Source organism: Janthinobacterium sp. GW456P, assembly GCF_002127655.1.
Taxonomy (GTDB): domain Bacteria; phylum Pseudomonadota; class Gammaproteobacteria; order Burkholderiales; family Burkholderiaceae_D; genus Janthinobacterium.
Genome location: NZ_NEHB01000017.1, coordinates 1 through 57,671 on the forward strand (window position 1 = coordinate 1; position 57,671 = coordinate 57,671).

General features: G+C 64.5%; 45 protein-coding genes (1 of these 45 running past the window's edge). 30 read left to right on the top strand and 15 right to left on the bottom strand.

The genetic code is table 11. The annotated features are described in order from the left end of the window. Positions 1–213: 213 nt before the first annotated feature. The 4 genes from ribA to CBW66_RS16860 all read right to left on the bottom strand — a co-directional run bounded on the left by ribA (position 214) and on the right by CBW66_RS16860 (position 4,379). Positions 214–867, bottom strand: a complete 654-nt coding sequence (gene ribA / locus CBW66_RS16845) for a GTP cyclohydrolase II (protein ID WP_034749940.1) — start codon at positions 865–867, stop codon at positions 214–216. A gap of 220 nt (positions 868–1,087) precedes the next feature. Then, positions 1,088–3,337: a PhoX family phosphatase gene (locus CBW66_RS16850; protein ID WP_086140218.1), complete on the bottom strand. Its 2,250-nt coding sequence runs from the start codon at positions 3,335–3,337 to the stop codon at positions 1,088–1,090. A 72-nt stretch (positions 3,338–3,409) separates the two neighbouring features. Then, on the bottom strand, positions 3,410–3,631 hold the full coding sequence (locus tag CBW66_RS16855; protein WP_086140219.1) for a hypothetical protein: 222 nt from the start codon (positions 3,629–3,631) through the stop codon (positions 3,410–3,412). A 46-nt stretch (positions 3,632–3,677) separates the two neighbouring features. Further along, positions 3,678–4,379, bottom strand: coding sequence for a pirin family protein (locus tag CBW66_RS16860; RefSeq protein WP_086140220.1), 702 nt, complete (start codon positions 4,377–4,379; stop codon positions 3,678–3,680). A gap of 167 nt (positions 4,380–4,546) precedes the next feature. Here CBW66_RS16860 and CBW66_RS16865 point away from each other — a divergent pair, with 167 nt between their 5' ends. Both CBW66_RS16865 and CBW66_RS16870 read left to right on the top strand, forming a co-directional pair. After that, the gene (locus CBW66_RS16865) at positions 4,547–5,473 is read left to right on the top strand and encodes a LysR family transcriptional regulator (protein ID WP_046683873.1); all 927 of its coding nucleotides are present in this window, start codon (positions 4,547–4,549) and stop codon (positions 5,471–5,473) included. A 154-nt stretch (positions 5,474–5,627) separates the two neighbouring features. Then, positions 5,628–7,787, top strand: a complete 2,160-nt coding sequence (locus CBW66_RS16870) for a bifunctional diguanylate cyclase/phosphodiesterase (protein ID WP_086140221.1) — start codon at positions 5,628–5,630, stop codon at positions 7,785–7,787. On the opposite strand, the gene CBW66_RS16875 is transcribed toward CBW66_RS16870, so the two are convergent. Then, on the bottom strand, positions 7,784–8,710 hold the full coding sequence (locus tag CBW66_RS16875; RefSeq protein ID WP_240513043.1) for a LysR family transcriptional regulator: 927 nt from the start codon (positions 8,708–8,710) through the stop codon (positions 7,784–7,786). The genes CBW66_RS16870 and CBW66_RS16875 overlap by 4 nt on opposite strands. 86 nt (positions 8,711–8,796) lie before the next feature. On the opposite strand from CBW66_RS16875, the gene CBW66_RS16880 reads away from it, so the two are divergent. After that, a complete protein-coding gene (locus tag CBW66_RS16880; RefSeq protein ID WP_170932892.1) occupies positions 8,797–10,023 on the top strand; it encodes an MFS transporter in 1,227 nt (408 codons plus the stop codon). Between the two features lie 22 nt (positions 10,024–10,045). Here the strand turns inward: CBW66_RS16880 and CBW66_RS16885 are convergent, their stop codons facing one another. Genes CBW66_RS16885 through CBW66_RS16895 form a run of 3 tightly spaced genes read right to left on the bottom strand, consistent with a single transcriptional unit; the run spans position 10,046 to position 12,109 of the window. Beyond that, positions 10,046–10,726, bottom strand: coding sequence for a hypothetical protein (locus CBW66_RS16885; RefSeq protein ID WP_086140224.1), 681 nt, complete (start codon positions 10,724–10,726; stop codon positions 10,046–10,048). A 5-nt stretch (positions 10,727–10,731) separates the two neighbouring features. Next, a complete protein-coding gene (locus CBW66_RS16890) occupies positions 10,732–11,520 on the bottom strand; it encodes a MipA/OmpV family protein (protein ID WP_086140225.1) in 789 nt (262 codons plus the stop codon). A 10-nt stretch (positions 11,521–11,530) separates the two neighbouring features. Further along, positions 11,531–12,109, bottom strand: a complete 579-nt coding sequence (locus tag CBW66_RS16895; RefSeq protein WP_086140226.1) for a porin family protein — start codon at positions 12,107–12,109, stop codon at positions 11,531–11,533. 203 nt (positions 12,110–12,312) lie between these two features. On the opposite strand from CBW66_RS16895, the gene CBW66_RS16900 reads away from it, so the two are divergent. After that, on the top strand, positions 12,313–12,990 hold the full coding sequence (locus CBW66_RS16900; protein ID WP_086140227.1) for a response regulator transcription factor: 678 nt from the start codon (positions 12,313–12,315) through the stop codon (positions 12,988–12,990). Beyond that, positions 12,987–14,285, top strand: coding sequence for an ATP-binding protein (locus CBW66_RS16905; RefSeq protein WP_086140228.1), 1,299 nt, complete (start codon positions 12,987–12,989; stop codon positions 14,283–14,285). Before CBW66_RS16900 ends, CBW66_RS16905 begins: the two co-directional genes overlap by 4 nt. On the opposite strand, the gene CBW66_RS16910 is transcribed toward CBW66_RS16905, so the two are convergent. Next, complete coding sequence (locus CBW66_RS16910; RefSeq protein WP_086140229.1) at positions 14,263–15,159, bottom strand: DMT family transporter; 897 nt, start codon at positions 15,157–15,159, stop codon at positions 14,263–14,265. The genes CBW66_RS16905 and CBW66_RS16910 overlap by 23 nt on opposite strands. A 77-nt stretch (positions 15,160–15,236) precedes the next feature. On the opposite strand from CBW66_RS16910, the gene CBW66_RS16915 reads away from it, so the two are divergent. The 3 genes from CBW66_RS16915 to CBW66_RS16925 all read left to right on the top strand — a co-directional run bounded on the left by CBW66_RS16915 (position 15,237) and on the right by CBW66_RS16925 (position 17,272). After that, entirely contained in the window at positions 15,237–15,725 is a 489-nt protein-coding gene (locus CBW66_RS16915) for an Lrp/AsnC family transcriptional regulator (protein WP_086140230.1), read from the top strand. 10 nt (positions 15,726–15,735) lie between these two features. After that, a complete protein-coding gene (locus CBW66_RS16920; protein WP_086140231.1) occupies positions 15,736–16,557 on the top strand; it encodes an APH(3') family aminoglycoside O-phosphotransferase in 822 nt (273 codons plus the stop codon). Between the two features lie 199 nt (positions 16,558–16,756). Beyond that, the gene (locus CBW66_RS16925; RefSeq protein WP_205701140.1) at positions 16,757–17,272 is read left to right on the top strand and encodes a GNAT family N-acetyltransferase; all 516 of its coding nucleotides are present in this window, start codon (positions 16,757–16,759) and stop codon (positions 17,270–17,272) included. Between the two features lie 52 nt (positions 17,273–17,324). On the opposite strand, the gene CBW66_RS16930 is transcribed toward CBW66_RS16925, so the two are convergent. Beyond that, entirely contained in the window at positions 17,325–17,864 is a 540-nt protein-coding gene (locus CBW66_RS16930; protein WP_139841755.1) for a hypothetical protein, read from the bottom strand. A gap of 105 nt (positions 17,865–17,969) precedes the next feature. Between CBW66_RS16930 and CBW66_RS16935 the strand changes: the two genes are divergently transcribed. Continuing rightward, entirely contained in the window at positions 17,970–18,353 is a 384-nt protein-coding gene (locus tag CBW66_RS16935; RefSeq protein ID WP_086140234.1) for a glutaredoxin domain-containing protein, read from the top strand. 18 nt (positions 18,354–18,371) lie between these two features. Here the strand turns inward: CBW66_RS16935 and CBW66_RS16940 are convergent, their stop codons facing one another. Continuing rightward, entirely contained in the window at positions 18,372–19,739 is a 1,368-nt protein-coding gene (locus CBW66_RS16940; protein WP_170932893.1) for an MFS transporter, read from the bottom strand. A 140-nt stretch (positions 19,740–19,879) separates the two neighbouring features. Here CBW66_RS16940 and CBW66_RS16945 point away from each other — a divergent pair, with 140 nt between their 5' ends. Then, entirely contained in the window at positions 19,880–20,797 is a 918-nt protein-coding gene (locus tag CBW66_RS16945) for a LysR family transcriptional regulator (RefSeq protein ID WP_170932894.1), read from the top strand. On the opposite strand, the gene CBW66_RS16950 is transcribed toward CBW66_RS16945, so the two are convergent. After that, positions 20,792–21,022 carry a DUF3820 family protein gene (locus CBW66_RS16950; protein ID WP_086140237.1) on the bottom strand — a complete coding sequence of 77 codons (231 nt, stop codon included), beginning with the start codon at positions 21,020–21,022 and terminating at the stop codon, positions 20,792–20,794. The genes CBW66_RS16945 and CBW66_RS16950 overlap by 6 nt on opposite strands. A gap of 143 nt (positions 21,023–21,165) precedes the next feature. Here CBW66_RS16950 and CBW66_RS16955 point away from each other — a divergent pair, with 143 nt between their 5' ends. The 17 genes from CBW66_RS16955 (at position 21,166) to CBW66_RS17040 (ending at position 52,879) form a co-directional block, all read left to right on the top strand. Further along, the gene (locus CBW66_RS16955; protein WP_086140238.1) at positions 21,166–22,377 is read left to right on the top strand and encodes an MFS transporter; all 1,212 of its coding nucleotides are present in this window, start codon (positions 21,166–21,168) and stop codon (positions 22,375–22,377) included. Between the two features lie 85 nt (positions 22,378–22,462). After that, positions 22,463–23,680 (top strand): YeeE/YedE family protein, encoded by a 1,218-nt coding sequence (locus tag CBW66_RS16960; protein ID WP_086140239.1) that lies wholly within the window; start codon positions 22,463–22,465, stop codon positions 23,678–23,680. Between the two features lie 68 nt (positions 23,681–23,748). Further along, a complete protein-coding gene (locus tag CBW66_RS16965) occupies positions 23,749–25,227 on the top strand; it encodes a sodium:solute symporter (RefSeq protein ID WP_086140240.1) in 1,479 nt (492 codons plus the stop codon). 75 nt (positions 25,228–25,302) lie between these two features. Continuing rightward, a complete protein-coding gene (gene sppA / locus CBW66_RS16970; RefSeq protein ID WP_086140241.1) occupies positions 25,303–27,177 on the top strand; it encodes a signal peptide peptidase SppA in 1,875 nt (624 codons plus the stop codon). A gap of 63 nt (positions 27,178–27,240) precedes the next feature. Next, positions 27,241–27,786, top strand: a complete 546-nt coding sequence (locus CBW66_RS16975; protein WP_230491970.1) for a GNAT family N-acetyltransferase — start codon at positions 27,241–27,243, stop codon at positions 27,784–27,786. A gap of 434 nt (positions 27,787–28,220) precedes the next feature. Next, positions 28,221–29,576, top strand: coding sequence for an efflux RND transporter periplasmic adaptor subunit (locus CBW66_RS16980; protein WP_086148611.1), 1,356 nt, complete (start codon positions 28,221–28,223; stop codon positions 29,574–29,576). Then, entirely contained in the window at positions 29,573–32,704 is a 3,132-nt protein-coding gene (locus CBW66_RS16985) for an efflux RND transporter permease subunit (protein WP_086139270.1), read from the top strand. The genes CBW66_RS16980 and CBW66_RS16985 overlap by 4 nt, the downstream gene beginning before the upstream one ends. Then, a complete protein-coding gene (locus CBW66_RS16990) occupies positions 32,701–35,949 on the top strand; it encodes an efflux RND transporter permease subunit (RefSeq protein WP_086139271.1) in 3,249 nt (1,082 codons plus the stop codon). Before CBW66_RS16985 ends, CBW66_RS16990 begins: the two co-directional genes overlap by 4 nt. Next, entirely contained in the window at positions 35,946–37,364 is a 1,419-nt protein-coding gene (locus CBW66_RS16995) for an efflux transporter outer membrane subunit (RefSeq protein ID WP_230491969.1), read from the top strand. The genes CBW66_RS16990 and CBW66_RS16995 overlap by 4 nt, the downstream gene beginning before the upstream one ends. A gap of 122 nt (positions 37,365–37,486) precedes the next feature. Beyond that, positions 37,487–40,081: a chemotaxis protein CheB gene (locus CBW66_RS17000; protein WP_086139332.1), complete on the top strand. Its 2,595-nt coding sequence runs from the start codon at positions 37,487–37,489 to the stop codon at positions 40,079–40,081. Beyond that, positions 40,078–42,192: a PAS domain S-box protein gene (locus CBW66_RS17005; protein ID WP_230491968.1), complete on the top strand. Its 2,115-nt coding sequence runs from the start codon at positions 40,078–40,080 to the stop codon at positions 42,190–42,192. Before CBW66_RS17000 ends, CBW66_RS17005 begins: the two co-directional genes overlap by 4 nt. A gap of 87 nt (positions 42,193–42,279) precedes the next feature. Beyond that, on the top strand, positions 42,280–44,433 hold the full coding sequence (locus tag CBW66_RS17010) for a S46 family peptidase (protein WP_367301875.1): 2,154 nt from the start codon (positions 42,280–42,282) through the stop codon (positions 44,431–44,433). A 228-nt stretch (positions 44,434–44,661) separates the two neighbouring features. Then, positions 44,662–47,355 carry a type VI secretion system Vgr family protein gene (locus tag CBW66_RS17015; protein ID WP_230491967.1) on the top strand — a complete coding sequence of 898 codons (2,694 nt, stop codon included), beginning with the start codon at positions 44,662–44,664 and terminating at the stop codon, positions 47,353–47,355. Between the two features lie 22 nt (positions 47,356–47,377). After that, positions 47,378–49,435: a phosphatidylserine/phosphatidylglycerophosphate/cardiolipin synthase family protein gene (locus CBW66_RS17020; RefSeq protein WP_086139274.1), complete on the top strand. Its 2,058-nt coding sequence runs from the start codon at positions 47,378–47,380 to the stop codon at positions 49,433–49,435. A 2-nt stretch (positions 49,436–49,437) separates the two neighbouring features. Then, on the top strand, positions 49,438–51,030 hold the full coding sequence (locus CBW66_RS28555; RefSeq protein ID WP_139841707.1) for a tetratricopeptide repeat protein: 1,593 nt from the start codon (positions 49,438–49,440) through the stop codon (positions 51,028–51,030). Between the two features lie 27 nt (positions 51,031–51,057). Continuing rightward, a complete protein-coding gene (locus CBW66_RS17035) occupies positions 51,058–52,389 on the top strand; it encodes a tetratricopeptide repeat protein (protein ID WP_139841708.1) in 1,332 nt (443 codons plus the stop codon). Further along, positions 52,346–52,879: a DUF4303 domain-containing protein gene (locus CBW66_RS17040; RefSeq protein ID WP_139841709.1), complete on the top strand. Its 534-nt coding sequence runs from the start codon at positions 52,346–52,348 to the stop codon at positions 52,877–52,879. The genes CBW66_RS17035 and CBW66_RS17040 overlap by 44 nt, the downstream gene beginning before the upstream one ends. 3 nt (positions 52,880–52,882) lie before the next feature. Here the strand turns inward: CBW66_RS17040 and CBW66_RS17045 are convergent, their stop codons facing one another. Continuing rightward, positions 52,883–53,374 (bottom strand): hypothetical protein, encoded by a 492-nt coding sequence (locus CBW66_RS17045; protein WP_086139279.1) that lies wholly within the window; start codon positions 53,372–53,374, stop codon positions 52,883–52,885. 39 nt (positions 53,375–53,413) lie between these two features. Continuing rightward, entirely contained in the window at positions 53,414–54,061 is a 648-nt protein-coding gene (locus CBW66_RS17050; protein WP_086139280.1) for a TetR/AcrR family transcriptional regulator, read from the bottom strand. Positions 54,062–54,128: 67 nt separating this feature from the next. Here CBW66_RS17050 and CBW66_RS17055 point away from each other — a divergent pair, with 67 nt between their 5' ends. From CBW66_RS17055 to CBW66_RS17065, 3 genes are all read left to right on the top strand, one after another. Continuing rightward, on the top strand, positions 54,129–54,647 hold the full coding sequence (locus CBW66_RS17055; protein ID WP_086139281.1) for a DUF2867 domain-containing protein: 519 nt from the start codon (positions 54,129–54,131) through the stop codon (positions 54,645–54,647). A gap of 86 nt (positions 54,648–54,733) precedes the next feature. Continuing rightward, positions 54,734–55,345: a nicotinamide riboside transporter PnuC gene (gene pnuC / locus CBW66_RS17060; RefSeq protein ID WP_086139334.1), complete on the top strand. Its 612-nt coding sequence runs from the start codon at positions 54,734–54,736 to the stop codon at positions 55,343–55,345. Positions 55,346–55,362: 17 nt separating this feature from the next. After that, positions 55,363–55,893 carry an AAA family ATPase gene (locus tag CBW66_RS17065; protein ID WP_086139335.1) on the top strand — a complete coding sequence of 177 codons (531 nt, stop codon included), beginning with the start codon at positions 55,363–55,365 and terminating at the stop codon, positions 55,891–55,893. Here CBW66_RS17065 and CBW66_RS17070 read toward each other — a convergent pair. After that, positions 55,890–57,671: the 3' portion of a TonB-dependent siderophore receptor gene (locus tag CBW66_RS17070; protein WP_086139282.1), read on the bottom strand. The gene runs 366 nt beyond the window's last position; the window shows 1,782 of its 2,148 coding nt (coding positions 367–2,148); the start codon falls outside the window, past its right edge; the stop codon is at positions 55,890–55,892. The genes CBW66_RS17065 and CBW66_RS17070 overlap by 4 nt on opposite strands.

Consider the following 57,671-nt stretch of genomic DNA (forward strand, 5'->3'; position numbering starts at 1 on the left):
GGTGGCCGGCGGCGGTTTGGCGGGGGGAGTCGACGCGGTGGCGGCCGCCGCTGGTGCAGGCGCAGGCGCCGGGGCCGCGTGGGCGCCAGCGGCAGCGCACAGGCTGGCCAGCAAGCAGGCGTAGTCAGAGAATTTCATGCATCCTTTGTGCGTGAGCAGGAGCGCAGCGGGCCAGCGCCCAGGGAGGCGCGCCGCTGCGCGCCCGCCCGGGAATTACAGGGCACCGTCTTCCAGCGCCGGCGCCGTTTCCGGCGTCATCATGTGGCCCAGCTTGCTTTGCTTGGTATTCAGGTAGTGCTGGTTGAACGCATTGCGGTTGACCAGCAGCGGCACCCGTTCGGCCACCGTGATGCCCAGCGCTTCCATGGCGGCGATCTTGCGCGGGTTGTTCGTCATCAAACGCAGGCTGTGGATGCCGAATTGCGCAAACATCGGTTTGCACAGGGTGTAGTTGCGCGCGTCGGCCTTGAAGCCCAGCTGTTCATTCGCCTGCACCGTGTCGGCGCCCGCCTCTTGCAGGCGGTAGGCGCGGATTTTGTTGATCAGGCCGATGCCGCGCCCTTCCTGGCGCAGGTACAGCAAAATGCCGCGGCCTTCTTCGGCGATGCGTTTCAAGGCACCTTCGAGCTGGGCACCGCAGTCGCAGCGCTGCGAAAACAGCACGTCGCCCGTCAGGCACTCGGAATGCACGCGCGCCAGCACCGGTTCGCCGTTGCCGATATCGCCCAGCACCATGGCCAGGTGTTCCTTGCCCGTGGCGTGTTCGACAAAGGCATGCAGGGTGAACTGGGCCCACGGCGTCGGCAGTGCGCAGGAAGTCGTGTAATCCAATTCGCCTGTCGCCAGGATGTCTGCGCCGCTTTGCATGGTTGTGCTCATATAGGTAATTGTCAAAAATAAAAGGCGCGCGACACCACTCCGGTGCCGGCGCGCCTTGCCATCATACCAAAAAGCAGGGAAACGTTTTCCCTGGCTGCCATTCGGTCGTTGCAATGTCTGGTGATGATGCTTACTTAGGGGCGCTTCCTCCATTTACAAGGTGAATTGCCGGCTTTGCCTGGCGGACGGCGCCGCCAGGCACGGGACATCAGCTGCCGATGCGGCCGCCGTCGTTCTTGGTGATCACGATGGTGGCCGAGCGGGGGCGCTTGCCGGCGCCATAGCCGGCGTTGGCCGGCCATTGGCTCGTGTATTTGGACGGGTCGCCGATATTCGCCAGCGCCGTGTTTTCGCCCGGATGCTGGATGTTGATGAACATGGTCTTGCCGTCAGGCGTTTCGCTGATGCCCGTGATTTCCGAGCCGACCGGCCCCACCAGGAAGCGCTTGAGCGTGTCGGCGCTCGGTTTCTTGCCGATGAAGGTGTCGACCGCCAGGTTGCCGCCGGCCGCCGTGGCGTAGTTCAGGGTGGATTTGGCGCCGTCGCCGACCTTGCCGGGAATGGCCGCCAGCATCATGCAGTTGGTCACGTCCGTGTACGCGCCATCGTCGGTCTGGATCCAGCAGATGCCCGTGTAGGGACTGAAGGCCAGGCCGTCCGGGCTCGAGAAATCCTGGTCTGCCGTCAGGTTCGACAGGTTGATCTTGCTGGCGTCGGCGCCGCTCTCGGCGCCAAACAGGTAGACGTCCCAGGTAAAGCTGGTGGCCGCGGCCGCGCCCGTGCCTTCCTTGAAGCGGATGATATGGCCGTTCGGGTTGCCGTTCTGCGCGCTGCTGCCCTTCATGTCCGTGTAGGCGCGCGGGTTGGCGCTGTCGGGCGCCAGCTGCGACGAGCCGCTCGGGTTGACGGTGCGGTTCGAGTTGTTGGTCAGCGTGTAGTAGATCTCGCCGTTGGCCGGGTTGACCGAGCACCATTCCGGACGATCCATTTTTGTTGCGCCCACGGCGTCGGCCGCCAGGCGGGCATTGACCAGCACGTCGGCCAGGTCGGCGAACTTGTAGCCGGCATAGGCCTGGATCTGCGCGTTCGACAGGGACAGCTCGATCCACTGGCCCGTGCCGTCGGCGGCCAGCTTGGCCACGTACAGCTTGCCCGAATCGAGGTATTTGTCGCCGGTGGCGATACGATCAAGCGGGTTGGCGTCCGCCGCGGCCCAGACGGCCGTCGTGACGAATTTGTAGATGTATTCGTTGCGCGAATCGTCGCCCATGTAGACGGCCAGCTGCTGGCCCACGGCCGGCACGCTGAAGGCGGCGCTTTCGTGCGCGTAGCGGCCCAGCGCCGTGCGCTTGCGGATCGGGCGGGTCTTGTCGTACGGGTCCATCTCGACGATGTAGCCCATGCCGTTCAATTCATTGCGGTAATCGTCGCTGCCATCGGCGGATGCGCCGATCTTGCTCAGATTCCAGCGCGCGTATTTGTCGTCGCTGCCGCCCGTTTCCCAGCCGTGGCGCGAGGCGCCGCCCTGGCTGCGGCCATAGCGGTTCAGCGACACCACGGACTTGTCGCCGCGCGCCGCGTTGTCGGTGGCCGAGCGCGTGAAGTAGCCGGCCCAGTTTTCTTCGCCGGACAGGTAGCTGCCCCAGGGCGACTTGCCCGTGCCGCAGTTGTTGATGGTGCCGCGCGTCTTGGTGCCGGTCGGCGAATACTTGGTCACCACGAGGGCGTTGCCGCGCACGGGGCCGGCAAGCTCGATGTCCGTCAACGGCGTGACGCGGCGGTTGAAGGCCGAATCGTTGACGGTGGCCCAGGCGCTGCCGGTTTTTTTGACTTCCACCACGCTCAGGCCGTGGACGGCCACTTCCTTGTCGACTTCGGCGGCGGGGCGCGGCAGCGTGGTGGTGCCGCCATTCACGTGCAGGAAGTGCGACGACAGTTTTTCATCGGTCGTCGCTTCGTGGTTCATCGCCAGCAAGCCCCGTTCGGCGCCGGAGGCCAGCGGCGCGCCGGCGGCGGACAGGCCGTAATACTCCATGCCGTCGTGGTGGTCGCCGGCGCGGTTGTCGAAATCGGTATCGCTGCCGTCGTTCTTGTATGCTGGCGTGGCTGCGCGCAGCGAGTCGCCCAGCGCATACAACGCGGTGGCCGTATAGCCGGCCGGCACCGACACGACGTCGGCCAGGCTTTTCGGCACGGCCGTGAAGGCCAGCAGTTTTTCAGGCGTCGGCGTTGGCGTTGGCGTCGGCGTGACGGCCGCCGCATCGCTGCCGCCGCCACAGGCGGACAGACCCATCGACCCCATGACGGCGGTAGCGGCCGTGACGGCGCTGCCGCGCAGCCAGTTGCGGCGGCTCAGGCGGGCATTCAGGATGCTGTTGAAATGGTTGTCGTGGGACTCTGTGCTGTCAATGTCGTGCAGATCGGTGGCGCCGAGGGCCAGATCGTTGGGCTTGTTCATGGGCTGCGATGTCCTGTGGTTGCGTGATTTAAAGGCAACCGCATGATAGTCAGCGTTTGTGACGGCGCCATGTCAGCCTGATGACAAAATGGTGACAGGCTGCCGCCGCAGGACGTATTTGACCTGGCGAAGACCGCGCTGCGCCAGCAGCCGCATGCCGCCGAAGATGGACAGGTTCTTCAGGAGGTTCGTCAGTTGGTCCTGGAAGTGGGGCGGGCGAGCGCCGCCGGCCACTTCCAGGATGATCACGCCCACCAGCAAGATGTTGGCGATAGGCAAGTTCAGCCTGGCCATGTCGCTGGCGCAAAGCGCGACGCGCAGCAGGTTTGGCCAGGCACCATCATTTAGGCAGGTCGAACAGCAGGAATTCCGCGTCTTCCGGCTGGGTAATGATCACGGCCGCTTCCTGCGTCAGCTTCAGCGCATCGCCCGCTTTCAAGGGCGTGCCGTTGACGACCAGGCTGCCGCGGATCAGGTGCACATAGGCGAGGCGGCCTTCGTCCAGCGCATGTTCCACTTGCTCGCCTTCCTGCAGGATGCTGGCGTAGATGGCCGCATTCTGGTGGATCAGCACGGAACCCTGGCGGCCGTCGCCCGAGGCGATCAGGCGCAGCTTGCCCCGTTTGCTTTCCGGCGTGAAGTGTTTCTCTTCATAGCTGGGGGGAATGCCCGTCACGTTCGGCTGGATCCAGATCTGCAGGAAGTGCAAGCCATCCGTGTTTGAATGGTTGAACTCGCTGTGACGCACGCCGTTGCCGGCGCTCATGCGCTGCACATCGCCGTAGTGCAGCACGGAACCGGTGCCCATGCTGTCCTTGTGCTCGAGCGCGCCGTCGAGCACATACGAAATGATTTCCATGTCGCGGTGGCCGTGGGTGCCGAACCCCTGGCCTGGCGTGACGCGGTCTTCATTGATCACCAGCAGGGGGCCAAAGCCCATGTGCAGCGGATCGTGGTAGCTGCCGAAGGAAAAGCTGTGGTGGGAATTGAGCCAGCCGTGGTTGGCGGCGCCGCGTTCTTCGCTATGACGAATCTGTAACATGGTGGACTCCGTTTCTAAAGGTTAATGTGCGATAATTTCGAAGGACCGTTGCCTGGCGCTATGCCGTGGCTTCTTTTCTGCCCTTCGCTGTACGATGAACAAAGTATAGGCGCCCATGCAGAGAAAGAAAAACGGAAAATCTTGCGACCTATGATCGAAAATATCGAATGTTAAGACTGAGCCTGGAAGCCCTGCAAATCGTCGACGCCATCGACCGCCGCGGATCGTTCTCGTCGGCCGGCAAGGAGTTGCATAAAGTCCCGTCCACCATTTCCTATACGGTGGCCAAGCTGGAAGACGACCTGGGCGTGCAGGTGTTCCAGCGCAATGGCCCGAAAGTCATGCTGACGGCGGCGGGGCAGGAATTGCTGAAAGAGGGGCGCTATCTGCTGAAGGCGGCGCAGGACCTCGAGCACCGCGTGCGCAGGGTGGCGTCCGGCTGGGAAACGGAATTGTCCATCGGCATCGATTCCATGTTTTCCGCCGTGGCCCTGGCTGACGACGTGCGCGCCTTTTACGACGTGGCGCAGCAGACGCGCCTGCGCCTGTCGCAAGACACCTTGTCGGGCACCTGGGAAGCGCTGCTGGACCGGCGCGCCGACCTGCTGGTGGGCGCGCCCGGCGACGGGCCGGCCGGCGGCGGCTATATCGCGCAGCCGATCGGCATGCTCGACTTCGTCTTTACCGTGGCGCCCACGCATCCGCTGGCGCAGGTGCAAGAACCCTTGTCGCGCGGCCATTTGCAGCAGCACCGGGCCGTGGTGGTGGCCGATTCGGCGCGCCAGATGGCGCCGCGCACGGTGGGGCTGCTGCTGGGGCAAGATGCCTTGAGCGTGCCGAACATGCAGGTCAAGTTCGATTATCAGGTGCTGGGCCTGGGCTTTGGCTTCCTGCCGGGACCGTGTGCGCGCGCCGCCATCGCGCGTGGCTTGCTGGTGGAAAAGGCCGTGGAAGAGCCGAAACCGTCGGAAACGTTTTATCTGGCCTGGCGCGTGGGCGAGGATGGCGCCGCACTGCGCTGGTGGATGGCGCGCATGCGCGAACCCGATGTGTTTGCCCGCCTGGCGCAGCATCTGCCGGGCCATTCGGCGTAGGTCTTAAAATGTTGACATACGCCAACACTTTTAAGTTACCATATTCACAGTATTTCCCGCCCGACCTCCACGCCCCACAGGGGGATTTTGATGATTACACACACCGCAGCGCCCCTGATACCTTCCCCTGACCTGGTCCAAGCGTGGGGTTGCCATGCTTGAGGCGAAGGTCGCGCTGTGCCTGCGTCTGGCCCAGGATGCCCGTGAACAGGCGGGGCTGCAGCAGGCCGCCACCCTGGCGCGGCTGGAGGAGGAACTGGAGCGGCTGCGCGGCGCCAGCCGGCCCGTGGTGCGCGTGGCGCCCCCTGACGCCTTGCTGGAAATCGATCCCGATGGCTTCTTGATCGGCTGGAACCATGGCGCCGAACAGATGTTCGGCTATTCCGAACTGGAAGCGCTGGGCCAGCACATCCTGTTTTTGTATCCGGAAGACGACGCGGAAGCGAGCGTGCTGGAGCTGCATTTCACCCAGGGCGACGTGGCCACCGATGTGCGCCGGCGCAAGAAGTCGGGCATGGTGACGTGGCTGCGCATGCACCGCCACGTGATCCACGACCAGGCGGGCAAGGGCTGCGGCATGGCCGTGCGCCTGTCGGCCATGAGCGAGCCGCTGTCCGACGTTGACAAGGTCCGCTTGCACGCCCGCATCATCGAAGACAGCGAGCAAGCCGTGCTGATCACGGATGCGGAAGAGCGCATCGTCTCGATCAACAGCTCGTTTTCCCGCATCACCGGCTATTCGCCGGCCGAAGCCATCGGCCGCACGCCGGACTTGCTGCGCTCGGGCGTGCACGACCCGGATTTCCGCGCCAAGGTGCGCGCCGCCATGCGCGGTCACGGCTCCTGGCGCGGCGAAATCATCGGCAAGCGCAAGAATGGCGAACTGTTCCCGCAAGACGTCACCATCAGCGTCGTGCGCGACGAATTCGGCGAAATCAGCCATGTATTTTCCCTGTTTTCCGATATCTCGGTGCACAAGGATGCCGAGGCGCGCATGCAGCGCATGGCCAACTACGACAGCTTGACGGGCTTGCCCAACCGCTGCCTGCTGAACCAATTGGTCGACCAGGGCCTGGCGGAAGCGAAACGCCAGGGCACGCACGGTGCGCTGATGGTCATCGACATCAGCCGCATCGGTTCCATCAGCGACACCTTGGGACATGAAGTGGGCGACCAGCTGGTGATCGCCATCGGCCAGCTGTTCCGTGGCGCCCTGCGCGACGCCGATATCCTGGCGCGCGTCGACAACAGCAAATTCGTCGTGGCGCTGCTGCACATCGAAAAGCGCGAACACGCGGCGAATGTGGCGCAAAAGCTGCTCAACCTGTTGGAGGCGCCGATCAATATCGATGCGCACGCGCTGCATGTGGGCGCCAGCATCGGCATCACCGTGTATCCGGAAGACGGCCTGGAAGCGCCGGCCCTGTTCCGCTTTGCCGACGTGGCCGTGGCCAAGGCGGGGCAGACCATCGAATCGACCTTCCTGTTCTATCGCGAAGACATGAACCGCAGGGCCAAGGAGCATCTGCGCCTGGAAAGCGAAATGCGTTTGGCGCTGGGCGACAAGGAGCTGGAATTGCATTACCAGCCGAAAGTGAGCCTGGCCAGCGGACGCATCGTGGGCGCGGAAGCCTTGCTGCGCTGGAAGCATCCGATGCGCGGCATGGTTTCGCCCGGCGTCTTCATCCCCGTCGCCGAGGAAACCAGCCTGATTTTGGAGCTCGGCACCTGGGTGCTGGACGAGGCCTGCCGCCAGATCCGCAGCTGGGAAGACCGGGGCCTGCACATGCCGGCCATCGCCGTCAACCTGTCGGCGCGCCAGTTCGATGAACAGTTGCCGGCGCGCATAGCGGCCGTACTCGAGCGCTACCAGGTGCGGCCCGAGCAGATCATGCTGGAAATCACGGAAAGCCTGTTGATGCGCGGCGCCGACAAGGTCATCGGCATCATGAACCAGCTGGTGGCCATGGGACTGGCGCTGGCGCTGGACGATTTCGGCACCGGCTATTCCAGCCTCGCCTACCTGAAGAAATTCCCCATCAGCACCTTGAAAATCGACCGCTCGTTTGTCATCGGCTTGCCGTTCGAGGAAAACGATTGCGCCATCGCCCGCGCCATCGTCACCATGGCGCAGCAGCTGCGCCAGGAAATCGTCGCCGAAGGGGTGGAAACGGCCGAGCAGATGCGCTTCCTGCGCGAACTCGGTTGCGACCAGCTGCAAGGCTATCTGTTCAGCCCGGCCGTGCCGGCGGCGGAATTCGAGCTGATGCTGGGCGAGGGGCGGCAGTTGCGCCTGGGCGAGGCCGTCGTTTAAGGCAAGCCCAGCTTGACCTTTTCCAGCAAGTAATCGAGCATCACGCGTACCCTGGCCGGCACCTGCAGGCCCGGTCCCACGAAGACGGCGTGCACGAGTTCCTTGTCGCCCGGATTGTAGTCCTGCAGCACGGGGATGAGTTGGCCTTGCTCGATGTCGCGCTGCACATGCTGGCGCGAAAAGCGCCCGAGACCCATGCCCGCCAGCACCAGCTGGCGCATGCTTTCACCATCGCTGACGCAGGTATTGCCCTGCGGCGTCACCTGCACGGTGTTGCCCGTCTCATCGCGGAAGGGCCAGGTTTCGTTCTGGCAGCGGAAGTTGAAGGCCAATAAATTGTGTTCGGATAATTCCTGCGGCGTGCGCGGCAAGCCGTGGCGCGCCACGTAGGCGGGTGCGGCGACGACGACCATCGTATCTTCGCCGAGTTTACGCGCCACCAGGTTCGATTCCTTCAGCTGGCCCGTGCGGATGGCGATATCGGTGCGGTCTTCCAGCAGGTCGACGATGGCGTCGCTGACGACGACGTCGAGCACGATGTCGGGATAGCGCTGCGCGAACTCGGGCAGGATGGGCAGCAGCTGGCGCACGCCGAACGGCACGAAACAGTTGATGCGCAAGCGCCCGCGCGGCGCGGCGCCCTGCGATGCTTCGCGCTCGGCGCCATCGATATCGTCGAGGATGCGCTTGCACTGGATAAAAAAGGCGTCGCCCTCGGGCGTGGTGTGCAGCTGGCGCGTGCTGCGCTGGAGCAGCCGGGCGCCGAGCCGCGCTTCCAGGCGATTGACGAGTTTGCTGATGGCCGACGGCGTCAGGGCCAGGCGGCGCGCGGCGGCGGAAAAGGCGCCCGTTTCCACCACGGCCACGAACACGGCCATCTCAAACGCGCGGTTGATGTCTTGCCTGGCCATTATTGAATCCATTTCATAGGTGTTTCCATTATGAGAGTCTATATCAAAAGTATTTATCCCGATACACTGGCCCGCTTGAACGATTTGTTGGAGCCATCATGACCACCGCACCCCCTGTTTCCCCTCCCGCCAGCCGCATGCCGCCTGGCGTCCTGGCGCTGGCCGTCGGCGCTTTTGCCATCGGCGTGACCGAATTCATCGTCGTTGGCATCCTGCCGGCCATCGCCAAGGATCTGCATATTTCCATCGAATCGGCCGGCTCGCTCGTCAGCCTGTATGCGCTGGCGCTGGCCATCGGCACGCCGCTGCTGGTGCTGCTGATGTCGCGCCTGCCGCGCAAGGCGGCCCTGCTGGCGCTGATGAGCGTGTTCCTGGCCGGTAATTTGCTGGCCGCCTTGTCGCATACGTTTGAGTTCTTGCTGCTGGGGCGTGTCATCACGGCCGTGGCGCACGGCACCTTCTTTGCCATCGGCGCCACCGTGGCCGCCAGCCTGGTCGCCAAGGCGCAAGCGGGCAGGGCGATTTCCGTGATGTTCGCGGGACTGACCCTGGCCATGGTGATCGGCGTGCCGCTCGGCAGCTTCCTCGGCAACCTGATGGGCTGGCGCCTGCCGTTCTTTGCCGTCGTCGTGCTGGCTGCGCTGGGATTGGCCGCCATGGCGCGCTGGCTGCCTGCCGGTTTGCAGCAGGGCAAGGGCGGCAAGGCCATGACGCAGCTGGCGGCCCTCGGCAGCGGCCCTATCCTGACGATGATGGCGGTGACCACGTTCGGTTTCGGCAGCAGCTTTGCCGCGTTCACGTTTATTACGCCCATCCTGACGGATGTGACGGGTTTTTCCGCCAGCATGGCCAGCGCCCTGCTGATCGTGTTCGGCGTCGCCACCTTTGCCGGCAACCTGGCGGGCGGCTACCTGACCAGCCACCTGGGCTGGCAAAAGGCGCTGCGATTGATGCTGCTGTTGCTGGCCGCTACGCAAGCGGGCGTGGCCTTGAGCATCAGTTCGCCCTGGATGATGACGGTGATGCTGTTCGTCTGGGGCGTGTTCGCCTTCGGCCTGTCGCCCGCCTTGCAGGCCGGCATGCTGGCGACGGCCGAGCGCTATACGCCGCAGGCCGTCGATTTCGCTTCCGGCCTGAATATTTCCGCGTTTAATCTCGGCATTTCCTTCGGTTCCATGCTCGGTGCGCTGATGGTCTCGCGCCAGCTGATGGCATCGTCGCCTTGGGCCGGCGTGGCCGCCGCGTTGCTGGCCTTGCTGCCGCTGGCCTGGCTGGCGCGCCGCAAGCTGGCCGCCCATGTGGCCGGGGCGGGCGCGCCGCATTGAGTCCGGCCCCGTGCGGCCCCGCTTATTCCAGCAGCGCGGCGATCGCCAGCGGCGTGGCGCTGGTGAGTACCTGTCCCGCATCCGCATGCGCATTGAAACGGTAGGCGAAGATACGGAAACCGGCCACGGTGTCGCCGGGAAAGGCGGGGCCGTCCTGCGCCGCCAGCGCGAGCGCCGCGCCATCGCCGCCCTGGTAGCGCACCTGCGCCGCCTGCGCTCCGGGAAAGGCAAACTGCACGCCGGCGCAGCGCTTGCCGTTCGCCCCGCCTGTGGAGCGCAGGTAGGCGAGCAGCTGTTCGCAGGCCGTGCGCAGCTCGGCCGCCGCATACACGCCATCGGGGCGCGTGACGATGGAGACCCAGGCGCTCCAGCTGAGCTGTCCCGGTTTGCGGTTCCAGCTCAGCTCCGCATTGTCGTCATAGGCGGCCCTGGAGAACGGGAAAACGGCGCGGCCCAGGGCATCGAGCGGCAGCGCCAGCTGCGTGTCCTTGCCGTGCAAGGCCAGGCGCAAGCCGTCCGTGGACACACCGGCGTCGCGCGGACGCAGGCGCAGATGGTTCTGCAGGAATTGCTTGGGCTTGCCGTACTTCTCGAACCAGATCATCTGGCGGTAGGCGTCGCGATACGCGATCCAGTCGCCCGCTTCCTGCGCGCCGGCGAACGCGGGCAGCAGTGCCAGGGCGAGTAGCAGGCGTCTGAGCATGGCGCTTAAAACCGGTAGCCGAGGCCGCTGGACCAGGTGATGACGTGGCGCCGTTCGATGACGGGACTGTGGGCGGGACCGCTGCCCAGGCGCGTGCCCGTCACGGCGCTGTTGACCAGCCACTTGCTGCTCAGGGCCCAGTTCCAGTTGATGCCCGCCTCGACGGCGGTGACGCCGCCGGCCGGTCGGTAGTCGCGCGCGCCGCCGGCAGCAAAGCTGACGGCGTAGCGCTCGTCCATCACGGTGCCGCTGGCCAGCGCCACGCCGGCCGACAAGGTTAGCGTGTGGTGGGGCGCCAGCGAGGGCAGGGTCTTTTGCAGGCCGAGCTGGCCGCGCCAGCCGCGCGCGCTCGTGTCGTACAGCAGCGTCGACGAGACGCGCGTCCGCTCGTCCAGGTAGTAGCCATAAAAGCCGCCCACGTCGGGCGATCCCTCGATGCGCCGCGTGCCGCGCAGGCGCCGGCCATCTTCCGGATCGCGCGCGTTGCTGGCGGCCAGCAGCGGGCCGTATTCGACGCCCGGCGTGGCCGACAGGTGCATGCCCGCCACGCCGCTGGCCGAGACGAACACGCCATTGCTCCACTGAACTTGCAGCAGCGGCCGCAGCACGGCGCCGCGCGGCGCGCCATCGTCCGTCGCGGAGCTGCCCGTGACAGCCGCTCCCACGTACATGTCCCTGCTGCCGTCGGGCATCATCAGCGCGCCGCTGCCGTCGGCCAGCGCCGGGCCGCAGGCGGCCAGCAGCAGCGCCATTGGCAGGAGCGGGGAGGAGGTACGGGGAGCGAACGTGTTCATGTCTTCCTTTTTAAAAGCCGAAGCGCACGCCGAGCGCCAGGCGGTTCATGCTGGCATCGAAGCCCTCGTGTCTGACGCTGGGCGCATGCTCCCATTCGAGCTGCAGCGCCACGTCTTTGCTGATCTGGTAGGCCGCGCCCACGCTCGCGTACAGGCCCGTCTTGCTGGCCGATTCGCCCGGCGGCGCATTCTTGCCGTCGATGGCGAATTTGACGCGGCTGTGCGCCACGCCGGCCTTGGCGAATAGCGACCAGTCCTCGTCCAGGCGCCAGGTGCCGCACGCCGCCAGGTAGGCGGCGCTGGCGCGCACCTCGAGCCGGTAGCCGGGATCGAGATCGAAGCGCGTCGCGCCGCCGCTGGCGCGGTAGCCGCCCTCCAGTGCCCAGGCCGGCGCCAGCGCGTAGCCGGCGAAGACGCCGAATGGCACGGCCTTGCCGCTGGCGCCGCGCTGGCTCGTCGCGCCGCCGTTGGCAAGCTCGATCTTGCCGTCGCTGGATGGGCTGACGTTGGCGCCCAGGTACAGGCCTTCGGCATGGGCCATCGAGGTCGCGGCAAGGGCCAGCAGGGTGCTGCATGCAAATTTTTTCATGTTCGGATTCCGGTTGAAGTAGGAGCCATGAATGTTAGGCAAACCTCGCCCCGGAATCCGCCTGTGTTTGTCCTTGAATTGTCCGCAATTTGTAGGCCGCGTTTGTATGAAAAGTGTACAAATGTGTACCTGATTGTCGAATATGCCACTTGCGCGCCGCGCTCCACTACAATACCCCACAAAAATGGCGGCGCGGAGGGGCGATGCAAGCGGTAATGCTGGTGGAAGACGATGCGCGGCTCGCCGCGCTGGTCAAGGAATACCTGGAGCAATACGACTATGCGGTCGACGTGGTGACGCGCGGCGACCAGGCCATGGCGCGCTTTCGCGATACCCAGCCCGAGCTGGTGATACTCGACCTGACCCTGCCCGGCGTCGACGGCCTGGTGGTGTGCCGCCAGCTGCGTCAGCTCAGCGCCGTGCCGATCCTGATCCTCACGGCGCGCGAAGATAGCTTCGACGAAGTGTCGGGCCTGGAGCAGGGCGCCGACGACTACGTGAACAAGCCGGTCCAGCCGCGCGTGCTGCTGGCCCGCCTGCGCGCGCTGCAGCGGCGCGGCAGCGCGGCGGCCGGCAGCGATATCGTCATCGGCCAGTTGCGCGTGTCGCGCGCGAACCGCGCCGTGCACTGGCGCGGGCAGGAAATCGCCATGAACAGCGCCGAATTCAAGCTGTTCGCCATCCTGGCCGACGCCGCGGGCAAGGTCATGTCGCGCAACGACATCCTCGTGCGCATGCGCGGCATCGAGTTCGATGGCCTCGACCGCAGCATCGACAACTGCATCTCGCGCCTGCGCCGCAAGTTCGACGACGGTGGCGCCGAACGCATCAAGACGGTGTGGGGCGAAGGCTACCTGCTCACGCCCTCGGCCTGGGAATGAACCGCCTGTTCTGGCGGTTCGCGCTGCTGGTGCTGCTGGCCGTCGCGCTGGGCAGCTGCGTCATTTACTTCACCTTCAGCCGCCTGTTCGGCGATCCGCTCGAGCATATCGCGCGCGACCAGGCCGCCGGCCAGATCTTCCTGCTGCAGCAGTACGTCGACCAGGCGCCCGCCGACGAATGGCTGCCGCGCCTGAACAAGGTGCGCGAAGTGTCGGATGTCACCCTGGAACTGCAGCCGCTGGCCGCGGTATTGGCGGCGCTGCCGGCGGCGCAGCGTGCGCCGCTGCTGCAAGGCGCCGTCGTGATGGACGTGGGCGGCAAGGCCTTCTACCGCCGCGTGGACGCCACGGGCGCGCGCTATGCCGGCTGCGAGGACGACGTGATCCACGCGCAGAGCCTGCCCATCGACATCGCCCAGGCGCTGCGCATGGAGGCGATCCGCTTTGCCGTCATCGCGCTATGCCTGCTGCTGCCGCTGGGCTGGTGGACGCGCGCGCATGGCCGCAGCCTGGCCGCGCTGTCGCGCATGGCCGACGATTTTGGCCAGGGCGACCTGACGGCGCGGGCGCAGGTCAGCTCCGCATCGAGCATCGCGCCGCTGGCGGCCCGCATCAATGACATGGCCGAGCGCATCGCTTCCCTGCTGGAGGCGCGCAAGCATTTGCTGCTGTCGGTCTCGCACGAGCTGCGTACGCCGATCGCGCGCCTGGAATTCGGTCTGGAACTGCTGGCCGCGCGGCATGCTGAAGGCCAGCCCGACCTGCGGCGGCGCGTCGACGCCATGGGCGCCGATGTCGAGGAACTGAAAACGCTGGTCAATGAGCTGCTGGGCCTGATGCAGCTCGATCATGCGCAAGCGTTGCCGCGCCAGCCGTTCGCCGTGGCGCCGCTGCTGCAGGCCTGCCTGGCCGCCTTGCCGCGGCAGGTGGACGCCGGCATCGCCGCCGACCTGGGCGAAGTACGCGGCGATCCCCGCCTGCTGGCGCGCGCCGTCGGCAACCTGCTCGGCAACGCCGCCAAATATGCCGTCGCGCGCATCGCGCTGTCGGCCGCGCGCGATGGCGATGCGCTGCGCATCGTGATCGAGGACGATGGCCCCGGCATTCCCGCCGGCCAGCGCGAACAGGTGTTCGCCCCGTTCTATCGCCTGGCCCGCGAGCAGGACCATGCGACCGCCGGCCATGGCCTGGGACTGGCCATCGCCGCCCGAGCCGTCGCGCTGCACGGCGGCGCCATCGCCATCGACGACTCGCCGCTGGGCGGCGCGCGCTTCACGATTTATATTCGGGCGTGAGGGCCGGTGCAGGGCGCCGCGCGCGCTGCGCCATGTATGAGCTGCCCATCGACGCGGCCATGATCATGGCGATGGCCAGCCACTGCCCGGCACCGAGGCGCTCATCGAGCAGGATGTAGGCCAGCATGGCGGCCACTGCCGGTTCCATGCTGCTCATGATGCCGAACGCTTGCGGCGTCAGCCGCTTCAGGGCCACCATTTCCAGCGAGATCGGGATGGCGCTGGAAATGAGGGCCACGCCCAGGCCGATGGCCAGGACGACGGGCGAGAGCAGGGCGGCGCCGCTGTGCGCCACGCCCACGGGCACCACCACCAGCGCGGCCATGGTCAGGCCCAGGGATACCGAATGGCCCGCATGCAGATGGCTGGCGCGCTTGCCGAAGACGATGTACGAGGCCCAGCAGACGGCCGCGCCCAGGGCGAACAGCACGCCCGTGGGATCGAGATTGCTGACGTCGTGGCCGAGCGGCAGCAGCAGCGCCAGCCCCGCCACGGCCAGGGCCACCCAGACGAAGTCGAGCGGACGGCGCGAGGCCAGCAGCGCCACGGCCAGCGGGCCGGAAAACTCGATCGCCACGGCGATGCCGAACGGGATCGTGCGCAAGGCCATGTAGAAGCACAGGTTGGTCAGGCCCAGCGCCGCGCCGTACAGCGCCACCGTGCGCAGGTCGGCGCGGCTCAGTTGCCAGCGCCACGGGCGCCAGAACAGCAACAGCAGCAGGGCGGAAAAGCCCACGCGCACGGCCGTCGTGCCTTGCGCGCCGACCAGCGGAAACAGGCTGTGCTTGGCCCATGAGGTGCCGAGGCCCAGCGCGGTGACGGAGCCGAGGATGGCGAGCAGGGGAATGAACGAGGAATAGCGGCGTAATGGCATGGAAATAAAAGGCTTGATATCGGAATAGCGAAAGTTTATTGTGTCTGCTCCGATATTTGCACTGCATTTTGACCTCCATGACGCAACTTTCGCTCACGCCGTCCCCCGCCCTCGATGCTTTCGACCTGGCCATCCTCGACATCTTGCAGCGCGATAACACGACTTCGCAGCGCGAGATCGCCCAGGCCGTGCATTTGTCGGCGCCGGCCGTGCAGCGGCGCATCCGCCGCCTGCGCGAAAGCGGCGTGATCCGCAAGGAGGTGGCCGTGCTCGACGCGAGCCGCCTGGGCCGCCCGCTGATCTTGACGGTGGAAGTGCATTTGCACGACGAACACCCGCAGCGCACGGCCGGCATGCGCGCGCGCATCATGGCCGAGCCGGCCATCCAGCAGTGCTACGGCATCACGGGCGAGGCCGATTACCTGCTGGTCATCACGGCCAGCAGCATGGCCGAATACGAGGCACTGACGGAGCGCCTGTTCGGCGGCGACGACAATATCCGCCGCTACCGCACCTCCGTGGCATTGACCTGCCTCAAGATGGGCTTGCACGTGCCGCTGGCATAGGATCGGACAGATGACGATCTCCAACAAGAAGCAAGCGGCCGTGACGGCAGCCATGCCCGCCAGCCTGCGTGCCGCCGTGGCCGGCTATCGATGGGTGCGCGACAGCGCCGGTGAATCGGACGCGGCCGTCTATCGGCTGCAGGGCAGGGACGGCGCGCCGGACCTGTTTTTGAAGCATGGCAAGGGTGTTGCCGCCGCCGAGCTCGCCGATGAACTGGCGCGTCTGCGCTGGCTCGCGCCCTACCTTCCCGTACCGCCGGTAGCGCAATTCGCCCAGGCGGCAAACCCGGACCAGGCATGGCTGCTGACGGCGGCGCTGCCAGGCACAACGGCGTCTGCGCTGCTGGAAGCGAACCCCGCGCTAAGGTCCACCGTGGTCGACGCGCTGGCAACTTTCCTGCGCCGCCTGCATGCGCTGCCCGTCGATGCCTGCCCGTTCGACGCCAGCCCTGCCGTGCGGCTGGCCCAGGCCCGTCGTCGCATTGATGCGGGCCTGGTCGATGCCGGCGATTTCGATGTCGCGCGCCAAGGCTGGACGGCGGAGCAGGTGTGGGCGGCGCTGCAGGATTGCCAACCCGCCGCGCCCGACCTCGTCGTCACGCATGGCGATTTTTCGCTGGAAAATATCCTCCTGCATGAAGGAACGGTCGTCGGCTGCATCGATGTGGGACGGGCGGGCATTGCCGACCGTTATCAGGATCTGGCCATCGTCTGGCGTGCTCTCGGTGAGTTGGACACCGCGTTACAATCAAGCTTGTTACAGCAATATGGGATCCTTGATGCCGATCAAGGCAAGCTGCAATTCCATCTGCTGCTCGACGAACTGTTTTGAGCACTGCCCGACGCAGTAGCGCCGCCTGCACTCGGGCATAATCAGCGGGGATGAAGAGGGGAGCACGGGAATGGGGGAGCAGGAAAATGCGCATCTGGCCGATCCAGGCCTGCTGGCCGCCTGGCTGGCGGCACGCTCGATTGCACGGGGCCTGCCGCCGCCCGTTCCCGATCACGGCGGGTGGCGCGTCGATACAGGCTTGCCGGGCGAAATCCGGCGCCATGTTTTTGCGGGACCGGTTCCAGGCATCAGCGCGTTGGCAGCCTCGATCCACGGCCCGCATATCTTCATCAAGATGTGTGGCGCCGGGCAGCAATTGCTCGGGCTGTTGCCGCCGCGTTGGCAACTTTGCCCTGGCGGCTATTTCATGCGCCATGCAGGCAGTCTGCGGGCGCCAGACCTGCCTGCCGGCTATCGGCTGGAAGTGACAACGTCACAGGCCATCACGACAGTGCGTATTCTGAGCGGCGATGGCGGTATTGCCGCCAGCGGCCATGCCGTGGAATATGCCGGCGTGTTTGTCTTTGACCGCATCGTTACGGAAGCGCCACATCGGCGCCGGGGGCTGGGCAGAGTACTGATTGCCGCGCTGGCGGCCCGGCAACGATCGGGCAGCGCGCGCCGCGTGCTCGTGGCAACCGAGGATGGGGCAAAATTGTACGCGAGCCTGGGTTGGCAAATCGAGTCACCGTATTCGACGGCGACGATTGCTTGACGTTGCGATACCGTACTTGCGCATCGTGGAGGCTGGGCGGCCATGTTGCGGCTTATGGCTCGTCACGCTCGGCATCGCGTTCGCGGCAGCTCAAGGACGCGTAATGGCCCTTGGGCAGGCGAGTCTGGATGGCAACCTCGCTCAATGCATGCCGGATATCGACGGGGTCGGTCAAGGTGCAGCGCTGGGCGATGGCGAACGCTTGCAGCTTCTGCGTGCTGCCCTGCACCTTGAGCGTTACGCCCGCTCCGGGGCTGACGCAGCAGCCGATGTACTGCGTGATGTATTCTTCCTCGATCAGCACCAGTTCATGCCCCATGAAGCTGGCCGGCTTTTTCAGCAGGTAATAATCGGTGTAATCAAAGCGCTGGTCCGGGCGCTTGCCGATGTAGCCTTCGCGCATGTAAGCGGCGATGGCCTTGCCGGAGGTGCCGGTTCTTTCCGTCGTGCCCTTTTTCAGGTGCAGCGCCTGGATCAGACCGTTTTCAAGACCGGGATGGGTGGCGAGGGCGCTGGAGCAGCAGGCGGCGAGTAAAAGCGAGCCGATCAGGCGGCGGGCGCGGCATGCCGGCATGAGAGTGAGTTCTTGCATATATTCAAATGAAGGGGCGGAGTGGCGCAGTGTAGCCCACGCCCGCCTGTGCGCGTGGCACAATGCGTGATCGGCACGCCACGTGCCACTTGACCCAGGACTTTCATGACCCGCGCCATCCTCGACGAAGCCCAGATCCATCCCGCCGCCCGCCCTTTGATCGGCAGCAAGCACCAGGACATCGTGCGCGAGGTGCAGGCCGCCATCGCCGCGCACCAGGTGGTGGTGGTCGGCATGGCGCTCAACCCGTTCCCGCGCAAGGCACGCAAGATGCTCGACGTGCTGGGCACGCCCTACCAGTACCTGCAATATGGCAGTTATTTCAGCCAGTGGCACCGCCGCAATGCCTTGAAAATGTGGACGGGCTGGCCCACGTTTCCCATGATTTTCGTCAACGGCGTGCTCATCGGTGGCGCCAGCGAGCTGCAAAAGCTCGTGGAAAATGGCGAGTTCAGCGCCATGCTGGCGAAGAAGGTGCGTGAGTTCTGAGCATCGCATGGCCAGTCTCTAGCGTGCCTTGATCTGGCCAAAACTGATGAGGGCGCCGATGCCGAGTGCGATACCGGCCAGTAGCAGCGCGACATGCATGCCGGCCAGCAGGTGTGCCGCGCCGCCAGCGACCAGCGAGCCGAATATTCCGACGCCGATCACCCCGCCCGTCTGGCGCGCGGCGTTCAGCGCGCCAGAGGCGATCCCCGTGCGTTGCTTGTCGGCAGTGGCGAGTACGGCCGTCGTCATGGCGGGAACCGTCAGCGCGACACCGACCCCGGCCGCCAGCAGCGGGCCGACGATGACACCATACGGCGTGGACGCGCCAATGCCGGCCAGCGCCAGATAGCCGCAGGCGGCCAGTGCTTGCCCCATCACCATGGGCAGCCGGGGGCCGTAGCGCGCCGTCAGCCGGCCAGACAGCAGATTGGCGAGCGTGACCAGCGCCGTCATTGGCAGGAAAGCCAGCCCGGTCATCAATGGCGTATACCCCTTGGTCGTCTGGAAAAACAGGCTGAACACGAACATCAGGCCGTAGTAGGCGAAGTTGGTGAGCAGTCCGACGGCGCAGGAAGCGCTCATCACTGGCGAGCGGAACAAGGCAAGCGGCAGCATCGGGTCGGCGCCCCGCGCTTCGACCAGGATGAACAGGGCGCCCGCCACGACGAAGCAGGCAAAACCGGACAGCACCAGCGGGTGCGTCCAGCCCAGTGCGCCGCTTTCGATAAAACCGAGGGTGAGTCCGCCCAGCGCGAGAATCGCCAGCACTTGCCCGCCCAGGTCCAGGCTCCGTCCGGATGACTTTGAACCCGATGGCGCGTAGGCCAGGGTCAGGCAGATGCCCACGAGCCCTAGTGGCAGGTTGAGCAGGAAAATGCTGGGCCAGTCGAAACGGTCGACCATGATGCCGCCAACCACGGGCCCGGCCGCCAGCGCCAGGCCGCCCACGCCCGCCCAGATGCTCACGGCGCGCGCACGCGCGGCCGCTTCCGGAAAGCTGGCGCTCAGCAAGGCCAGCGAGGCCGGCACGCACAGCGCCGCCCCCACTCCTTGGGCGACCCGGCCGGCAATCAGGGCGCCGATGGTGTCTGCCATGCCGCAGGCCAGCGATGCCACGGTAAACAGGGCAAAGCCCATGACGAAGATGCGTCTGGCGCCGTAACGGTCGCCGATGGCGCCGGCCGTCAGCAGCAGGCTGGCAAAGACCAGGGTGTAGGCGTTGATGATCCATTGCAAGCCGGTCACGTCGGTGCCCAGCGAAGCCTGGATACGTTCCAGCGCCACGTTGACGACTGTGACATCGAGGATGACAAGCACGAAGCCCAGGCTGGTGGCGAACAGGGTCAGGCGTGGAGATACGGCGTGCCGCAGTGTCAGGGTAGGCATGAGAAGGAAGTCCCGAAGAGGGTGTTCTGGTTGATGGGAGTCGTCGCGAAAAACGCCGACTGGTTCCGCTCTCATTGTATTGCCTTGAAAAATTAGATAAACTAGCTTTTTATTGTTTGACTACCTAGAAAATATTGGCAATGGATATCTTCAAGGCGATGACCATCTTCATCCGTGTCGTCGATACGGGCAGCTTGACGGCCGCGGCGGCGCAATGCGACCTGTCGCCCACGATGGTGGGCAATCATCTGCAGGCGCTGGAGGAGCATCTCGGCACGCGCCTCATCAACCGCACCACGCGGCGTCAGCATCTGACGGAATTCGGTAAGGCGTATTACGAACGCTGCATGGAGATCCTCGGCCTCGTCGGCGATGCCGAGGCGCTGGCGCTGGAAACGCAAAGCAGCCCGAAGGGGCGGCTGCGCGTGACCGCCTCCGCGACATTCGGCACGGAACGGCTGATCCCAGCGCTTGCCGACTATACGGCGCGCTATCCCAAGGTGGATATCGACGTGGTCATCACGGACACCGTGGTGGACCTGGCCGAGGATGGCTTCGAGGCGGCGATCCGCCTCGGCAACCTTGGCGACCAGTACGGGGCCGACCTGGTGGCCCGCCCGCTGGCGCCGTATCATTTGATGCTGTGCGCCGCACCGGCGTATCTGGCGCAGCACGGTGAGCCGCAGCGGCCCGAGGATCTGGCGCAGCACAATTGCCTGGCCTATGTCTATTCCTCGCGCTCCGAGTGGCGTTCGGCACAGCCATCCTGGCGCATGACGGGGCCGGAGGGCGACATCAGCGTGCCGATTGCGGGCAGGATGCGGGTCGACAGCGCGCAAGGCTTGCGGCGGGCGGCGCTGGCCGGCATGGGGATCGGCATGTTGCCCGAGATTATGCTGTCACAGGATATCGCCGAGGGCCATCTGGTACGCCTGCTGAACGGCTACACGCCGCCCAGCCGGCCCTTGCATCTCATCTATCTGCGCGACCGGCGCATGTCGTCCAAGCTGCGCAGCTTCGTTGATTTCGTGGTGGAGCGGTTTGGCGCGGCCTTATGAACGCGGTCGGTTTTGATGCGTGCGCAGCGGGTCGAGCAAACTGCGCAAATCGTTGTGGTCGAGCTCATACATCAGCGCAATTAAACTGCCCAGTTCGCCCGAGGGGAAGCCCTCGCGCGCGAACCAGCCCAGGTAGTGTCCCGGCAAGTCGGCCAGCAGCCGTCCTTGATATTTTCCATATGGCATTTCGCGCGTGACCAGCAGCGCCAGTTTTTCTGAATTCATGGTGGTGACCCCGTGTGGATGCGGCCAGTGTAGCAGACCATCAAATTGTTGAGTTGGACGCAATTATCTTCTGCCCGATCAGGTATTTTTCGGAATAAAGAAAACCCCGATACTGCATGCCAACATCTTTATCGGAGTTTGTCATGCCCATTGCCTTGCTCGCGCTGACCCTCAGCGCATTTGCCATCGGAACCACCGAGTTTGTCATCGTCGGGCTGTTGCCCACCATCGCCGCAGACCTGGGCGTCAACCTGCCATCGGCCGGCCTGCTGGTCAGCCTGTATGCGCTGGGCGTCGCCGTCGGCGCGCCCGTGCTGACTGCCCTGACGGGCAAGATCCCGCGCAAAACCTTGCTGCTGTCCTTGATGGTCTTGTTCACCCTGGGCAATTTGCTGGCCTGGAAGTCGCCTGGCTATGACACCCTCGTCGTCGCCCGCATCCTGACGGGGCTGGCGCATGGCGTGTTCTTTTCCATCGGCTCGACCATCGCCACGTCATTGGTGCCGAAGGAGAAGGCGGCCAGCGCGATCGCCATCATGTTTACGGGCTTGACCGTGGCCCTGGTGACGGGCGTGCCGCTGGGCACCTTCATCGGCCAGCACTTCGGCTGGCGCGAAACCTTCCTGGCCGTCTCGGCCCTGGGCCTGGTCGCCTTTGTCGGCAGCCTGCTGTACGTGCCGTCGACCATCAGGCACAGCAAGCCCGCCTCGCTGCTGCAGCAAGTGCAGGTGCTGGGCCAGCCCCGGCTGCTGCTGGTGTACGCCATGACGGCCGTCGGCTATGGCGGCTCCTTCATCGCTTTTACGTATCTGGCGCCGATCTTGCAGCAAGTGTCGGGTTTCAGCGCCGGCGCCGTGGGCGCGGTGATGCTCGTGTATGGCGTGTCCGTGGCGTTCGGCAATATCTGGGGCGGCAAGCTGGCCGACAAGCAGGGCCCGGTGCGCGCCCTGAAACGGATCTTTTTGCTGCTGGCGCTTGTTTTGCTGGTGCTGACCTTCACTGCGCCGCAGCCGGTGCTCGTCGTCATCACCGTCTTGTTGTGGGGCGCCGTCGCCTTCGGTAACGTGGCTGGCCTGCAAGTGTATGTCGTGCAGCAAGCGGAGCACTTCACGCCCAGCGCCGTGGACGTCGCTTCGGGCCTGAATATCGCCGCGTTCAATCTGGGCATCGCCGGCGGCGCCTGGGGCGGCGGCCTGATCGTGGAACACCTGGGCCTCGTGCACACGGGATGGATCGGCGCGCTGGTCGTGCTGGGGGCGTTCGGCTTGACCGTCCTGAGCGGACGCCTCGACCGTTTGAATCCCATCCCCGTGCGCAGCGGTGGCGAGAAATCGCTGCATGCGGTGGGGCATTAAGCCTGCTTGATCTGCAGGCAAGTTGCCGGGAAGGGCGGGAGCAGGGTTTACAATGGTGTTTCCTTTTCTCCCGCCCCTACTCACCATGTCCGATACAGCAATGTCCCCGCTGCGCCTGCGCGCCGCCATCAACCCCAAACCGCTGGGCGTCGCGCTGCTGCTCATCGTGCTCGGCGCCTGCTACCTGGCGCAAACCGTCGGCTTCAAGCTGGCCGCGCTGTATGTGGTGGGCGCCTTGTTGGGCATTACCCTGTACCACGCGGCCTTCGGTTTTACGTCAGCCTGGCGCGTCTTCATTGCCGATGGCCGCGGCGACGGCTTGCGCGCGCAAATGCTGATGCTGGCCGTGGGCGTGGCGCTGTTCTTCCCCGCGCTGTCGGCCGGGACCCTGTTCGGCACGCCGGTGGCGGGCCTGGTGTCTCCGGCCGGCACCTCCGTCATCTTCGGCGCCTTCATCTTCGGCATCGGCATGCAGCTGGGCGGCGGTTGCGCCTCCGGCACCCTGTACACGGTGGGCGGGGGCAGCACGCGCATGCTCATCACCCTGGCCGCCTTCATCGTCGGCTCCGTGATCGGCACGGCGCACATGCCATTCTGGACGGCGCTGCCGCAATTGAAACCGATTTCCCTCGTCACAAGCCTGGGCTTGCTGCCCGCGCTGGCGCTGAACTGGCTCGTCTTCGCGCTAATCGCCGGCATCACGGTGCTGGTGGAAAAGCGCCGCCATGGCAAGCTCGTCGCGACGCCATTGCGGGCCGCGCAGTCGTCGCCTTGGCTGCATGGCCCCTGGCCGCTGGTGGCGGGCGCCATCGCGCTCGTCGTGCTCAATTTCATCACCCTGGCATTGTCGGGCCGGCCGTGGGGCGTGACGTCCGCGTTCGCTCTGTGGGGCGCGAAAGCGGCGTCCTTGATCGGCATCGACACGGCCAGCTGGGCCTATTGGTCGACCAAGGCCAACGCGGCCGCCCTGGCCGCGCCCTTGACGCAAGACAAGACTTCCGTGATGGATATCGGCATCGTGCTCGGTGCCATGCTGGCGGCGGCCCTGGCCGGCCGCTACGCGCCCGTGTGGCGCATCCCGCGCCGCTCGGTCATCGCCGCCGTCGTCGGCGGCTTGCTGCTCGGCTACGGCGCGCGCCTGGCCTACGGCTGCAATATCGGCGCCTATTTCAGCGGCATCGTCTCGGGCAGCCTGCATGGCTGGCTGTGGCTGGTCTGCGCTTTCCTCGGCAATATCGTCGGCACGCGCTTGCGCCCGTGGTTCGGCCTGGAAGTGGAAAAAGTCAAACCGAGCGGCTGCTGACGCCGGCATAAACAGGGGCTTTGCTGTATATTTCTGCCCCTGTTCACCTTGCCGCCAGCGTATCGTCCATGTCGCCCCCCATCCTGTTTGCCGTCGTCCTCGCGTATTTCCTGATACTGCTGGGGGTAGCCTGGCGCACCTCGCGCCACGCGACCAACGACAGTTTTTTCATCGGCAACAAGAACAGCCACTGGATGCTGGTGGCCTTCGGCATGGTCGGCACCACGCTCACTGGCGTGACCTTCATCAGCGTGCCCGGCGCCGTGGGCAGCAACGGCTTCGGCTACGTCCAGCTGATGCTCGGCTATGTGCTCGGCTACCTGGCCATCACGTTTATTCTGCTGCCGCTGTACTACCGGCTGCAGCTGACCTCCATCTACCGCTACCTGGAACTGCGCCTGGGCCGGCGTTCCTACCAGAGCGGGGCCGCGTTTTTCATCGTCTCGCGGCTGCTGGGAGCCACGGCGCGGCTGTACCTGGTGGTCAATATCCTGCAGGCGACGATACTCGACAGCTTCGGCGTGCCGTTCTGGGCTACCGCCAGCGTCGTGCTGCTGCTGATCCTGCTGTACACGTATGAGGGCGGCGTGAAAACCATCGTCTGGACCGATACCCTGCAAACGGCGTGCATGCTGGCCGGTCTCGTCATCTGCAGCGTGTTTTTGCTGCGCGCCATGGACCTGTCCATCGTCGACAGCCTCGAGCGCATGCGCGCGCAAGGCCTCACGCGCATGTTCAATCTCGACCCGGACAGTCCCGCCTATGTGTGGAAGCACATCGTGGCCGGCATGTTCATCACTGTCGCCATGACGGGCATGGACCAGGAAATGATGCAAAAGAATATCTCCGTGCGCACCTTGCGCGACTCGCAAAAGAATATGCTCAGCCTGACCGTGGTGCTGACCGGCGTGCTGCTGCTGTTCCTCTTCCTCGGCGGCTTGCTGCACCTGTATGCGCCGCTGGCCGGAATCACCGCCACGGGCGACAAGCTGTTCCCGGCCGTGGTGCTGGGTCACTTTCCCGCCGCGGCGCAGCTGATCTTTTTCATCGCCCTCGTTTCCGCCCTGTTTCCCAGCGTGGACGGGGCGCTCACGGCGCTGACGTCCACCTTCTGCATCGATATCCTCGGCTTGCAGCGCAGGGCGGATCTCAGTGCAAGTGCACAGATGCGCTGGCGCCGCCGTGTGCACCTGGGCTTTGCCGCGCTGTTCCTGATCCTCATCATGGCCTTCAAATGGCTGGACGACCCCAGCATGATCGGCGTGATCCTGAAGCTGGCCAGCTACACCTATGGTCCGCTGCTGGGCCTGTTCGCCTTCGGCCTGCTGAGCCGGCGCGGCGTGCGCGACCGCTGGGTACCGCTGGTGGCCGTGGCCGGGCCGCTGCTGTGCGCGCTGATCGAGCAGGAGCAGGCGCGGCTGTTCGAGCACTACCGCATCGGCCTGGAATTGCTGATATTGAACGGCGCGCTGGTGCTGGCCGGCCTGTTCCTCATTTCCACGCCGCCAAGCCAGGGCGGCCAGGGCGCGCAATACTTGTCAAAATAAGACGAATCCCAAGGCGATCGCGGCCATTTTCAGCTATATTGGTTTCCTTTAGGTACATAACCTCACGGAGCATCAATGTCACTGAACCCCTTCCCGCCGCTGCGCCGCGGCTTTGGCGCATTCTGGCGCGCGCTGGACGCCACCCGCCGCGCGGTCATCAATCTGATTTTCCTGCTGATCGTCATCGCCATCCTGATCGCCCTCTTCGGCGGCGGCGCCAAGCCGCTGGCGGAAAAGACCACCCTGGTGCTGGACTTGCAAGGCCCGCTGGTCGAGGAAACCCCGGGCGGCGTGCGCGAGGCCGTGCTGGCCAATGTCAGCGGCGAAGTCAAGAAAAGCGTGCAGCTGCGCGACGTGCTGGCCGTGCTCGACACGGCGGCCAAGGACAAGAACATCGGCTCCATGGTCATCCTGCTCGATGAATTGCAGGGCGGCGGCCTGGCCTCGCTGCGCGAAGTGGCGGCGGGCGTGGAACGCTTCCGCGCCACCGGCAAGAAAGTGACGGCCTGGGGTTCGAGCTACAACCAGCGCCAGTACCTGGTGGCGGCCAAGGCCGACGAGGTATTCCTGCACCCCATGGGCGGCGTCATGCTGGAAGGCTTTGGCCGCTACCGCAATTACTACCGCGACGCGCTCGACAAAGTGGGCGTCACCGTCAACCTGCTGAAAGTGGGCACGTATAAGAGCGCGGCCGAGCCTTTCATCGCCAACGGCCCGTCCGACGCGGCGGCAGAAGCGGACCGCTACCTGAACAATGGCCTGTGGACCACCTACACGACGGACGTGGAAAAGGCGCGCAAACTGCCGGCCGGCGCCATCATGCAAGCGATCGACGCGCTGCCCGCGCTGATGACGGCGGCAGGCGGCGACATTGCCAAGCTGTCGCTGGACGCCAAGCTGGTCGACGGCCTGAAAACGCGCGATGAACTGCGCCAGTTCATGATGGCGCGCGGCGCGAAGAATACGGAAGGCACGAACTTCCGCCAGGTGAACTACACCGATTACCTGGCGCGCCTGCGTCCCGTGCACGTCGGCGACGCTGTCGGCGTGGTCATCGCCTCCGGCGAAATCGGCGACGGCATCGCGCCGCCGGGCGCCATCGGCGGCCTGTCCACCTCGCGCCTGATCCGCCAGGCGCGCGAAGACAAGTCGATCAAGGCCGTCGTGCTACGCGTCGATTCGCCGGGCGGCAGCGCCTTCGGCTCGGAACTGATCCGCCGCGAACTGGAATTGACGCGCGCCGCCGGCAAGCCGGTGGTCGTCTCGATGGGCAACGTGGCCGCTTCCGGCGGCTACTGGATCAGCACCTCGTCCGATGAGGTGATCGCCGACGCGGCCACCATCACCGGTTCCATCGGCGTGTTCGCGATTCTGCCGACGGCCGACAAGGTGGTGGAAAAGTTGGGCATCCACACGGCCGGTTCGCCGACCACCTGGCTGGCTGACGCGGGCAATCCATTGCGCCCGCTCGACCCGCGCTTCGCGCAAGTGATCCAGGGCTCGATCAACCACGTGTATGGCGACTTCCTGGGCCTGGCCGCCAAGGCGCGCAAGACGACGCCGGAAAAGATCAATGAGGTGGCGCAGGGCCGCGTCTGGACCGGCTTGCAGGCGAAAGAGCGCAACCTGGTCGACCGCATCGGCAGCTATGGCGACGCGCTGGCCTCGGCCGCCAAGCGCGCCAAGCTGGGCAGCGACTACCGCGTGACCTACCTGGAGCAGGAAACGTCGAACGTGGACCGTCTGATCGGCATGTTCGGTTCCAAGGCCATGGCTTCGCTGGGCCTGGGCGAGCACGTGAAGCTGGGCCTGGCCGGCACGGGCTTGCCGGCCGACGCGGCGCTGGGCATGGCGCAGGACCTCTCCTGGCTGTCGGGGATCACGCGCGAACGCAAACCGTTCATGGCGCTCACGCACTGCCTGTGCGAGGTGCCCCTGGGCGGCAAGTAACACCCACATCAACAGCATATCCAAGCCGGCTTCGCCCGGCTTGTTTTTCTTCAGGAGCAGACTATGGCAAGCGACATGAGTGCACCGACGGGTATCACCATCCGCCCTTGCATCAAGGGCGATGAACAGGCGCTGGCGCTGGTGGGGCAGGCGACGTTTCTCGAGGCCTTCGCCGGCATCCTCGATGGCGCCGATATTCTCGCCCATTGCCAGCGCCAGCACGACGCGCAGCTGTACCGCGACTGGCTGGCGCTGCCGGCCCTGCGTTTATGGCTGGCCGAGGCCATGCCGGGCGGCGCGCCCGTCGGTTATCTGGTGCTCAGTCCCGCCAGTCTGCCGCTGGCGGACCCGCGTCCGGACGACCTGGAAATCAAGCGCATCTACCTGCTGCACCGCTTCCAGGGCCAGCGCGTGGGCCAGCGCCTGATGCAGGCGGCGCTGAGCCAGGCGCGCGCCAGCGGGGCAGGGCGCGTGCTGCTGGGCGTGTACGCGGAAAACCACGCTGCGCTGGCGTTCTATGCGCGCTGCGGCTTTGCGCAGGTGGGACGGCGCGCCTTCCGCGTGGGCCGCACCGACTACCAGGATGTCATCCTCGGCATGACCTTGTAAATCCAGGTAAAGAATCGCGGCCGTCCGTGACCACTTGAGCCCCGGCGGCGCCAGGTCAAGGCGGCTGGCGGGAGATTTGTAGCGAGTTTGTATCTGCATGCGAGTCGCCCGCGTCCGCCGCACGCCGGGCGATGACGCCCCGCAAGCCTGATTTTTCCACCATTACCCCACAGGGTCGGCGTGCCTGCCGGCCTGCCTGCTCCTCCCATGTCTGCCAGGCTGTGTGTAATTGTTTCAGGCAGAAATGAAACAGTTACATGACTATGCTAGAGTCTTTTCACGCCAGGGAGCGATGTTTTTTCAGCTGACTTTCAGCTCTTGACTCCCCCGCCGTGTACCGAAACAACCCCGAAAACGGTCGTCCTGCCTGAGTGTGTTCCACCTCGGCCGGCGCCACAGACTCGCCGTGCCAGCGGCCACTACAAGGATAAGCGATGGATTCGCAGACTACACCCCATACCCCGCGGCGCAGCCGCCGTTCGAAAATCGTCGGCACGGTCATCGCGCTGGCCGTGATGGCTGCGCTGGGGGGCGGTGCCTGGTACCTGACCCACGCCGGCAGCAGCGCGCCGGGCGGCCCCGGCATGGCCGGACCCGGCGGGCCGGGCGGACCCGGTGGCCCCGGCGGGCGCCGCGGCGGCCCTTCGACCACCGTCGGCGTGGCCACGGCCGTGAAGTCCGACCTGCCCGTGGTGCTCGATGCGCTGGGCACGGTGACGGCCGCCTCCACCGTGACGGTGCGCCCGCAAGTGTCGGGCATTTTGAAGGAGCTGAAATTCAAGGAAGGCGGCATGGTCAAGGCGGGCCAGGTGGTGGCGCAGATCGACCCGGCCCAGTTCGAGATGGCGCTGATGCAGGCCACGGGCCAGCGCCAGCGCGATGAAGCGCAGCTGGAAAACGCGCGCCTGACCCTGAAACGCTATCAAACCCTGCTGGGCCAGGATTCCATCGCGCGCCAGGATGTCGACACGCAGGCCGCCCTGGTGAAACAGCTGGAAGGCACGGTGATGACGGACCGCGCGGCCGAAGGCACGGCCAGGCTGAACCTGGGCTACACCAAGGTGGTGTCGCCGATCAGCGGCCGCGCGGGCCTGAAGGTGGTCGATATCGGCAACCTGGTGAGTACCAGCGATGCGGGCGGCGTGGTGGTGGTGACGCAGCTCTCGCCCATCGACGTGGAATTCTCCGTGCCGCAAGATAAAGTGCAGACCATCCAGGAGCGCCTGAATGGCGGCGCGGCCCTGGCCGCGCTGGCGCTGGACCGCACGCGCACGCATGCGCTGGACCAGGGCGGCTTGACGGCGCTGGACAACCAGGTCGACGTGCAGACGGGCACCGTGCGTGCCAAGGCCCGCTACAGCAATGACAAGATGGCGCTGTTCCCCAGCCAGTTCGTCAACGTACGGCTGGAACTGGGCAATATCACGGGCGCCGTGCTGGTGCCCGTCACGGCCCTGCGTCACAGTAACAATGGCGACTTCGTGTATGTGCTGAAAGCCGATAAAACCGTCTCCGTGCGCATGGTCACGCGGGGCCAGGCCACCACCGATATGGTGGAAATCCGTGCCGGCCTGGAAGCGGGCGAGCAAGTCATCACGGAAGGCGCCGACCGCCTGAAGGAAGGCGCGAAAGTCACCCTGGCGGGCGACAAGCCGGCCATGGGCGGCGGTGGCGCGGGGGCGAACGGCGAACGCCGCCACCGCCGCCAGCATCCTGACGGCGCATCGGCTTCCGCCTCCGCGCCGGCCAGTGCGCCAGCCACGGCGCCGGCGAAGGGCGCGGCGCAATGAGTCCGTCGACGCCATTCATCCAGCGCCCCGTCGCCACGGCGCTGCTGATGCTGGCCATCGTGCTGGCGGGGCTGGTCGGCTTCAAGTTCCTGCCGCTGGCCGCCTTGCCGCAGGTGGACTTCCCCACCATCCAGGTGCAGACCCTGTATCCGGGCGCCAGCCCCGAAGTCATGGGCCAGACCGTGACGGCGCCGCTCGAGCGCCAGTTCGGCCAGATGTCGGGTTTACAGCGCATGAGTTCCACCAGCGCGGCCGGCGTCTCCCTCATCACCCTGCAATTCACCCTGGGCCAGACCCTGGACGTGGCCGAGCAGGAAGTGCAGGCCGCCATCAACGCGGGCGGCTCGCTGCTGCCGACGGACTTGCCGGCGCCGCCCGTGTACGCGAAGATCAACCCGGCCGATGCGCCCGTGCTGACCCTGGCCATCACGTCGGACACGATGCCGCTGACGCAGGTGCAGAACATTGTCAACACGCGCCTGGCGCTGAAGATCAGCCAGGTCAACGGCGTGGGCCTCGTGTCGCTGTCGGGCGGCCAGCGTCCCGCCGTGCGCATCCAGGGCGATACCAAGCTGCTGGCGTCCTACGGCCTGGGCCTCGACAGCCTGCGCACGGCCATCGCGGCGGCCAACGTCAACAGCGCCAAGGGCAGTTTCGACGGCCCTACGCGCTCGTTCACCATCAACGCCAACGATCAATTGGTGACGGCGGAAGACTACAAGCGCCTGATCATCACGTATAAAAACGGCGCGCCCGTGCGCCTGGCTGACGTGGCGAATGTGGTCGACAGCGCGGAAAACACGCGCCTCGGTGCCTGGTCGGGCAAGCAGCCGGCCATCATCCTGAACGTGCAGCGCCAGCCCGGCGCCAACGTCATCAAGACGGTCGACGCCATCAAGGCCCTGCTGCCTGACCTGCAGGCCAGCCTGCCGGCGGCCATGAAGCTCGACGTGCTGAGCGACCGCACGACGGGCATCCGCGCCTCGGTCGAACACGTGGAAATGGAACTGTTATTGTCGGTGCTGCTGGTGGTGCTGGTGATCTTCGCCTTTTTGCACAGCCTGCGCGCCACGGTGATCGCCAGCCTGTCCGTGCCGATCTCGCTGATCGGCGCCTGCGGCGTCATGTATCTGCTTGGCTACAGCCTGAACAACCTGTCGCTGATGGCCCTGACGATTGCCACCGGCTTTGTCGTCGATGACGCCATCGTCATGATCGAAAATATCGCCCGCTACATCGAGGAGGGCGAAACGCCGATGGCCGCCGCATTGAAGGGCGCGTCGCAGATCGGCTTTACCATCATCTCGCTGACGGTGTCATTGATCGCCGTGCTGATTCCCCTGCTGTTCATGGGCGACGTGGTAGGCCGGCTGTTCCGCGAATTCGCCATGACCCTGGCCATCACGATCCTCATTTCCGCCGTGGTCTCGCTGACGCTGGTGCCGATGATGTCGGCGCGCTGGCTGAAAAGCCACGCCGATGAAAAAATCAGTGCCACGGGCCAGCGCATCCAGGCTTTCCTCGACAAGGTCATCCATCAGTACGACCTTGCGCTGGTGTGGGTGCTGAAGCGCCAGGGATTGACCCTGCTGGTGGCCCTGGCCACCTTGCTGCTCACGGTGGTCTTGTACATCACCATCCCGAAAGGACTGTTCCCCACGCAGGACACGGGCCAGCTGCAGGCGCGCATCGAAACCTCGCAAGCCGTCTCGTACGCACGCATGGCCGCCTTGCAGCAGGCCGCCGCCAGCGCGCTGCTGGAAGACCCCGCAGTCGATACCCTGAGTTCCCTCGTCGGCGTCGACGCGGCCAACAACACCATGCTGCACACGGGCAGCATGCTGATCAACCTGAAGCGTCCGCGCAGCGGCAGCCAGGACGAGATCATGCAGCGCCTGCGCGAGCGCGTGGCCAAGGTGGCTGGCGTCACCCTGTACCTGCAGCCGACGCAGGATTTGACCATCGATGCGGAATCGGGCCCGACGCAATACCGCGTCTCGCTCGAAGGGGCCGACACGGCCACCGTCACCGAGTGGGCCGGCAAGCTGGCAGTCCGCATGCGCGAGCAATCGCAGCTGCGCAACGTCGTCACGGATGCGGGCGCGACGGGCGCCGCCGTCACGGTGGCCATCGACCGCGACAGCGCCGCGCGCATGTCCGTCACCACGGCCACCGTCGACGACGCGCTGTACAACGCCTTCGGCCAGCGCATCATCTCGACGATTTTCACGGAAACCAACCAGTACCGCGTGATCCTCGAAGCGCAGCCGGGCATCGTCACCACGCCGTCCGACCTGTCGGACCTGCAGGTGCGCACGGGGTCCGGCAAGTCGACGCCGCTGTCGGCCTTTGCCAGCGTCAGCGAAAAGCAGGCGCCGCTGCAGATCACGCACGTGGCGCAGTACCCGGCCACGACCCTGGGCTTCGACACAGCGCAGGGCGTGGCGCTGGGCAGCGCCGTCGACGCCATCCGCCAGGCGGCGAAGGACATCGCCTTGCCGCCCTCGGTGACGTTGACGTTCCTGGGCGCGGCCGGCGCGTATGAAAACTCGCTGTCGAACCAGCTGTGGCTCATTCTCGCCGCCGTCGTCTGCGTCTACATCGTGCTCGGCGTGCTGTACGAAAGCTATATCCACCCGCTGACGATCCTGTCGACCCTGCCGTCGGCCGGCGTGGGCGCCTTGCTGGCGCTGATGATCTCGGGGCAGGACCTGGGCGTGATCGGCATCATCGGCATCATCCTCCTGATCGGTATCGTCAAGAAGAACGCCATCATGATGATCGACTTCGCCATCGAGGCCGAGCGCGATGAAGGCAAAAGCCCGCAGGAAGCCATCCACCAGGCGGCGCTGCTGCGTTTCCGTCCGATTTTGATGACGACCCTGGCGGCGCTGTTCGCGGCCGTGCCGCTGATGCTGGGCTGGGGCGAGGGCGCCGAGCTGCGCCGTCCGCTGGGCCTGGCCATCTTCGGCGGCCTGATCGTCAGCCAGGTGCTGACCCTGTTTACCACGCCCGTCATCTACCTGGGCTTCGACCGCCTTGGTCAACGCTTTGCGGGCAAAGGGAAGAACGCTGTCAGTCTCGATAAACCGCGGGACCGCCTGGAAGACAAGGGGAGCGCCGCGTGAACCTGTCCGAACCGTTCGTCAAGCGTCCCATCGCCACCGTGCTGCTGACCATCGGCATCGCGCTGGCGGGCATCGGCGCCTTCTTCGTGCTGCCCGTCTCGCCGCTGCCGCAGGTCGATTATCCGACCATTTCCGTCAGCGCCAGCCTGCCCGGCGCCAGCCCCGCGACCATGGCCACCTCGGTGGCCACGCCGCTGGAACGGCGCCTGGGCGTGATCTCGGGCGTGAACGAGATGACGTCGTCGTCGGGCACGGGCTCGGCGCGCATCAACCTGCAGTTCGACCTGAACCGCAAGATCGATTCGGCCGCGCGCGAAGTGCAGGCGGCCATCGCCGCCGCGCGCGTGGACTTGCCGGCCACCCTGCGCAGCAACCCGACCTACCGCAAGGCCAATCCATCCGACGCGCCCGTGATCATCCTGGCGCTGACGTCCAAGACGCGCACGCCGGGCCAGATCTACGACGCCGTGTCGAACCTGGTGCAGCAAAAGGTGGCGCAAGTGAAGGGCGTGGGCGACGTGGAACTGGGCGGCGGTTCGCTGCCGGCCGTGCGCGTGGAACTGCTGCCCTACCAGCTCAATCACTATGCCGTGTCGATGGAAGACGTGCGCGCGGCCATCCAGGCCAGCAACGCCAACCGCCCGAAAGGGGCGATCTCCGGCGACGAGCGCAGCCTGCAGATCTACTCGGGCGCGGCGACGGCTTCGGGCGGGCGTAGCGCGGCCGATTACCGCAGCCTGGTGGTGGCCTGGCGCGACGGCGCCGCCATCCGCCTCGACGACGTGGCCGAAGTGCAGGACGGGGTGGAAAACAACAATACCCTGGGCCTGTTCAACGGCGACCCGGCCGTCATCGTGCTGATCACGCGCCAGCCCGGCGCCAACGTCATCGCCACGGTGGACGGCGTGCGCGCGCTGCTGCCGCAACTGCAGGCGCAGCTGCCCGGCGACATCAAGCTGCAGGTGGCGTCCGACAGCACCAATTCCATCCGCTCGTCCCTGCACGAGATCGAGTTCACCCTGATCCTCTCCATCGTGCTCGTCGTGCTGGTGGTCAGCGCCTTTTTGCGCAGCGTGCGCGCCACCATCATTCCCGCCGTGGCCACCATCGTCTCGCTGCTGGGCACCTTCGGCGTGATGTACATGCTGGGCTTTAGTCTGAACAACCTGTCGCTGATGGCGCTCACGGTGGCCACCGGCTTTGTCGTCGACGACGCCATCGTGGTGCTGGAAAACACGCAGCGCCACATCGAGGCGGGCATGGACCGCTTCAAGGCGGCCCTGCTGGGCGCGCGCGAAGTGGGCTTTACCGTGCTGTCGATCAGCCTGTCGCTGGTGGCCGTCTTCATCCCGCTGCTGTTCATGGGCGGACAGGTGGGGCGGCTGTTCCGCGAATTTGCCGTGACCCTGTCGGCCGCCGTGATGATTTCGCTGGTGATCTCGCTCACGACCACGCCGATGATGTGCGCCTGGCTGCTGAAAAGCGGGCAGCAGCATAAAAAGCCGGGTGCCGTCGCGCGCTGGTTCGAACGCGGCTTCGACCGCATGCTGAGCATCTACGAACATTGCCTGGACTGGGCGCTGTCGAGTGCCGCGCTGGTGATGACCATCCTCGTTTTCGTCGTCGGCCTGAACGTGTACCTGTTCGCGGCCGCGCCCAAGGGCTTCTTCCCGCAGCAGGATACGGGCCAGATCAACGGCGGCATGCGCGCCGACCAGAGCATCTCGTTCCAGGCCATGCAGAGCAAATTGCGCCAGCTGGTCAACATCATCAAGGACGATCCGGCCGTCGCCACCGTCGTCGGCTTTACGGGCGGCGGACGGGCAGGGGGCGGCTTCATGTTCATCGACCTCAAACCCGCCTCGCAGCGCACCGACAAGGGGCAGGCCGTGATCGCGCGCCTGCGCCCGCAGCTGGCCAAGGTGACGGGCATCTCGCTGTTCCTCAACCCCGTGCAAGATTTGCGCATGGGCGGGCGCTCGAGCAATTCGACCTACCAGTACACGCTGATCAGCGATAACCAGGCGGACCTGAAGAAATGGGCGGCGAAGCTGGCCGACCAGATGAAGCTGCAGCCGGCCCTGATCGACGTGGACACGGACCAGGCGGAAAACGGCGTGGAAACCTTCGTCTCCATCGACAAGGACCGCGCCACGCAGCTGGGCGTGCAGGTGCGCGACATCGACAATGCGCTGTACAACAGCTTCGGCCAGCGCCAGGTGGCGACCATCTACGATGAGCTGAACCAGTACCACGTGATCATGGAAGTGGCGCCGCGCTATGCGCAAAGTCCGGAAGCGCTGCGCTCCGTGTACGTGCCGGCCTCGAATGCGGCGGCCGTCGCCGCCAGCGCCACGACCGCCACGGCCACGACCGCCACGACCGCGGCCACGGCGGCATCGAACACGACGGCAGCGCGCGACCCGTCCAGCGGCTCGGCCCTGTCCACCACCCTGGCGCACATGGTGCCGCTGTCCTCGTTCAGCAGCTTTGCCGAAAGTTCGACGGCGACCTCGATCAACCACCAGGGCGGGGAACTGGCCACCACCGTGTCGTTCAACCTGGCCGATGGCTATCCGCTCAGCGACGGGCAGGCCGCTGTGGCCCAGGCGGAGTCGGAAATCGGCATGCCCGTGAACGTGCGCGGCAGCTTCCAGGGCTCGGCGAAGAGCGCGCAGGACAGCAACAAGGAGCAGCCGCTCTTGATCCTGGCGGCCATCGTGGTGATCTACATCGTGCTGGGCATCCTGTACGAAAGCCTGATCCACCCCGTCACCGTGCTGTCGACCTTGCCGTCGGCGGGGGTGGGCGCCGTGCTGGCCTTGCTGCTGTTCCGCATGGAGTTTTCCATCATCGCCCTGATCGGCGTGTTCCTGTTGATCGGTATCGTCAAGAAAAATGCTATATTGATCATCGACTTCGCGCTGGAGGCCGAGCGTTCGCGCGGCTTGAGTGCAGTGGAGGCGGTGCGCGAGGCATGTCTGCTGCGTTTCCGCCCCATTCTGATGACCACCCTGGCGGCGGCGCTCGGCGCCTTGCCGCTGGCGATCGGTTTCGGCGAGGGGTCGGAGCTACGCCAGCCCTTGGGGGTCGCCATCATCGGCGGCCTGATCGCCAGCCAGTTACTCACATTGCTGACCACCCCGGTGGTCTACATCCTGCTCGACAAGCTGCGCACGCGCAGCGCCGACGAGCAGCAATTGAGCCGCATTCCTGGGCCAGATAACCCGAGCACACAATCATGAAGCAAGTAAAACCTATCGTTTCGACCATGCCAGCACGCCACCTGCTGGCGCTGGCGGCAGCCGTCCTGCTGGCCGGCTGCGCCGTCAGCCCCGCGTATGAAACGCCGACGGCCGCCGCGCCGCAAACGTTCAAGGAGGCGGCCGGCTGGCAGCCGGCCGCGCCGGCCGACACCCTGGAGCGGGGGCCGTGGTGGACCCTGTTCGGCGACGCGCAGCTGAACCAGCTGGCCGCCAGCATCGACATCTCGAACCAGAACGTGGCGGCCGCCGTCGCCGCGTACGAGCAGGCGCGCGCGCTGGTGCGCGAACAGCGCGCCTCGCTGTTCCCCACGGTGAACCTGACGGGCAGCGGCGCCCGCTCCGGCGGCGGCGAGCAGCAGACGAACAACAACTTCAAGGCCGCCATCGGCGCGTCGTGGGAACCGGACGTGTGGGGCAAGCTGCGCGCCGGCGTGACGGGCGCCGATGCAAGCGCGTCCGCCAGCGCGGCGGACCTGGCCGCGGCGCGCCTGTCGGCGCAGGGCGAGCTGGCCACCAATTACTTTTCGCTGCGCCAGAGCGATGCGCAGATCGCGCTGCTGAACGCCACCATCGATGGCTACAAGCGCGTGCTCGAGATCACCGGCAACCGTTTTAATGCCGGCATCGCCGCCAAGTCCGACCTGCTGCAGGCGCAGACGCAGCTTGCCAATGCGCAGATCGACCGGTCGAGCCAGATCCGCGCGCGCGCCCAGCTGGAGCACGCGATCGCGATCCTGCTGGGCCGCGCCCCGTCCGACTTCAGCCTGGCCGTGGCGCCGTGGACCTTGACCGTGCCCGAGGTGCCGCTGGGCGTGCCATCGACCCTGCTGCAGCGCCGTCCCGACATCGCCGCCACCGAGCGCCGGGTGGCCGTGGCCAACGAGCAGATCGGCATCGCCCGCTCGGCCTACTATCCAAGCCTGAACCTGACGGGTTCCTATGGTTCCGGCGCCAGCCGTGTGGGCGACCTCTTCAATGCATCGTCGAGCCTGTGGTCCTTGGGCGTGTCGGCCGCGCAAACGCTGTTCAACGCGGGCGCCACCACGGCCAGCGTGGATGCGGCCAAGGCGGGCCATGAGGCGGCCGTGGCGCGCTACCGCCAGACGGTATTAAGTGCCTTTGGCGCCGTGGAAGACCAGTTGTCGGCCACGCGCGCGCTGGCCGAGCAGCTGGCACTGCGCCAGCAGGCGTCGGCGGCCGCCGACCAGGTCGAGCAGCAGATGCTGAACCGCTACAACGCGGGCCAGGTCGGCTATACGGACGTGGTGACGGCGCAAGTGACGGCCCTGTCGGCGCGCCGCTCGCTGGTGCAGGCGCAGGCGGACCGCCAGACGACGGCCGTGGCGCTGATCCAGGCGCTGGGCGGCGGCTGGCACACGCCGCCGACGCAGTAAGGGGGCGGCGCGGGGAAAACCCGCGCGCCAAATTCGCGTTTTGCCGCGCATCTTGAGTGCTAGAATGCAAGATTATCAATTCCCAGTCCGGCGTCCTTGCCGTGGCTGCTTTCTTGCAGACGATGACACGCAGCAAACACAGCAATACAGCAGTTCCCGAGGTGGCCGCCATCGTCTTTCCCGTGGTGGCCATCGGCGCTTCCGCCGGCGGACTCGATCCTATCGTCGCCTTCCTCGCCAATGTGCCGCAGGAAAGCGGCATCGCCTACGTGGTCATCCAGCATCTTGATCCGACGCAAAAGGCCATGCTGCCGGAATTGCTGCAGCGCGCCACCAGCATTCCCGTCACGGAAATCACGCACCAGGCGGAATTGCGTCCGAACCACATCTATGTGATACCGTCGAACGCCGACCTGACCCTGTCGAAGGGGCGTTTCGTGCTCAGCGAGCCGCTGCAGCTGCGCGGCCACCGCTTGCCCATCAATACCTTTTTCGAGAGCCTGGCCAGCGAGCTGGGCGAACTGGCCGTGGGCGTGGTATTTTCCGGCATGGGCAGCGATGGCACGCGCGGCTTGCAGGCGATCAAGCAGGCGGGCGGCCTGACGCTGGCGCAGCATCCCGATACGGCCAAATTCGACATGATGCCGCAAAGCGCGATTTCCGCCGAAGTTGTGGACCTCGTCGATTTTCCCGACAAGATGCCGGACAAGATCATCAGCTATTTGTTCCGCAGCAGCTTTCTCAGCCTGCCTGGCAGGGAACCGAACGGGCGCAATTCCCTACAGGAAATCGTTGCCCTGCTGACTGAACATACGGGCAACAGTTTTACGGATTACAAGATCAATACGGTGCTGCGCCGCATCGAACGGCGCATGAGCTTGTACCAGATGACGTCGATGGAGCAGTACGTGCCCTATTTGCGCGCCAACCCCGGCGAAATCGACTTGCTGTTCAAGGAATTGCTGATCGGCGTGACGAGTTTCTTCCGCGACCAGAAGGTGTGGGAATACGTGAAGATGGTGGTGATTCCGCAGATGCTGGCCGCCCATCCCGACGGGCGCGCCTTCAAGGCCTGGATACCGGCCTGTTCCACAGGCGAGGAGGCGTATTCGCTGGCCATGGTGTTCCATGAAGTCGTCGCCAGCATCAATCCGCCATCCAAATACAGCCTGCAGATCTTCGCCACCGACCTGTCGGCCGACGCCATCGACCGCGCGCGCCAGGGACGCTTTCCGCACAGTATCAGCAGCGACGTCTCGGCCGAGCGCCTGCAGCGTTTCTTCCTGCGCGACAAGAGCGAATACCATGTGAAAAAAGAGATCCGCAACACGATCATCTTTGCCCAGCAAAATATCATTTCGGACCCGCCATTTACCAAGCTCGACATCCTGTGCTGCCGCAATTTGCTGATTTACCTGAATGCCAAGCTGCAGCAGCGCCTGATTCCCCTGTTCCACTACGCGCTGAACCGCGATGGCGTGCTGTTGCTGGGCAGCGCCGATACGCCCGGGCATTTTTCCGACCTGTTTGCCCCCCTGACCACGTCGACGCGGCTGTATCGCCGCCTCGACAACCTGGCGCGCCAGCGCCTGCCGACCTACTTTCCCACCAAGGTATCGTTGGCATCCCCCCCTACACCTAGCGACACGAGAGAAGTCAGCATGACTGGAAAGATACAATCGCATGTCGAGCAATTATTGCTCCAGAAATATTCGCCGGCCGCCGCGCTGCTGAACCAGGACGGCGACATCCTGTATATCAATGGCCGCACGGGCGCCTTCCTGGAGCCGGCGGCCGGCAAGGCCAACTGGAATATCCACGCCATGGCGCGCGATGGCTTGCGCTATGAACTGGCCGGCCTGATCAAGCAGGCCCTGCAAAGCGAGAGCGTCGTGCGGCTGAAGGGCCTGGTCGTCAAGGACCATGCGGGCCAGTCGCTGGGCGTGGACATGAGCGCGGAGGCGCTGAGCCAGCCCGAATCCTTGCGCGGCATGGTCTTCGTCACGTTTTCCAGCGTGCCTTTGGTGGCCGAGGCGCGGCGCGGCCGTTCGCCCAATCCCAAGGTGCTGGAGCTGGAGCAGCAACTGGCCCAGGCGCGCAATGAAATCCAGGCCGTGCGCGACGAGATGCAGACCTCGCGCGAAGAGCTGAAGTCGGCGAACGAGGAATTGCAGTCGACCAATGAGGAATTGCAATCGACGAACGAGGAACTGACCACCTCGAAGGAAGAGATGCAGTCGCTCAACGAGGAGTTGTACACGGTCAATGCCGAACTGCAATCGAAGGTCGATGATTTGTCGCTGGTGAACAGCGACATGAAGAATCTGCTCAACAGCACCGATATCGCCACCATCTTCCTCGACAGCGACCTGCGCATCCGCCGCTTCACGGCGCCGGCCACGCAAATCTATAAGCTGATCCAGACGGATTTGCGCCGTCCGCTCAGCGATATCGTCAATGACCTCGACTACCCAAATCTGGAAGTCGATGCGCTGGAAGTCATCCGCAGCCTGGTATTTTGCGAGCGCCAGGTGGAGACCAAGAATGGGCGCTGGTACAACGTGCGCATCATGCCGTACCGCACCATTGAAAACGTGATCGACGGCGTCGTCGTGACGTTCATCAACATCACGGAATCGAAGCTGCTGGAAGCCCAGCTGCGCCAGATGCAGTCCGGCGCCGTGGCTGGCGGCACGACGGGGGAGAGCGTCCCATGAGCGAACCATTCGACGAGGGGAACGTGCCGGCCAGATTGCGAGAGCAAGCCGAGCAATTGGCGGCGCAGCAGCGCCAGCCCGTGCCGCAGTCGAATGAAGACGTGATGCGCCAGCTGCATGAGTTGCAGGTGAGCCAGATCGAGCTGGAAATGCAGAACGCGGCCCTGGCCGAGCTGGAGCAGCTGAAGAATGCATTTGAAAGCAGCCGCGACCGATATGCGCAGCTGTACGAGCAGGCGCCCGTCAGCTATTTCTCGCTGGCGCGCGAAGGCGTCATCACGCGCGCCAACGTGGCGGCCTGCGGCTTGCTGCGGCGCGACAAGAACCAGTTGCTGGGGCGGCGCTTCGAGCAGTTCATCGCGCCGCAGGCGCAAGGCGGCTTCCGCCGCTTCCTCGATACCGTCTTTAGCAGCGGCGCGCGCCAGGTGCTCGAGGCGCAGCTGTTCCAGGGCGAGGTGGGCGGCATGGTGCGCATCGAGGCCAATTTTGACGCCGCCAGCGACAAGGCGCGCATGCTGGTGACGGACCTGGGCGACGAGCTCGAACGTGAATCGGTGTTGCGGCGCGCCTTCGTCATCCTCGACTCCATCCGCGAAGGCGTGCTGGTCACCGATAGCGCGAACCGCATCATTTCCGTCAACCCGGCCTTCACCACCATCACCGGTTACCAGGCGGAAGAGGCGATCGGGCGCGATCCGTCCTTCCTTGGCGGTGGCACGCATTTGCCGCATTTTTATGAAACCATGTGGCGCAGCCTGCACGAGGATGGCAGCTGGTACGGCGAACTGGTGAACCGGCGCAAGAATGGCGAGCGCTTCGTCGAATCGCTGTCGATCACGCCCATGCGCAGCCCGGACGGCGCCATCAGCCACTTTGTCGGCGTGTTTTCCGATATCACCGAGCGCAAGCTGGCCGAGGCGGACTTGCGTGAACTGCACCGCGAACTGGACCAGAGGGTGGTCGACCGCACGGCCGAATTGCTGCGCGCCAACCAGCATCTGCAGCTGGAAGTGCACCAGCGCGAGCGGGCGCAGGAAGCGTTGCGCGATGCCGAGCGCTTCTTTCACGCCACCATCGATTCGCTGACGGACCGGGTGCTGGTGCTGGACCAGGCGGGCAGCGTCGTGCATGCCAACCAGGCGTGCCTGGCCTTCGTCGGGAAAACGTCGCCGCCGCTGCAGTACCTGGAATTTTGCGAGACGGATGCGCGCTGGCAGCGCAGCGCCGGGCGCGAGCTGGCCGCCGGCATCCGCGCCGTCATCGCCGGCACGGCCGATGCGTACGCGCTCGAATATGAATTTGCCACGCGCTCGGGACCCCGCTGGTCGCAGGCCAGGGTCAGCCGTTTTCTCGGCGAAGGGCCGCTGCGCGTGGTGGTGGCGCACACGGACATTACCGAACGCAAGCTGATGGATGGTGCGTTGCGCCAGTCGCATGCGCAGTTGCGCCAGCTGGCCCTGCACCTGGAAACGGCCAAGGAAGACGAGCGCAAACGGATCTCGCGCGATATCCACGATGAACTGGGGCAAAACCTGCTGGCGCTGCGCATCGATATTTCCATGCTCAGCGCCCGCACGGAAGGTTCCCATCCGCGCCTGCACCGCCGGGTTGGCGCCGTGCTCAGCAATGTTGACACGACCATCAAGAGCGTGCGCGGCATCATGAACGAACTGCGCCCGATGGCGCTGGACCTGGGCTTGCAGGCCGCCATCGAATGGCAGGTGAGCGACTTCCGCAAGCGCAGCGGCGTCGCCTGCCGCCTGCTGATACGCGACGAGGCGCTGTTTGCCGCCATCGGCAGCCCGGCCGAGATCGTGCTGTTCCGCATCGTGCAGGAAGCGCTCAGCAACGTCATGCGCCATGCCCAGGCCAGCCAGGTCGAGATCGAGCTCAGTTCGGATGCCTGCGCCGTGTACCTGGCCATCAGCGACAATGGCATCGGCATCACGCCGCAGCAGCAGCGCAAGAAACAGTGCTTTGGCCTGATCGGCATCGCCGAGCGGGTGACGGCGCTGGGCGGCCACTTCGAGGTGGGCGTGCCGGCATCGGGCGCGGGTTGCCGGCTGGCCCTGCAGATTCCCCTGCAAGGCGCGGAACGGCCAGCCGCCTGAGACAGAAAATTGCAATGGGATAATTTTTGCCGGCCAGGCAGGCAGGACAGGCTATACTTTCGCCTGCTTTTTATGGAGGAGCAAATTTTGTTCAAGACAATCGTATTACCAGTCGCCTTGATGGGCGCGTTCGCCGGCGCACACGCCGACGAAGGGCAGTGGCAACCACACCAGCTGCCACAGCTGAAAGCCGAGCTGAAACGGGTCGGCATTGAAATTCCCGCGGAAAAGCTGGCCGACCTGAGCAAGCACCCGATGAGCGCTATCGTGTCGCTGGGCGGTTGCTCGGCCGCCTTCGTCTCCGACGCGGGCCTGGTGGTGACGAACCACCATTGCGCCTATGGCGCCGTGCAGCGCAATTCCACGCCGGAACACAATTACATCACCAACGGCTTCCTGGCCAAGACGCGCGCCGCAGAGCTGCCGGGTGGTCCGAACAGCCTCGTGTATGTGACGGACAAGGTGGAGAACGTCAGCGACCGCGTGCTGAAAGGCTTGACGGCCGACATGAGTGGCCGCGCGCGCCACGAAGCCGTGGAAAAGCGCGTCAAGGACCTGATCGCCGAATGCGAAACGGACAAGATGTACCGCTGCTCCGTGCCCGCCTTCCACCGCGGCCTCGAGTACTACCGCATCCGCCAGATGATGATACGCGACGTGCGCCTGGTGTATGCGCCATCGGACAAGATCGGCAACTTCGGCGGCGACACCGACAACTACGAATGGCCGCGCCATACGGGCGACTACTCGTTCCTGCGCGCCTACGTGGGCAAGGATGGCCGTCCGGCCGACCCGTCGCCCGACAACGTGCCGTACCAGTCGAAGGATTTCCTGGTGGTCTCGGCCGAAGGCTTGAAGGCCGGTGACGGCATCTTGCTGGCGGGCTATCCCGGCCGCACCAGCCGCTACAAGCTGCCGGCGGAAATCCGCTTCGCGCGCGATACGGCCTTCCCCCTGAAAGTGTCGGAACTGCAAGCGGACCTGGCCGTGATGGCCGAGGCGACGCAGGGCGATGCCGCCTCCGCCGTGCGTTATGCCAGCGTGGTGAAAAGCATCAATAACGTGCTGAAGAAAACCCAGGGTTTGCTTGACGGTTTCGCCCGCAAGGACATCGCCGCCATCAAGGACGTGCAGGATGCCGAGTTCCGTGCCTGGTACGCGAAGCAGCCGAACGTCTCGCCGACTCTGCTGGCGGAACTGGACGCGGCGATCGCCAGCGACATGGCCTTGAGCGAAGAGGAGTTCGCCTGGAGCGTGGCCACCAACAGCGATATGCTGAAAAGCGCGCGTACCATCTACCGTTTGTCGCTGGAGCGCCAGAAAGCCGATGCCGAGCGCGAATCGGGCTTCCAGCAGCGCGATCTGGCCTTCATCAAGGCCCGTCTGGCCCGTTTGGAACAGTCGTATGTCAACAAGGTCGACCAGGCGCGTTTTGAAGCGGGCCTGAAGCGCTACGCGCAGCTGGCGGCGAAGAGCCATCCGCAAGGCCTGGACGCGCTGCTGCCGGCGCCAAACGCCGTGGCGGCCCTGTACCAGCGGACGCAACTGGCCGACACGGCCAAGCGCCTGGCCTGGCTGGAAAAGGACCAGGCCGCCGTGGTTCAGTCTGACGACGCCTTCATGCAGCTGGCCGTCAAGCTGCATCCGGTGGAACTGGCGCTGGAAGAGCGCCGCAAGGAAATTGACGGCAACCTGGAACGCGTGATTCCGCAATACATGCAAGCCGTGATTGCCTGGAAGAAGTCGCAAGGCAAGCCGGTCTATCCTGACGCCAACTCGACCCTGCGCGTGACCTACGGCACGGTCTCGCCGTACTCGCCGCGCGACGGCCTCACCAAGGGTCCGTTCACGACCGTGGAAGGCATCGTCGAAAAGGTCACGGGCAAGGCCCCGTTCGAAGCGCCGCAAGGCTTGATCGACGCCGTCAAGCAAAAACGCTACGGCCAGTTCCGCGATCCTGTGCTGGGCACGGTGCCCGTCAACTTCCTGACCAGCGCCGACACCACGGGCGGCAACTCCGGCTCGGCCGTGATGAACAAGCGTGGCGAACTGATCGGTCTGAACTTCGATTCGACCTATGAATCGATCACCAAGGACTGGTACTTCGACACGGCCATCACGCGCGCCATCCACCTCGACATCCGCTACATGCTGTGGGTGATGAAGGAAGTGGACCACGCGGACAACTTGCTGCAGGAAATGACCATCAAGTATCCGAAAGCAGTCAAAGCCGCGAAGTAATCAGTTTTAGCAAGCGCTGGAACAAAGCCGCATCCGCCGCAGGGCCGATGCGGCTTTTTTGCGTCTGGGCAACTAGCTTGAGTTCCATCAATACGCCCGCGCTCGCCATGGTTAGCATGAGCGATGGAGTCATGTCCGAGGGGCAATATGGATGATGGCAGGCTGGCAGCCGATCTGGCGCGCCTTTTCGCAGCAGGCGGTCAAGTGCAGGAGAGCCGCTTGCTGCGCATGGATTTTCCGCACGAGGACGGCCCGCCCGATACCGCGCTGCTGGTCAACAGCTTGCGCGCGCACGAGGAAATGTCGCGCGACTTCCGTTTCGACGTCGAATTGCTGTCCGACAATCTCCACGTTCCCCTGACAGCGATGATGGGCCGCATGGTCACGATTTCCATGGTGCGCGATGACGGCAGCTTGCGCCATTTTAATGGTTATGTCGGCGAATTCCGCATGTTGCGCAGCGATGGCGGTTTCGCGTTCTACCAGATGGTGTTGCAACCCTGGCTGGCGTTTTCCAGGCTGCGCATGGACAGCGTCTCGTTCCACGAACGCACGGTCATCGAGATCAGCGAAACGACCTTCGAGCATTATTTGCAGCGCGACTGGCAAAACCGGCTGCATGAGGAAAGAGCCATATTAAGCTGCGCCAACCAGCACAATGAAACCGATTACAACCATCTGCACCGGCGTTGGGAAGACCAGGGACTCCATTATTGGTATGAACACCGTGCCGACGGTCATACCCTGTGTTTGGGCGACAATACCTGGCTGAGCGACAGCATCGATGCATGCGACGGTCATGCCAGCGAAGCCGACGAGATGGCGTTTCGCAGCGGCGCCGGTTCGCTGGAGTGCGATGGCATCAGCGATTGGCAGGCAGTGCGCAAGATCGCTTCAGGCTCGCTCACGCTGGCCAGCTTCAACTACAAGCATCCCTATGCCAGCCGCGCCAGCGGCTATGCGCTCAACGAGCAGGGCGATGTATTTGCCCATGAACTATATCAAAACACCGGCTACGGCTATGCCGGCATGGGCGAGGGCGAAGCGCTGGCGCAACGCCGCCTGGAGGAAAGCAACTGCAAGGCGCAATATTTCGAAGCTGGCGGCAATCACCGCTGCGCCCAGGCCGGGCGCAGTTTCACGCTGGGCGGCCATTTCAGCGGCCAGCAAGCGATGCCGGCCCGAGGTGAAGCGGCGCGCCCGGACGTCGGCGCGCGCGAATACCTGATCCTGTCGGTCGACCATGTCGCCAGCAACAATTTTCAGGCAGGAACGGGCGCCAAGTCGCACTATGAAAACCGCTTCAGCTGCATCCGCAAGAGCATCCGCTGGTATCCGGGGCGGCGCTTCAACAGTGCGCCGTGTGCGCCGCCCGGCGTGCAGACGGCGATTGTGACCGGGCCGGCAGGCGAAACCATCCATACCGACGGGCTGGGCCGGGTGAAGGTGCAATTCCACTGGGACCGGCTGGGCAAGTTCGACGCCGGCAGTTCGCCATGGATCCGGGTCATGACGCCATGGGCGGGCCAGGCGTTCGGCCAAGTCGCGTTGCCGCGCATCGGCCAGGAAGTGCTGATCCAGTTTCTCGACGGCAATATCGACCATCCCGTCATTGTCGGCGCGGTGTACAACGGCAACCATGCGCCACCGTGGAATTTGCCGGGGCAATGCATGCTGGGCGGCTGGCGCAGCGCCGAGCTGATGCCTGGCGGCGGCCACGGCGTGCGCGGCAACCAGCTGGTGCTCGATGACACGCACCAGCGCATCCAGGCGCAACTGAAAAGCGACCATCAGCATAGCCAGTTATCGCTCGGCTGCATCAACCGCATCGAGGACGCCAGCGGGCGCAAGGATGCGCGCGGCGAGGGCTGGGAACTGGCGTCGGACGCCTGGGGCGTAGCGCGCGCCGGCCGCGGCATGCTGCTGACCACCGAAGCGCGCCCTGGCGCCGCCGCGCATATCAAGAGCATGGATGAAACCGTGCAGCGGCTGGCCGAGGCCGCTGAGCGGCACAAGGCGTTTGCCGCGCTGGCGCAGCAGTATGGCGCGCAAGAAAGCGCCGCCCAGCAAGGCGCCGCCGCCGATGGGCTGAAAGCCCAGCATGCCGGCATCAAGGGCGTTGCCGGTAGTGGCGCAAACGCGTTTCCCGAATTGTCCAGGCCGCATCTGGTGCTCGCCAGTGCGGCCGGCATCGCCACGACGAGCGCTCAATCGACGCACATCGCCAGCGCCGACGATACCGGCTTGACTGCCGGGCGCAATCTGTCGATGGCGGCCGGCGGCGGCCTGTTCGCCAGCCTCGGCGCGGCGTTCCGCCTGTTCGTTCACAAGGCTGGCATGAAACTGATCGCTGCGGCCGGCCCGGTGCAGATCGCGGCGCAAACCGATACGGTCGAGATCGTCGCCAACAAGGTACTGGAATTGATCAGCCAGGCCGACTGGGTGCATATTCGCGGCCGCAAAGGCGTGCGCCTGCACGGCGCCGATTGCATGCTTGAAATTAGCGACAAGGTGCAGTTTTTCACGTCCTCGCCGACGCTGTTTCATGGCAACCTCGAAACGCTGGCGCCGAAGAACCGGCCGCAAGCGGAGGTGGAACCGCCCATCGCACCGGTCGCGGGGCAATTGCAGCATACCATCCAGGCGCATGCGGACGGCGGTCACTACGCGAACGTGCCGTACACGCTGTATCAGGGGGAATCCGAAGTCGAGCAGGGCTTGACTGATGAATTTGGCCGCATCCTGATCGCGCACCAGGACGGCACGCCGCGCTACCGTGTCGTCCTTGGCAATGGCGAGGAGTTTGACTTGCAGGCCAGCGCGAGCTTCGACGCCAGCGCGGCGCCGGACGGCGAACAGCGCCTGTCGAACCGCGGCCTGCGTGCGCTCGACGCTACCGGCGACGGCCGTTCGTGGCGATGACCGTGTACTGACTGGAGAGACCATGCCCGATACGACCAAGCGCACCGAAACCACCCACATCGACGAAGTCAGCCGCACTGCCACCAGTTCGCTCCAGTGGCTGCTGGAAAACCGCAATCTGAAAGGCAATGCCAGCCACCCGATTACGCACAACAACAAGCTGACGCTGTTCATTTGCGGACAGGAAGGGTTCGCCGACATCGCCGGCGAGATCGCCAAGGCTAAACATTCGATCGACCTGTGCTGCTGGGGTTTCGACCCGGGCATGGAACTGGTGCGCGGCAACAGCGCCACCTGGCCGCGCGGCAACACGTTTGGTGACTTGCTGATCGCCGCCGCACGGCGTCACGTCAGGGTGCGCCTGCTGATCTGGTATGACCGGCTCGGTTCGCCGATGGTGCGCAGTATGCCAGGCTATTCGCATGACGCATCATCATGGAAAGCCGATGGACAACGCTTTGATGACATCAGCGCAAAAGCCAGCCTGGCGATGTTGCACGATGCGGTTAAAAAAAAGAAACATATTTTAGGCAACGGTTATTGGGGCGAGTACCTCCGGCCCGAGAATATTCCCATGATGGCGCGTCAAGAATACTGCCACAGCTGGTATGCAGCCGCGTTCCATGGCTTGTTGGAGGGCCTGGAGATCCGCTTGCGGCACGGCGACAGCACCGCGATCGGCAAGAGTATCGCGACCGAAATAAGCCAGCCGCACGGCTTGACGATGGGAGAAATCGAAAAGCCCGGCATGCAATACCTGGGCACGCACCACCAGAAGCCGGTCCTGATCGATTTCGATCACGAAGAGGGAGCCAAGGCCGTCGGTTACGTGATGGGCTTGAACTCGGTGACCGATTATTGGGATACGACGGCCCATCTGCTCGACGATACGCGCCGCGAACAGGGTGGCGTCAACGAGCGGCGCGAGTGTTTGCAGGGAATGGCCGCGGACGGCGGCTTTGCCACCTTGAAGCCGTACCAGGATTATGCCTGCCGCATCGACGGCGGCCGTGCGCTCATCGCGCTTTACAATAATTTCGTGAAGGCATGGGATCGCGCGATCGACGACCGCACGCGTTCGGCTTCCACCGACTGTGTTAGCCGGGAGTTGCCATGTGGCAGCCCACCGGCGCGGCTGTTGGATAAGGCCGAACCAAGCGACTCCACCGTGCAGATCGTCCTGACGCAACCCGAGGAGCAGGACAAGACGATCAAGGAAATCTATTTTCGCGCCGTGACCCAAGCCAGCCTGGCGGCCGGCTACCTGTATGTGGAAAACCAGTATTTCCAGTATGAGGAATGGGCACAGCATTTGCTTGCCGCGCGCAAGAAGGTGGTTGCCGCCTGGAAGGCCGGCAGTGTCAAAGCGGGCAAGAGTCTTGAAGATATGCCGGTCATGCACGTATTCATTGTCATTCCCGTGCCGGAGCGCGCGCAGATGGTGCCGCGCACCCACGACACGCTGGCGGCGCTGGGCCAGCACGCTGGCATGACGGGGCAAAACACCATGATCGACGACTACAACAAGCGGCCGAAAACCCAGCGTGTCAGGACAGGATTCGGCATTTCCGCCGAGGTGGAAGTCAAGTTGCCCGACGTGGTGCAGCATTCCAACGGCATCAACAAACCCGGGGCGATGACGCTTGAAAGCGAATTCGGGCTGAAGGTATCGGTGGCCATGCTCAATGTCAGCGCGTTTGACAAGGACCGCTGGCGCTACCGTGAAATCTACATCCATTCCAAATTGATGCTGGTCGACGACGTATTCATGACCTTGGGCAGCGCCAACCTGAACCAGCGCAGCATGGCCGTCGACAGCGAAATCAATATCGCCACCGTCGATTCCCGCGTGGCCCGCGATTTGCGCAAGCGGGTGTGGCGCATGCTGAGCGGCGGGCTGGTGGATGGCGGGGGAGGGACGAAGGGGGAGATTGTGGATGCTTACGGGAACTGGGTGAAATTAATGAAAGATAACCGCCGGAAAAAAAATTCGTATTCTGAAAATTTTGCAGATAAAAAAATGACCGGTTTTTTGCTGCCATTGGAAGATAAACGCAGCTCCACGATACGTTTGGGGTGAGCATGAAAAAGTATAAAAATTTCCCCTTCCCCCTGCCTTTTTTTATCTTGGCAGTTTTCCTGATTTTCACTTTAGGCGCCTGCAAAATGTCAAACGACAAAGTCCTGCCACGCAACCAAAGCCTGCCACTTTTCAATCCCCATGTAGCGGATTTTGTCTGTGAAACCGAGGCGAGCAAAGTGCCGCCCATCGATGCGCAAGCCGAGGACTGGTTTCTTGAAGCGCGCGCGCTGGAAGATCCTGAAATTTTCGTGGAAGACCGCGATTACAAGAAAATCGTCGATCTGACGCGCCAGGCGGCGCAGCGCTTGCACTGGAAGGCGATGCTCAATCTGGCCAGCCTGTATGTGGAGGGACGCGACCCCTTGCGTGGAGAGGAAGAAGCGGTGCAACTGGTGGAAAAGGCGATGCAACTCGGGATACCGGCAGCTTATGATCGGATGGGGACGTTTTATGCTAATAGCACGGGCGTTGACGGCGACATCACTCGCGCCTATGCATTCTGGCAAAAGGCTGCTGTCATGGGAAATCCTCAGGCGATGGTATTTTTGGCAGATAAATTAAATGTTGGACCCGCCAGTGAGGGCGCGGGTTATTGGTCGAATATTCCCGTCGCTACCAACATGTTGGAATGTGCATTTGGACAAGGATATGGTCCCGCAGCATTTGATTTGCATTATTTGTATGAGTCTCCACGGGCTGCCAATGGGAAAATAAATGGTTCGCGTAACGCTGAAACAAAAAATCGTGCATTAAAGGTATTGCATGAAGGCGTCAAGTTTGGCTGTGAAGACTGCGCAAATTCATTGGCAATTGAGTTCGGTTCACCTTTTGATCTTGCCGATATGCTGGCGCCCTATGTGGACAAGGCTCGTGGAGAGCGATATCGTATGCTTAGTAACGCCCTCGGCTTCAACCCCAATCGCCGCTTTCCCAACCTCGATAAAGTCCTGCCATTGCCACCTGCCGATCTGCCGCCGTGGGATGGTCAACGAAAGAGCCTGCTTGACGCGGCCATGGGCGTGCGTCCGCCGCCAGCCGTCCCGCAGCCAAGCGCCGCCGCGCTGTTGCAAGCACCGTATTTCCTGGCCGCCGACTATGCGCTGCGTCCTGCCGGCTGGCACAGCGATGCGCCGGCTGCGCCATTTTCCGCGTATTGGCAGCCGGCGCAAGGGCAGGGCGTGACGGAGCCGGCCCGATTGGTCCAGCAAGACGAACCCTTCCGCCATTTCAGCGTGCTCGGCGCCGATGGCAACAGCCGATATGGCGCCGTGAGCTGGGAGCCGTGCCTGACGATACGCCATGACCATGGCGCCGTGCAGCCGCGCGCGGCGCGCGGCTTGCTGCGCGAGGTGGCGCGGCCCGAGCCCTGGTTGAGCCGTGCTTGCGGACAAGCCTGTCCGGTCAGCGGCGTCTGGCAACCGTGGGTGTCGCCCGACCATCCGCTGCAGGCCATCGTCAACCAGTACTGGCGCCAGGCCTGGCTGAGCCAGGGCACGCCGTTCCCGCAGCCGCGCCGCGACTGGCTGCTCGATTTGCCGGACGACGAAGTGACGTGGCATTTGATGGACGCGTCCACTGCCGATATCGGATAAGGCAACACTGCAGCGATGGAGGAGACCATGGTCAGCAATCACTGCAGCAGGTTTGTCATGAGAAGACGGCTCGCATCGGCGTTCTTTTTGTGCGGTCTTTTTTTGCCGGCCTGCACAATGCAGAACGAAGAAGTCCTGCCGCGCAACCAAAGCCTGCCACTTTTCAATCCCCATGTAGCGGATTTTGTCTGTGAAACCGAGGCAAGCAAGGTGCCGCCCATTGATGTGCAAGCCGAGGACTGGTTTCTCGAAGCGCGCGCGCTGGAAGATCCTGAAATTTTCGTGGAAGACCGCGATTACAAGAAAATCGTCGATCTGACGCGCCAGGCGGCGCAGCGCTTGCACTGGAAGGCAATGCTCAATCTGGCCAGCCTGTATGTGGAAGGGCGCGACCCCCTGCATGGCAATGAAGAGGCGGTGCAACTGGTGGAAAAGGCGATGCGGCTGGGCATACCGGCAGCCTATGACTGGATGGGGACGTATTATGCGAACAGTACCGGCGTGAACGGCGACATCACGCGTGCTTATGCGTTCTGGCAAAAGGCGGCGCAGATGGGTAATCCACAAGCAATGGCGTTCTTGGGCGAAAAATTGACTGCAGGGAAAGATCATCCGGGGATTGATATGTGGGACAACATTCCTGTTGCAACCAAAATGCTGGAATGTGCGGTTGCTCAGGGTTATGGCCCAGCGGCATATGATTTGTATTATTTATATGCTGCGCCACGAACTGCAGATGGCACAATAATCGGCGATCACCGGACACCAGAAACAAAAGATCGAGCGCTAAAAATTTTACATGAAGGTGTCCGCCTTGGTTGCGCGCAGTGCGCACGCGATCTCTCGATAGAGTTCAGTCAACCTTTTAATTTGTCCGATATGTTAGTGCCGTTCATTGACAAGGCTCGCGGTGAACGTTATGCGGTACTTAATCGAGAACTAGGATTCAATCCCAATGCGCGCTTTCCAAATCTGGACAAGGTATTGCCGCTCCCGCCCGCCGACCTGCCGCCCTGGAATGGCGACAGGGATACCTTGCTGCATGCGGCCAAGGGCGTCCGCCCGCCGCCAGCCGTCCCGCAGCCAGGCGCCGCCGCGCTGTTGCAATCGCCGTATTTCCTGGCCGCCGGCTATGCGCTGCGTCCTGCCGGCTGGCACAGCGATGCGCCGGCTGCGCCATTTTCCGCATACTGGCAACCCGCCGGTTTGCGGTCCCGGCATGGCCTGCACTGTTCAAGCGCCACGGCCTGCCGCATTGGTTGTGCCAGGTATAATTTCCGCACTATCCACCGCTATTCTTTTTCGAAAGGCCTCCATGCCCCAGACTCCCGATTTGCCGCCGGATTGGCAGGCGTTTGAAACGGCCTACGACGTCGAAGCAAGCTGGTTCAGGCTGGCCAACGCATCGCTGGCATTGCTGGGTGCGTCCGCTTTCAAGGATCAGGCATTTTCAGCCTTTGCCTTCAATGCCGTCTCCTTTCCGTCCATTTCGCTGAGCTTTGACACCGATCCCGCTAACCGGGAGCGCGATTTCTATCCTCCGGACTGGTCGAACGAGTGCATGGAAGCCGACGTGCCGGAAATCGGCCAGCTGTGGGAGGAGGGCCATGCAAGGATAGAAGGCGCGCTGAGCGAGCTGATCGACGCTGCCGATGACGCGCTGCTCTGCGCCATCGAGGAAGGCTATCTGCACAGCCTCAGGAAAACCATGGTGCGGCTGGAAATGCACCATGCTTTCGACCAGATCAAGACGTGCGCGCCGTTCTGGACCGTGGTCACGCAAATCGATGCCGATACGGATGAAGAGGAGCGCCTGCTTGAACAGGTGCGTCTAGACCTTCTGGCGTGAGCGCTATATCAGGGCTTGCCAGGCCCTGACTTCTTCGTCTGTGAGCGTCGGCCCCCAGCCGCCGCGCAACGCCGCATCGTGCTGCACGTAGTCCTTCAGCTGCGGCACGGCCACATCATGCCGGACGCAGATGTCAAAGACGGCTTCCAGCTGGCGCCGGCTTGCCGCAAGGTCATCGCCATGCCAGGTACAGGCGCTCGTTTCCAGCACATGCTGCACCAGTTCTTCCAGCGTGCCGGGCAGGTGCCCGGGCATGGCCATGCGCACCTCGTCCGGCCAGGGATCGCCCATGCCCGTCACGGCCAGGGACGCAAAGCCCCGTTCCCAGGCAGCAAAATCCCCAGGCGCGACCTGCGCCAGTTTCCACACATGAGCGGCGAACGCGGACAGGGCGGGATGATCAATGTCGAAGCGCCGGCAAAAGCGTTGCAGGCACGTGACGGCAATGCATTGCCTGGCGATCACGGAGAGCGTGTCTATCGATATATTGTGCATGAGTCAAAGCTCCTGAGGTGGTATCTGCCGGTAACCGAGTCAATTTGACTGGATGACGTTTGTGCCGCCTGGCGAGGCAGCCTGCCGCAGCGCCTCCACCGGCAACTGAAAAAAGCGCGGCACCATGGCCGGTGACAGCTCATCGCCGCCGTCCGTCATGGCCAGGCGACCGCTCAGCAGCAGCATCACGTAGCCGTGGCCCAGCGACCAGCCGGCGCTGGCGGCGGCCTTGTCCCAGCGCGGGTCGAGGCCCGCTTCGCGCACAGCCGCGCCGGCCGTCTGCAGCACGTACTGGAAGCACGCTTGCGCCGCCTCCTGCAGTGCCGGGAACTGGCGCACGTCCTGGTGCTCGAACATCAGCCGGTAGTGGGCCGGCGCGGCCAGGGCGAATTCGATGTATTGCTGGCCCAGCAATTGAAAGCGCTGTTCGGCGGGCAGGCTGCCCGGCGGCGGCAGCTGCGTTTCCCATTTCTGTATCAGGCTGGCGAAACCGGCCGCGGCCACCTCGGCCAGCAGGGCCTCCTTGCTGGGGAAGTGGCGGTACACGGCGGCGACCGAGACGCCCACCGTGCGCGCCAGTTCGCGCAGCGAGAGGGCCGCATCGCTCTGCTGCGCCAGTTGCGCGATGGTGGCGGCGACCAGGGTGTCGCGCAGCTTGCCGTGGTGGTAAGTGCTGGTGCTTGTCATCGTATGTTATCGCTGTTCACATTGTCGTGTATGATGGGCATGTTATCACTGAAAACATGGAGAGCACATGCATGAGATGAACATTGCCGTCCGCACCGTGGACTTGCCGCCAGGCGCCAGCATCGCCCCCTTGTATCCCGGCAGTAACTTGGCCGATGCGTATGCCGTCGACTTGCCCACCGCACAGGCGCGGCAGATGGACATGCAGAGCCTGGCGCGCCAGCTGCTGGGCAAGCAGCCGGGCTGGGCGCGCAAGCTGATGGTGCTGCGCGACGCCATCGTGGCGCGCTTCGGCATCCGCACGGCAAAACAGATGGAAGCGCGGCCTGGCAAGCGCATCGGCATCTTCCGCATCTATGCCGTCAGCGACGACGAGATCATCCTGGGCGAGGACGACAGCCACCTCGATTTTCGTTTGTCCGTACTGCGCAACCGCGACGCGGGGCGCCATGGCAGCGTGACCGTCTCCAGCGTCGTGCATTGCCACAACCGGGTGGGGCGCGCCTACATCATGCTGATCCGACCGTTTCACAAGCTGATCGTGCGGCATTCGCTGGCGCGCGCGGCCAGGGCCGGCTTCGCCTGAGGCGGGGAGGGGGCGGACGGCAAGGGCAATCTTGCTTATTCATGGCCGGTATTGCATACTGCACCACCAGCCTCATCACGATTCCCATGAACGATACGCTTCTCCTGCTGGGTTTTGCCACCACGCCGCTTGAACTGATTTCCTTTGTCCTGGCACTGACAACCGTTGCGCTGAACATCCGCCAGAACCACTGGGCGTGGCTGTTCGCCATCATTTCCTCGGCCGCCTACGGTTTCGTGTTTTTCGAGTCGCGCCTGTATGGCGACATGGCCTTGCAGCTGCTGTTCATCAGCGTCTCGTGCTGGGGCTGGTATCAGTGGCTGCATCCGTCCAGTGGCGGCAAGACCCTGCCGGTCACGCGGCTCGATGGCCGTGGCTGGCTGGCCTGCGCGGCGGGCTGGCTGCTGGGCTTCCTGCTCATCGCCTGGCTGCTGACGACGACGGACACGGACGTGCCCCACGCGGACGGCTTCCTCACGGCAGGCAGCCTGGTGGGGCAATTCCTGCTGTCGCGCAAGAAACTGGAAAATTGGGTCGCCTGGATCGTCGTCGACGTGCTGTATGTGTGGCTGTATGTGCACAAGGGCCTGACCCTGACGGCCGTGCTGTACGCCTTCTTCGTGGTGATGGCCATCATCGGTTTGCTTGCATGGAAAAAGTCGGCACCGGCCGCGCCTGACGCCATGGTCCTCAAGTGACGGCGCCTTGCGTGCGCGTGGCGATCCTGGGCGCGGAATCGTCGGGCAAGTCGACTTTGGCGGCAGCCCTGGCCGAGCGCTACGACACCGTCTGGGTGCCGGAATACTTGCGTGAATTTGTCGAAACGCAGGGCAGGGTGCCGGTCGCGCAAGACCAGTACGGCATCGCGCTGACACAAGTCGAACGCGAGGCCGCCGCCGCCGCGCAAGCGCGCGGCTTCCTGTTCTGCGACACGACGCCCTTGATGACGGCTGTGTACAGCCGCCATTATTTCGATGGCGCCGATGCGCCGCTGGCCGCGCTGGCGGACGCCACGCGCTACGACTTGACCCTGGTGACGGCGCCCGACAGCCCGTGGGTGGCCGACGGCTTGCAGCGCGAATCGGAAGCCGTGCGCCAGCTGATCTACCGCTACCTGCTCGACGCGCTCGACGCGCGCGGCATCGCCTATCACGTGCTGCGCGACAGTCTGGAGGCGCGCCTGGAACAGGCGGCGCCCCTGCTGCAACAGGCGCTTGCCGCAGCGCCTGTTATTTCCCTCAATTAAAAGTCGAACTGCGCCGACACCTTGAACGTGCGGCTGGCGCCCGGGTACAGATAGCCATCGGACTCCGGCGTCACGTCGCGCCAGTAGAACTTGTCGGCCACGTTGTTGACGCTAGCGCGCAGCACGGCGCGCGTGCCGGCGATGCGCGTGGCGTAAGCGGCGCCCAGGTTGAACACGTGGTACGACGGCACGAAGGTGGTGTTGTTGTACTCGAATGCCTTCTTGCCGGCAAACTCCCAGCTGCCATTGACGCTCAGGCCCGCCACCTGCTGCACCGCGTAGTCCGCATGTACGGCCGCCTTGAAGGCGGGCACGTTCGGGACGCGTTTGCCGTCGAGGTCGGCATTGCCGGTGCCCGACTGCTGGCTGTTCAGGGCCGTCACGGAGGCACCCAGGCTCAGGCTGGACGATGCCTTGCCCTGTGCCGACAATTCCAGGCCGCGGTGCTGGGCCTGGCCTTCGCGCACGAAGTAGCCGGCCGTGTTCTGGAATTCCAGGCCCTTGCGGATCTGGAACAGGCTGGCCGCCACCATGAAGTCCGGCGTCACATCCATCTTGGCGCCCAGTTCGATCTGCTTCGAGCGGCTCGGTGACAGTTCTTCATTGGCATTCATCGCCTTGCGGTCGGCCGTGCCGCCATGTTCCATGCCCTGTGAATAGGCCACATACACGGAGACATTGTCGAGCGGGGTGTAGACGAGCGAGACGTTGGGCAGCAGGAAGTCGTGCTTGGCGCGCACTTCCTTGTCGGCCTTCAGCACATACTGGTAGCCATCGACATCGATATGGCGCAAGCCGCCATGCAGCTTCCAGTTCGGCGCCAGGCTGACGATGTCCTGCACGAAGACGGCGTTTTCCGTATCTTTGCGCACCAGGCGCACGGGACCCGTGACGCCGGGCGACGTGCCGACGATCTGCGGCTGGTAGATGTTGCTTACGCCGACCCAGTCATATACGTACAGGCCGGCGCGGTCCTTGCGGCGGAAGGTCGACACGCCGGCCGTGAATTCATGGCGCAGCGAACCGGTGGCGAACTTGCCCTGGATCATGGCTTGCGCGCTCAGCGGCTTTTTCGTCTCGCCCAGGCTGCGGTAGTCGTATACGTCGTAGTCGCCATTGCCGCAGAAGCCGGGGTACAGGTCCTGTCCGCTGCAGCCGTACGGGAAGGCCGTGTAATCGTCGCGCTTGAACGAGTGCTGGTTGGCCGACACGGTGGCGCGCCAGTCGTCATTGAAGGCGTACTGGAAGCGCAGGCCGATATTGCTGGTGACGGTTTCCACGGGGCGCGTCCATGGCTGCAGGTTGAGCATGGCGTCGGCGCTGATGCCGGTCGGCAGGGTCTTATTGTTCAGCAGCTGGAAGCCCGGCGCCGTCGCCTGTGCCTTGTCCTGGTAGTCGGCATCGAGCTGCAGCAGCGCTTGCGGCGAAATCTGCCAGTCGAAGGCGCCGGAAATGAACTTGCGGTTGCCGTCCGCGCCCTTGATGTAGGAGCGCAGGCGCTCGGCCGCCACGTTGATCCGGTAGCCGAAGCGCGTGTCGTCCAGGCGGCCGCCCAGATCGACGGCGCCGTACAGGGTGCCCCGCTCGCGCGTTTCCACGGTGACCGTGCGCAGCGGTGCGGCGGTCGGGCGCTTGACGATGAAGTCGATCACGCCGCCCGGCGCGGCCACGCCTGCCTGCAAGCCTGCCAGGCCCTTCAGCACTTCGATGCGTTCCTTGTTTTCCAGCGGAATTTGGGTGTCGCCAGGAATGGCCACGCCATCCTTGCGGTAGCTGGA

Bases quoted from the DNA above. Each gene is read 5' to 3' on its own strand.
- CBW66_RS17035 (WP_139841708.1), top strand. From the start codon at position 51,058: ATGGTCAGCAATCACTGCAGCAGGTTTGTCATGAGAAGACGGCTCGCA.
- sppA (WP_086140241.1), top strand. From the start codon at position 25,303: ATGTCACTGAACCCCTTCCCGCCGCTGCGCCGCGGCTTTGGCGCATTC.
- CBW66_RS17015 (WP_230491967.1), top strand. From the start codon at position 44,662: ATGGATTTTCCGCACGAGGACGGCCCGCCCGATACCGCGCTGCTGGTC.
- CBW66_RS16930 (WP_139841755.1), bottom strand. From the start codon at position 17,864: ATGCAAGAACTCACTCTCATGCCGGCATGCCGCGCCCGCCGCCTGATC.
- CBW66_RS17050 (WP_086139280.1), bottom strand. From the start codon at position 54,061: ATGACAAGCACCAGCACTTACCACCACGGCAAGCTGCGCGACACCCTG.
- CBW66_RS16960 (WP_086140239.1), top strand. From the start codon at position 22,463: ATGTCCGATACAGCAATGTCCCCGCTGCGCCTGCGCGCCGCCATCAAC.
- CBW66_RS16905 (WP_086140228.1), top strand. From the start codon at position 12,987: ATGAACCGCCTGTTCTGGCGGTTCGCGCTGCTGGTGCTGCTGGCCGTC.
- CBW66_RS16955 (WP_086140238.1), top strand. From the start codon at position 21,166: ATGCCCATTGCCTTGCTCGCGCTGACCCTCAGCGCATTTGCCATCGGA.
- CBW66_RS17045 (WP_086139279.1), bottom strand. From the start codon at position 53,374: ATGCACAATATATCGATAGACACGCTCTCCGTGATCGCCAGGCAATGC.
- CBW66_RS16895 (WP_086140226.1), bottom strand. From the start codon at position 12,109: ATGAAAAAATTTGCATGCAGCACCCTGCTGGCCCTTGCCGCGACCTCG.
- CBW66_RS16995 (WP_230491969.1), top strand. From the start codon at position 35,946: ATGAAGCAAGTAAAACCTATCGTTTCGACCATGCCAGCACGCCACCTG.
- CBW66_RS16850 (WP_086140218.1), bottom strand. From the start codon at position 3,337: ATGAACAAGCCCAACGATCTGGCCCTCGGCGCCACCGATCTGCACGAC.
- CBW66_RS16940 (WP_170932893.1), bottom strand. From the start codon at position 19,739: ATGCCTACCCTGACACTGCGGCACGCCGTATCTCCACGCCTGACCCTG.
- CBW66_RS16860 (WP_086140220.1), bottom strand. From the start codon at position 4,379: ATGTTACAGATTCGTCATAGCGAAGAACGCGGCGCCGCCAACCACGGC.
- CBW66_RS17020 (WP_086139274.1), top strand. From the start codon at position 47,378: ATGCCCGATACGACCAAGCGCACCGAAACCACCCACATCGACGAAGTC.
- CBW66_RS16950 (WP_086140237.1), bottom strand. From the start codon at position 21,022: ATGAATTCAGAAAAACTGGCGCTGCTGGTCACGCGCGAAATGCCATAT.
- CBW66_RS17055 (WP_086139281.1), top strand. From the start codon at position 54,129: ATGCATGAGATGAACATTGCCGTCCGCACCGTGGACTTGCCGCCAGGC.
- CBW66_RS16915 (WP_086140230.1), top strand. From the start codon at position 15,237: ATGACGCAACTTTCGCTCACGCCGTCCCCCGCCCTCGATGCTTTCGAC.
- CBW66_RS16865 (WP_046683873.1), top strand. From the start codon at position 4,547: ATGTTAAGACTGAGCCTGGAAGCCCTGCAAATCGTCGACGCCATCGAC.
- CBW66_RS16975 (WP_230491970.1), top strand. From the start codon at position 27,241: ATGGCAAGCGACATGAGTGCACCGACGGGTATCACCATCCGCCCTTGC.
- CBW66_RS16870 (WP_086140221.1), top strand. From the start codon at position 5,628: ATGCTTGAGGCGAAGGTCGCGCTGTGCCTGCGTCTGGCCCAGGATGCC.
- CBW66_RS16920 (WP_086140231.1), top strand. From the start codon at position 15,736: ATGACGATCTCCAACAAGAAGCAAGCGGCCGTGACGGCAGCCATGCCC.
- CBW66_RS16890 (WP_086140225.1), bottom strand. From the start codon at position 11,520: ATGAACACGTTCGCTCCCCGTACCTCCTCCCCGCTCCTGCCAATGGCG.
- CBW66_RS16965 (WP_086140240.1), top strand. From the start codon at position 23,749: ATGTCGCCCCCCATCCTGTTTGCCGTCGTCCTCGCGTATTTCCTGATA.
- pnuC (WP_086139334.1), top strand. From the start codon at position 54,734: ATGAACGATACGCTTCTCCTGCTGGGTTTTGCCACCACGCCGCTTGAA.
- CBW66_RS16945 (WP_170932894.1), top strand. From the start codon at position 19,880: ATGGATATCTTCAAGGCGATGACCATCTTCATCCGTGTCGTCGATACG.
- CBW66_RS17040 (WP_139841709.1), top strand. From the start codon at position 52,346: ATGCCCCAGACTCCCGATTTGCCGCCGGATTGGCAGGCGTTTGAAACG.
- CBW66_RS16900 (WP_086140227.1), top strand. From the start codon at position 12,313: ATGCAAGCGGTAATGCTGGTGGAAGACGATGCGCGGCTCGCCGCGCTG.
- CBW66_RS16910 (WP_086140229.1), bottom strand. From the start codon at position 15,159: ATGCCATTACGCCGCTATTCCTCGTTCATTCCCCTGCTCGCCATCCTC.
- CBW66_RS28555 (WP_139841707.1), top strand. From the start codon at position 49,438: ATGAAAAAGTATAAAAATTTCCCCTTCCCCCTGCCTTTTTTTATCTTG.
- CBW66_RS16855 (WP_086140219.1), bottom strand. From the start codon at position 3,631: ATGGCCAGGCTGAACTTGCCTATCGCCAACATCTTGCTGGTGGGCGTG.
- CBW66_RS16935 (WP_086140234.1), top strand. From the start codon at position 17,970: ATGACCCGCGCCATCCTCGACGAAGCCCAGATCCATCCCGCCGCCCGC.
- ribA (WP_034749940.1), bottom strand. From the start codon at position 867: ATGCAAAGCGGCGCAGACATCCTGGCGACAGGCGAATTGGATTACACG.
- CBW66_RS16880 (WP_170932892.1), top strand. From the start codon at position 8,797: ATGACCACCGCACCCCCTGTTTCCCCTCCCGCCAGCCGCATGCCGCCT.
- CBW66_RS17000 (WP_086139332.1), top strand. From the start codon at position 37,487: ATGACACGCAGCAAACACAGCAATACAGCAGTTCCCGAGGTGGCCGCC.
- CBW66_RS17005 (WP_230491968.1), top strand. From the start codon at position 40,078: ATGAGCGAACCATTCGACGAGGGGAACGTGCCGGCCAGATTGCGAGAG.
- CBW66_RS16875 (WP_240513043.1), bottom strand. From the start codon at position 8,710: ATGGATTCAATAATGGCCAGGCAAGACATCAACCGCGCGTTTGAGATG.
- CBW66_RS16885 (WP_086140224.1), bottom strand. From the start codon at position 10,726: ATGCTCAGACGCCTGCTACTCGCCCTGGCACTGCTGCCCGCGTTCGCC.
- CBW66_RS16980 (WP_086148611.1), top strand. From the start codon at position 28,221: ATGGATTCGCAGACTACACCCCATACCCCGCGGCGCAGCCGCCGTTCG.
- CBW66_RS16985 (WP_086139270.1), top strand. From the start codon at position 29,573: ATGAGTCCGTCGACGCCATTCATCCAGCGCCCCGTCGCCACGGCGCTG.